The sequence below is a fragment of the Sorangium sp. So ce362 genome, assembly GCF_051519845.1.
Lineage (GTDB): Bacteria > Myxococcota_A > Polyangia > Polyangiales > Polyangiaceae > Sorangium.
Window position 1 is genome coordinate 4,555,370 of the sequence record NZ_CP150332.1, and the last position, 57,671, is coordinate 4,613,040.

Consider the following 57,671-nt stretch of genomic DNA (forward strand, 5'->3'; position numbering starts at 1 on the left):
GGCCCGCGACCTCCGTCGCGTTCTCCATCGTCGCCGACGTCATCCCGCCCGAGCGGCGCGGCAAGGCGATGGGCGTCGTGATGGGCTCGTTCTCGGTCGCCTCGGTGCTCGGCATCCCGGCCGGGCTGGAGCTCGCCCGGCGCGGCGGCTTCCCGCTGCCGTTCTTCGCCGTCGCGGCGCTCGGGCTGCTCGTCGCCGGGCTCGCGATCTTCCTGCTGCCCTCGATGCGAGAGCACCTCGCCGGCGAGCGGTCGTCGGACAGCGCCCCGAGCGAGCTCCGCGCCCTCCTCGGCCGGCCGCTCGTGATGCTCTCGTACGCGACGACGGCGACCGTGACGATGGCGTCGTTCCTGGTGATCCCCAACATCTCTGCCTACGTGCAGTACAACCTCGGGTATCCGCGCGAGCGGCTCGGGCTGCTCTACTTCGCGGGGGGCCTGGTCAGCTTCGTCGCGATGCGCGCCGTGGGCCCGCTGGTCGATCGCTTCGGCGCGTTCCAGACGGGCTCCGTGGGAGCGGCGGTGCTCGTCGGTATCCTGTACGCCGGGTTCCTCTCGTACGTGCCGGGGCTGCCGGTGCTCGGCATCTTCATCGTCTTCATGCTCGGCATGACGTTCCGCAACGTCTCGTACAACACGCTCACGTCGAAGGTGCCGCGCCCCGCCGAGCGGGCGCGCTTCACCTCGATGCAGTCGGCCGTGCAGCACATGGCGGCCGCGATCGCGGCGTTCTGGTCGGCCAGGTTGCTCCACGAGCTTCCGGACAGGCGCCTCGACGGCATGCCGGTCGTCGCCGCCCTCTCGATCGCGTTCACGCTCGCGATCCCGCTCCTGTTCTTCGGGATCGAGCGGCGCGTCGCCATCGCCGCCGCCCAGCGCACGTAGCCCTGCCGCCGCGTCCCCCGGCGCCCGGCGGCGGCGCGCCGGGGGTGGGCTCGGGGCGCGGGCGTCAGCGGGCGGGGTTCATCTGCGAGAAGCGACAAGCCCCCACGGTGGCGGCGAGGGACGAGAGGACGAGGAGCGCGAGCGCCAGCGCGACGTTGTTGGGCAGGTCCGAGCTCGGCAGGCCTGAGCTCGGACCCCCACGCCCGCCTCAGCGCTGCTGCGCCCCGAACCGCGCCTTCGCCGCGTCCACCGCGGCCTTCGTCCACCGATCGACCTCGTCGTCGGTCAGCGTCCGCTCCGGCGACCTGAACCACAGCGCGAACCCCAGCGAGTGGGTCCCCGCCGGCAGCTCGCTGCCGCGGTACCGGTCGAACAGCTCGACCTTCTCGCAGCGCTCCCCGGCGGTCGTCCGCAGCAGCTCGAGCACCTGGCCAGCCGGCGCGTCGAGCGGCAGCAGCAGCGCCACGTCGTGCCGCATCGCCGGGAACCGGCTCGGCTTCGCGGCCGCCGGCGCCTTGTACGCCGCCGCCACCGCCGCGAGGTCGAGCTCCGCCACGACGGCCCCGGTCGTGATCTCCAGCGCGTCGCGGACGTCGGGGTGGAGCTCCGCCACGTACCCGACGGCGCGGCCGTCGAGCGTGACGCGGGCGCCCTTGCGCGGGTGCGCCCACGGCGGGGGCTCGCCCTCGAGGTCGAACTCGGGCGCCACGCTGCCCGCGAGCTCCGCCAGCACCGCCTCGACCACGCCCTTGCCGTCGTAGAAGTCGACGTCCTCGGGCCGCGTGAGGTAGCTGTCGCGCGGCCCCGCGAGGAGCATCGTCAGCCGGGTCGGCTCGTCGACCGGCGGGCGCTCGACCCGCGCCGGCTGGCCCGCGCCGTCTCCAACGCCTGCTTCGCCCTGGCGCGGCAGGAACACCTGGCTCACCTCGAACAGGCGCACCCGCGGCACGTTGTACCGCTGCGAGCGCTGCGCGACGGTCAGCAGCCCCGGCACGAGCGACGGCCGCATCACCGACTTCTCCTCGGAGAGCGGATTGACAAGCCGGAGGAGCGACGCGCTGTCGTAGCGCGCCGCCTTCAGCTCCTGCGGCGACAGGAACGAGTACGTCACCGCCTCGTGCAGGCCGATCCCGGTGCAGATCTGGCGCACCCTGCGCCGGAGCCGGTAATCGCCCTTCGCGCCCGCGGGCGCCGCGCCCACGCGCGGGAGCCGGCTCGGGATCTGATCGTAGCCGGCGACGCGCGCGACCTCCTCGATGAGGTCGATCTCCTCCGCGATGTCGGGCCGGTGCGCGGGCACATCGACGAGCAGCCGATCCGCCTGCTGCTCCACGATCGAGATCCCCAGCGTCTCAAGGATCTCGCGCGTCCGCGCCGGGGCCTCGGCGCCGATGATCCGCTCGTACCGCGGCAGCCGCAGCGTCAGGCGGCGCAGGGCGCGGGGCGCGACGTACGCGTCGATCGGCTCGCCCGCCGCCTCGCCGCCGGCGAGCTCGCAGATCAGCGCGCTGCCGCGATCGCGCGACAGCGGGACCCCGGAGAGGTCCACCTCGCGCTCGAAGCGGTGCGACGCCTCGGTGTGGAAGCCGTACCGGCGCGCCGACCTGCGGATCCCGCGCGGCTCGAAATACGCCGACTCGAGGAACACCCGGCGCGTCGTCGCGGTGACGCCGCTGTCGGCGCCCCCGATCACGCCGGCCAGGGCCACGGCGCGCTCCGCGTCGGCGATCACGAGGTCGTCCTCGTTCAGGGACAGCGTCTGCCCGTCGAGCGCGACGAACGTCTCACCTGGCCGGGCCTTGCGGATCTCGATCGGCAGCCGCAACTTGTCGAGATCGAAGGCGTGGAGCGGCTGCCCCCGCTCGAGCATCACCAGGTTTGTCGCGTCGACGATGTTGGTGATCGGCCGGACCCCGAGGCGGCTCAGCCGCACCCGCGCCCAGAGCGGCGAGGGGCCCACGCGGACGCCCTCGATCACCTGGCCGGCATACCGGGGGCACCGCTCCTTGTCGCGCACCTCGACCGACGCCCGCGTCGCGCGCGCCCCGCCGCCGCTCGCCTGCGCCGCGACGGCCGGCGGCTTGAAGGGGATACCGAGCACCGCGGCCACGTCCCGGGCCACGCCCAGGTGGCCCAGCGCGTCGGGCCGGTTCGGGGTGACGCTGAGCTCGATGATCCAGTCCTCGAGGCGCGGCTCCCGGTCGAGCAGCGATTGCCCCGGGCGCCCGCCCTCGACGGTCAGGAGGCCCTCGTGGCTCGACCCGAGCCCGAGCTCGTCCTCGGCGCAGAGCATGCCGGCCGAGGTGAAGCCGGCGACCGCCTTCTCGGTCAGCGTGACGAGCGCGCCGCTGCGATCGAGGACCTGCGCGCCCACGGGCGCATAGCAGACGAGCGCGGGCGCGGCCGGGATGACCGGCGCGCCGCACGCCACCTCGACGCCTTCGCCTCCCGCCCCGCCGGCGTCCACGCGGACCAGGGTGAGGCCCTTCTTGCTCGGGTGCGGCCGCGTCGCCACGACGCTCGCGAGGACCACCGGGCGCAGCGCGGCGCCGACGTGCGTCACGCGATCGACCTCGAGCCCGCCGCGGCCGAGCGCCGACGTCACCGCGTCGACGCCGGGATCGGCGCCGAGGATCTCTTGAAGCCACTTGTAGGATATCAACATGGGGAGTCAGCGCTGCAGCGAGGGGAGAGCCGCCTAGAGGCTTCCGAGGAAGCGGACGTCGTTCTCGTAGAAGGCGCGGATATCGTCGACGGCGAACTTCATGTTGGCCGTGCGATCCACGCCGATGCCGAACGCCAGCCCCGTGTAGATCTCCGGGTCGATTCCGACGTTCCGGAGCACGGTCGGGTGCACCATGCCGCACCCGAGCACCTCCAGCCAGCCGGTCCCCTTGCACTGCGGACAGGCGCGGTTCGCGCCGAAACAGACGAGGCACGACACGTCGAGCTCGGCGCTGGGCTCGGTGAAGGGGAAGTAGCTCGGCCGGAAGCGCGTCCTCGTGTTCTCACCGAACATCCGGCGGCTGTAGACCTCGAGCAGGCCCTTGAGGTCGGCGAGGGACACGTCGCGGTCGACGACGAGCCCCTCGATCTGCACGAACATGGGGCTGTGGCTCGCGTCGTCGTCGCGCCGGTACACGACCCCGGGCGCGACGATCATGACCGGCGGAGGGTGGGAGAGCATCTCGCGCACCTGCACCGGGCTCGTGTGCGTGCGGAGGAGCACGTTCTGGCCCGGATCGCCGGCCACGTAGAACGTGTCGTGCATGTCCATGGCCGGGTGATCCGCCGGGAAGCCGAGGAGATCGAAGTTGTAGCGCGCGAGCTCGATCTGCGGCCCCTCGGCCACGTCGAACCCGAGCCCGACGAAGATATCCACGATCTCGTCGAGGGTCCGCATGATGGGGTGCGGCCGGCCGGGCGCGCGCCAGCGGCCGGGCAGGGTGATATCGAGGGGCGGCGCGGAGAGCTCGCGATCGCGCGCGGTCCGCTTGATCCGAGCCGTCGCCTCCTCGCGGGCGCGCTCCACGCGGCCCTTGACCGCGTTGAGGCGCTGGCCGAGGAGCTTGCGCTCCTCGGGGGCCGCCCCGGGCAGCTGCTTCATCAAGGCATTGAGCGAGCCGCGGCGCCCAAGCAGGCTGGCATACAGGCGGTTCAGCTCATCGAGATCGCCGACGGCGGCGAACTGGACGTCCACCGTGCGATCGACCTCGTCGATGAGGCGGCCGAGTTCGGGACCACTCATTGCCGCCCCCCTTACCTCAGAGGCCAAGGCAACGCAAGACGTGACCTCCCGCGCTGCGCCAGCGTGCGGGACGTCCGGAGCGCGCGCGGCGGAGACGGAGCGCGCCTCGTCGCGAGGGGCCGGCCACCGGCGCTGCCGGCGCGCGAGGAGCGAGCCGCCGCCAGGGGGGAGGCTGCTCGAATGACGCCGGGGGAGCTCCGCTCCGGCGCCTCCTCGATTCACGCTCTCCGCGAGGTCTCCCCCGGAATCGCTCGTGCCGCGTCGCCCAGGTTCGTCCCTGATTGGATGAGAGAATGGACCACCGAGGCACAGAGGGCACAGAGGAGAGAGAAGAACGATAAGATGTTCTCTCGCTATATATCTATCTCTCTCCTCTGTGTCCTCCGTGTCTTTGTGGTTCGATATTCTCTTTTCTTATATCCATCATGAGCACGCCGCCCCCCGGGTCCCGTACACGGGCGGCGGGAACGGCTTCCAGATGGGCGGAGGCAACGACCTCGCGTCCGACCACCGCGCCCCCTGGCACCCAGCGTGCATTGAGGCCCGAGACCACGCGCCATCCCGGTGACCCGATGCCGGCATCAGGGCGCCGGCGCGCGGTGGTGCAAGGAGCCGACGAACTATGAGATTGCTTGCGTTTGCCATGGCGGTGCTGAGCGTGGCTGCGGTCGGGCTCGGGTGCGGCAGCAGCCCGGGCGACGGTGGAGAAGGCGACGGGGCGAGCTCCGGCAACCCCTCCGGCGAAGGGGGCTCGTTCGACATCGGCGGCAGTCCCGGGCCCGGGTCGAGCGGCGCGGGCGGCGGCGGCGCCCCCGCGGGAGGCGGAGCGTGCGCCACCCGGACGGCGGAGGCGTCGCTTCAGCCCGTGTATCTCGCCTTCGCGTTCGACGTGTCGGGCAGCATGGGCAAGGGCGACAAGAAATGGCACGATAAAGCGCTCAAGTGGGATCCCGTCGTCGCGGCGACCCAGCAGTTCTTCGCGGATCCCGGGTCCGAAGGGCTCACGGCGTCGCTCACGTTCTTCCCCGCCGAGGACGACAGGTGCACGACCGGGATCTACACGACGCCGGACGTGCCGCTCACGCCGCTCCCGTCTCCGGCGTTCGGCGCGGCGCTCGACCGGATCGAGCCGATGGCCTCGAGCGACTGGCGCGGCGGCACGCCGACCGCGTGGGTGGTGCGCGGCACGAGCGCGTTCATCGAGGCGCAGCGCCAGCAAAGCCCTGGGAAATACGCGATCGTGCTCGTGACGGACGGCTACCCGCAGGGCTGCGACGAGGCATCCGACACGATCGACGCCGTCGTGGACGACGCCCGGGCGTCGCTCGCGGACAGCATCCTCACGTACGTCATCGGGGTCGAGAACCCGCCGATCGAGGGCGCGCCGGATACCCTCGACGACCTCCACAAGATCGCCGCCGCGGGCGGCACGGAGAGCGCCGTCCTCATCGACACCGGCGATCCCTCGCAGACCACGGCCGCGTTCAAGGCGGCCATCGACCGGATCCGCGGCGCCTCGGTCTCGTGCACGATGGCGATCCCGCTCCCCCCCGACGGGAGCAGCTTCGACAAGGAGAAGGTCCGCGTGCTCTACACGAGCAGATCGAGCGCGACCGCCGAGCTCGCGTACGATCAGAGCTGCGCGACCGAGGACGCCTGGCGCTACGACGAGCCGGCGAACCCGACGCAGATCGTGCTCTGCGTCGACACGTGCACGACGGTCCAGGCCGACGCGGCGGCGAAGCTGAACGTCGACTTCACCTGCGACCGCGTGATCGAGGTTCCCCTGTGACCTGATAGCTGGAGGCCGCGGCGCACGCGCAGCGCGCCGCCGGCCGGATCCGTGTCAATGAGGAGTTGACACCGTTGACGCGCGCAGTTGCACCTCCACGGCCGCACCCCTTCTCCGCCTCTTCGGTCGAGCGCCCGTCCCTCGTCGCCCGGCGTCAGCTGCCGCCGCGCACGGGGCGAATCTTGCGATCCAGCGACGCTGCCGAGTGTTGTAGAACAGGGCAACGATGGCAACGGCTCCGGAGCGCGAGGGCAGGACCCTCGATCGATACACGCTCCACGGCGTGATCGCCTCCGGGGGGATGGCGTCCGTCCACTTCGGGCGGCTCGTCGGCGCCCATGGGTTCGCTCGCACCGTCGCGATCAAGCGCCTGCACCCGCAGTTCTCGAGGGATCCCGAGTTCTCCGCCATGCTCCTCGACGAGGCGCGGCTCGCGGTGCGCATCCGCCACCCGAACGTCGTCACCACGCTCGACAGCGTCCAGGCCGACGGCGAGCTCTTCCTGGTGATGGAGTACATCGCCGGCGAGTCGCTCTCGAGCCTGCTGCGCGAGGCCGGCTCGCGAGGGGTCCAGGTGCCGCAGCCGGTCGGCTCGGCCATCATCGCCGGCGCGCTCGCGGGCCTGCACGCGGCGCACGAGGCGACCGACGAGGGCGGCGCCGCGCTCCAGATCGTCCACCGCGACGTGTCGCCGCAAAACATCCTGGTCGGTGAGGACGGGATCGCGCGCGTCCTCGATTTCGGCATCGCGCGCGCGGCGGTGCGGAGCCAGGTGAGCCGCGTCGGCCAGCTCAAGGGCAAGCTCAGCTACATGGCGCCCGAGCAGCTGCGCGGAGCGCCCTTGAGCCGCCGCACCGACATCTACGCCGCATCGGTGGTCCTGTGGGAGGTGTTCGCCGGGCGGCGGCTGTTCACGGGGGAGTGCGACGCGGAGATCTTCGGGCGGGTCCTAGAGGGCGTCGTCCAGCCGCCGAGCGCGTACGGCGACGTGCCGAAGGCGCTCGACGAGGTGGTGCTGCGGGGCCTCGCCAGGGACCCCGAGCGGCGTTATGCGACCGCGCTGGAGATGGCGGCCGCCCTGGAGGAGGCGCTGCCGCCGGCGAGCCCGCGCGTGGTCGGCGCGTGGGTCGAGGCGACCGCGGGGACGCTCCTCGAGGCGCGGGCGCAGAGCCTCGCCGCGATCGAGACGTCGCAGCGGAGCGCGGCGCCGACGCCATCGAGCCCCGCCGCCGTGGCGTACACGCCGCTGCGGGAGGTCGACATGCGCCCGGCGCTGCTGTCGGGCAACCGCGCGCGATCGCAGCGGATCTCGGTGACGGTTCCGACGATGACGAGGACGGTCGAGGACATGGCGCGGCCCGTGGCGCCCGCGCCCGCGACGCCGATCGTCGCGGCGGCGCCGGCTCGGCGGGCGACAGCGCAGCTCGTCCGCGCCGCCGCGCTGGCGTTCGGGGCCGCCGCGCTCGTGCTCGCGCTGGCCGTCGGCAGGGGCTGCGGCGCGCGTCCGGAGCTCGCGCCGGCCGAGCACGCCAGCGTCGACGAGTCCTCGCCGCCCACGGTCGCCTCGGCGCCGGAGGGCTCCGCGGCCGCCCCGGAGGCCTCCGCGGCCACGCCGGAGGCCTCAGCGGCCACGCCGGAGGCCTCAGCGGCCACGCCGGAGGCCTCAGCGGCAGCCCCGAAGGCCTCTGTGGCAGCCCCGAAGGCGCCCGCCGCGAGCGCGTCCGCGCCGGCGCCTGCGGCCTCCACGCGCGCCGCCGCGGGGCCGAAGCCGGTCGCGCGCGGGGCCGCGCCGGAGCGCGCTGCGGGCGTGCGCGCCGTGGCCCCCGCGCGCAGCGCGCGGCCGCGCCCGCGCTGCGTGCCCCCCTACTACGTGGACGGCGACGGCATCCGTCGGATCAAGCGTGAGTGCCTGTGAACGACCGAAGCGTGTAGCTTACGCGGCGATGAAACGGGGCCTCCTCGTCGCCCTCGTCGCGGCGGTCACGCTGCTCACGGGCGCACGCGCCCGCGCGCAGGGCGTGGGCGCGACGTGCGCGGCGTCGTACGAGCAAGCGCAGCAGCTCTTGCGCGACCGCGCGCTGCTGCGCGCCCGGGCCGAGCTCCGTGCCTGCGTGAGCTCGTGCCCGGCGATGCTCGCCCGCGACTGCCAGAGCTGGAGCGAGGAGGTCGAACGCGACATGCCCAGCGTCGCGCTGTCGGCCACGTCCGCGGAGGGCCGCGCGCCGGGCCGCGTGCGCGTGCTCCTCGACGGCGCGCCGCTGGTCGAGGCGCTCCCGAGGGACCCGATCGAGGTCGATCCCGGGCGTCACACGCTGACCTTCGAGGACGCGGCGGGGACGCGCGTCGTCACCGTGGTCACGCTGTCGCCGGGCGACAAGGCGCTGCCTATCGCGGTGCGCTTTCCTGCGGCGGCGCCGCCGCGCCCAGCGGCAGGCGCGGCCGCGCCGGTGCGGCCGCGCTGGCCGCTCGTGCTCGTCGGCGCCGGCGCGGTGGGGCTCGGCGTGGGCGCGTTCCTCGGCATCAAGGGGCACCTCGACCGGAGCGAGCTCCGCAGCAGGTGCGCGCCTGGGTGTCCGGCGGACAAGGTCGCTTCGATCGACACCCTCTGGAAGGCCGGCGCCATCAGCGCCGGCGCGGGGCTCGTCGCTACGGGGGTGGGCACGGCGGTGTATTTCCAGCTCGATCCGGTCGTCCCCGCCGCGGGATCCGCCCTGCTGCCGGGCGGCGCCGCGCTCTCGCTGCGTGGCTCGTTCTGAGCGCCCGCGCGGGGCCCGTGAGCGAGGGCGCTCAGGGGGCGAGCGTCGCCGCCGCCTCAGGACCTGTCCAGTCTGCGCTCAGCCATGATCACAGTCGCCGCATTGTGTGACACGAGCCAAATTCTTTTGCGACCGACGCGCCTGTGTCGCCTCAGTCCGTGTCGAACGGCGCGCAGCAGAGACCTGGGTAATGCAACGTTGGCCACGGGCCGGATCAACTAGGTGTTTCGCTCCGGGACGTCGCGCCGCGAACCAGCTCGGCGAGGGGCCGAGGGCCGATCGCGCGCGACGCCCCGCCGCCCGTCAGCCCTTGCTGCGGATCCCGTAGCGATCCATCAGCCGGTGGACGAGCTGCCGGGAGACGCCCATCGACGCGGCGGCCCGCGCGACGTTGCCGCCGCTCTCCCGGAGCTTCATGGCGATGAAGGTCCGCTCGAACTGCTCGACGACCATGTCGCGCGCCTCGCGGAGCGGCAGCGAGGCGAGCTGACCGACGCCCATGTCGGCGGGCCGCGGCGCCACCTTGACGATCGCCTCCTCGGCGAGGTGCGGGAAGAGCACCAGGCGCGCGACCGTGTTGCGGAGCTCGCGCACGTTACCGGGCCAGTGGTGCCCGCGGAGGAGCTCCAGCGCGTTGGGGGGCAGATCGGCGAGCGAGCGCGGGGGCACCTGCGCCGCGAGGAAGCGCTCGACGAGCAGCGGGATGTCCTCCTTGCGCTCGCGCAGCGGGGGCACGACGGACTCGACGACGGCGAGCCGGTAATAGAGGTCCTCGCGGAACGTGCCCGACGCGATGCGGCCCTGGAGATCGCGGTGCGTGGCGGCGATGACGCGGGCGTCGAAGGACGTGTACGCGGCGGCGCCGACGCGGCGCACCTGGCGGGCCTCGAGGGCGCGCAGGAGCTTCGGCTGGAGATCGAGCGGGAGCTCGCCGATCTCGTCGAGGAAGAGCGTGCCGCCGCTCGCCTCCTCGAGCAGGCCGGCGCGCGCGGTCTGGGCGCCCGTGAAGGCGCCCTTCATGTAGCCGAACAGCTCGGCCTCGATGAGGCTGGGGGCGACGGCGCTGCAGTCGAACACGACGAACGGCCCGCCGCTGCGCGGGCTCGCCTCGTGGATCGCGCGGGCGAGGACCTCCTTGCCGGTGCCGGACTCGCCGAGGAGGAGGAGGGTCTCGGACGTGGCCGCGGCGCGCTCCAGGCGGGCGAAGAGCGCGCGCATGGGGACGCTGCTGCCGAGCGCCTCGCCGAAGCTGGCCGAGGTGGAGAGCGGCACGACGACCGGGGCGCCGCCCACGCGCACGGTGAGGGGAACGCCGCCCAGGGAGGCGACGCCGCTCGGGGTGAGGAAGCCCTCGATGATCAGGACGTCGTTGATGTACGTGCCGTTCTTGCTGCCGAGGTCGGTGAGGACGACGCCGCGCGGCGTGAACCGGAGCTGGCCATGGCGGCGCGACACGCGTGCGTCGGGGATGACGACATCGCACTCGCCGCTCGTGCCGAGGACGAGCGGCGCGACGCCGAGGGTGGCCTCGATCGGGGGGCTCTTCTGGGGGGTGACGACGACGCGCAGGTCCGGGAGCTCGACCGCGTCGCTGCGGAGGGTCGTGATCGTCCGGGTGAGGTCGTGCATCGCGCGGGCGGGGAGGGGGAGGGCAGCATCTCCGAATTCAGCGTGAATTTCCAGCGCGCGGTGCGTCCCGGGCGCTGGACGGCTCCGCTGCCGGGCTATCCTCGTGGGATGCCCGAGTTCACGCCGTCGGAGGCCAAGACCCTGTCCCAGTGCGTCGCCCGCTTCACGGACGCGTTCCGCCGCGACGTCGCGGACGTGATCCGGCAGGAGTTCCGCGGCTACGAGCCGCCGGAGGTGACGGAGCTCGTCGGACAGCTGAGCCTCCTCGGCCGGCAACTCGAGCTGCGCCAGCCGCAGGTGCAGATCCACGACACGCAGGGCCCGCTGCTCAAGCGCATCCTGATAAGCCTCCGGCGCGAGAGCGCCACGGCGATCGAGGAGCCGCTGCAGAAGGCCGTGAACGCCGACACGATCCGGCACCTCAGGCGCGAGGTCCACGGGCTGGAGCAGCTGATGGCCGCGCCGTGGTTCGCCGCCACGCGCGCGCTCCAGGTGCCGCAGCTGACGGACTACATGTCGATCCGGCACGCCGAGGCCGTGCTGCCGGAGGCGCCGCCGCTGCGGCCGCGCGAGTACGACGAGAAGTTCCACATCCTCGAGGCGCCCGGGCTCTTCCTGCCGGATCTGTCGCACTACCGGGCGCGCTGCGCGCTGCGCGGCGCCGCGATCGCCGTGGCGTTCATCGACATCGACGACTTCAAGGCGTTCAACGTGCAGCACTCCGAGACCGCGGTCGATCTTCACGTGCTCCCGCCCTTGATGGAGAGCATCGAGGCGCACGTCTTCGCGCACGGGCACGCGTACCGGTTCGGCGGCGACGAGTACATGATCACGCTGCCGAACGCGACGCGCGCGTGGGCGATGGACTTCCTGCGCGCGCTGCAGGAGCGGCTCGCCCGCCGCCGCTACCGCCGCGTCGAGCAGCCGCCGACGATCTCCGCCGGGCTGTGCGTCGCCGACGTCGACTGCTTCCTGACGGATCGCGAGATCCAGGGGCGCGCCAACCTGGCCAAGAACCACGCGAAGGTCATCGAGAAGGGGCGCATCGCGACGTACGACGGGGAGCGGTTCCGCCCCGAGGACCTGGTGCTCGTGTGAGGCCGGACGGCGCTTCCGGGGCGGGCGAGGCGCGCGCCGACGTGGATGCGGGGGGCGGGCCGCCGGAGGCGCCGGACGGGCTGGTCCTGCCCGAGGCGCTGTGGAGCGCGGTGCGCGCGGCGTACGGTGAGCCCGGGCGCGCGTACCACGACCTCGACCACGTGCGCGAGGTGCTCCGCCGGGTGGACGAGGTCGGCCGCGACGTCGGCTGGGGGAGGCCGCGCGAGGTGTTCCTGGCCGCGCTCTTCCACGACGCCGTGTACGCGCCCGGCCGCCGCGACAACGAGGCGCGCAGCGCCGAGCTGGCGCGCGACGCCGTGGCGCGGTGGCTGCCGGGCGAGGGGCTCGACGAGGACCTCATCGCGCGGCTCATCCTGCTCACCGCGCGCCACGGATCGCTCGGGCCGGACGACGTCGGCGAGGACGAGGCGCTGTTCCTCGACTGCGATATGGCGATCCTGGGCAGCGACGCGGCGGCGTTCGACGCGTACGACCAGGCGATCGCCGCGGAGTACAGCGCCGTTCCGCCCGAGCTCTACGCCGCGGGCCGGCGGAGCTTCTTCGAGAGGCTGCTCGCGGCGGAGCACCTCTTCCTCTCGCCGTATTTCCGGGAGCGCCTCGAGGCGCGCGCGCGCGACAACCTGCGTCGGAAGCTCGGGGCGGGATCGTAGCGAGGCGGAGCGGGCTCGGCCCTCACCAGCTCTTGATGTCGCTCTTGCTCACGCGGCACGTGGCGGTGTTCCACTGGCTCGCGCCGCCATGGAGCTTCTCCGACTCGCCCATGTGGTCGGTGACGGCCCGGTACTCCTGGCAGATCTTCGGCTTGTCGTCGCCCTCGTCGTATCCCCCCTTGACGTAGAGGTTCGTGATCGTGACCGTGTCCCGGTAGTTCTGGTTCGCTCCCGCGACCGTCGTCCTGACGCGGTCCACGCGGACGTTGTCGATGACCAGGTGGCGCGGGCCGCCGTTGGCGGTGCAATCGCCGCAGGAGCGCCAGAGCTTCCCGAAGTCGGCGATGTACGAGTTCGTGACGATGGTCGTGGAGCCGCCCTTGGCGTTGTGCTGGAAGATCTTGTCGGCGGAGTGCAGGGCGATCGAGCTGTTGATGCGCATCGTCGCGCCGTCCGCGCTGTTGGTCGCCGCGTCCTCGCAGACGTCCTCCCAGTAGACGTGATCGAGCGTGCAGTCGCCCTTGCAGACGATGCCGTTGCCGCCGGGGAGGCCGCCCGCGATGATGAGGTTCTTCACGGTGACGCCGTCCTCGACCTCGAACACCGTCTTCTGGCCCTCCCCGTCGTCGCAGTCGGCGGTGTTGTTCACGCCGATCTTCTGGTTGTTGAAGTCGTAGACGTCCTGCCCGCCGTGCGCGGCGTTCTTCAGCACCGTCGTCGAGGTCCTGATCTCGCCGGCGCCGTTCGTGGGCGTCGGGATCTCCGTCGGGATCTCGTCGCCGAGCGGCTCCTCGCCGCCCGCGCCGCCGGTGCCGCTGCTCGTGCTGCTCGCGGCCGTGCTGCTCGTGCTGCTCGCGGTCGTGCTGCTCGCGGTCGTGCTGCTCGAGCTGCCGCCGCCGGTGCCGCTCGCGCTCCCGCTGGTCGCGACGGCGCTGCTGCTCGAGCTGCTGCCCCCCTCGCCGTCGTCCGGCGTCGCCGCGTCGTCCGAACAGCCGAGCAGGGAGGCGCCGGCGGCGCCGAGCACGAGCAGCAAAGTGAAAGCTGACTTCATTCCGAATCTCATCTCGCTACCTCTCGTTCTGGATTCACGATGGACGACCCGCGGTCCGGACGCGCCTGCACGACGCAGGCCGGCGCCGTCGCTTCCTCGACGCAACCCCGTCGAGGGGCGACCGCGAACCCACGCTTCACGTCGTTCAGCCGGCCTCTGCGTCGAGGTGAATGCAAGCGGCGATCCATGCCGCACGGAGGAGCGTCGAGCCGCCGCGCGGACGTGTGCTGCGGTCGACGTGTCAACGCGAGGTGGACACCGGCACCGCGCCGTCAACCACCGGTTGACGTACTTGACGGCTGCGATGCACCGCCTGTCAACCGCACGTTGATCAGCAGCTATCCGAGGGAGCTCCTCTGGCGCCTCGTGAACAGCCCCTCATCGGCCTCTCTCCCGATCGTCGCGCCGGGGAGCGCGGCGCTGCCCGAGCCCGGCGCCGCTCGCGACCGCCCGGTCCGGCCCGTGATCGCCCGGCGCGGCGCATGGCCGCCGGAGCGCGGGCCTCGCCGTCGGCGCGCTTCTCCATACCGCCCGAGCGCGGCACGCGCTATCAACGCCCCGCGGGAGGCGCGGCGATGCCCGTCGCCCCCGGTCGTCGCATGGTTGCCGCATGATCGCCGTGGTCGCAGAGAAGCCCGCCGTCGCCCGCGACATCGCCGCGGTGCTCGGGGCCTCGCGGCGCGCCGAGGGCTTCCTCGAGGGCGGCGGCTATCTCGTCACGTGGGCGGTGGGGCACCTCGTCGCCATCGCCGAGCCGCACCAGATCGACCCCGCCTGGAAGCGCTGGCGCCTCGACCTCCTGCCGATGCTGCCCGCGCAGTTTCCGCTCGTCGTCCTCCCCGGGACGCGGGCGCAGTTCGAGATCGTCCGCAAGATCCTGGGCCGGCGCGACGTCGAGCGCGTCGTCTGCGCGACCGACGCGGGCCGCGAGGGCGAGCTCATCTTCCGCTACCTCTACGAGGCGGCCGGCTGCAAGAAGCCGGTCGAGCGGCTCTGGATCTCGTCGCTCACCCACGACGCCATCCGCGACGGGCTCCGGCGGCTGCGCGACGCGCGCAGCTACGATGGCCTCGCCGACGCCGCGCGCGGGCGCAGCCGGGCGGACTGGCTCGTCGGCATGAACCTCTCGCGCGCCTACAGCCTCGTCTTCGACCAGGATCTCTCGGTCGGCCGCGTGCAGACGCCCACGCTGTCCATGGTCGTCGAGCGCGAGCTCGCGATCCGGCGGTTCGTCCCGGAGCCGTACCTCGAGGTCGTCGCGACCTTCTGCCCGCTCCGGGAGGACGGCGCGGGCGCGGCGGAGGCGTCCTACAAGGGCACGTATTTCCGCGACAAACCGCTCCCCGGCGAGCCGCCGGGCCCCGCGGGAAGCGACGAGAAGGGCGAGACCGCGCCGTCGCGGAGGCGCCTGCCGCCGGACGGCGAGGAGGCGCTTCGCATCGTCGAGCGGGCCCGGCGCGGCGAGGCGCGCATCGACGCGGTGAGGTCCGAGTCTCGCCGCCTCCCGCCGCCGCTGCTCTACGACCTGACCGAGCTCCAGCGGCACGCCAATCGCCTTTACGGCTTCTCCGCGCAGAAGACGCTCGAGGTGGCCCAGGCCCTGTACGAGCGCAGGAAGCTCATCAGCTATCCGCGCACCGACAGCCGGCACCTCTCGACGGAGATCGCCGCCACGCTCGGCGCCGCGGTGCAGGCGATCGAGGGCTCGTACAGGGGTATGCTCGCCCCGGGGACGGGGACCCGGCCGCTCGGCAAGCGCTTCGTCGACGACGGCAAGGTCGGCGATCACCACGCCATCATCCCCACGGGCGCACGGTCCTCGCGCGCGGAGCTCTCGTCGGACGAGCAGAAGATCTTCGATCTCATCTGCCGGCGCCTGCTCTCGGCGTGGCACGAGGATCACGTCACCTCGATCACCACGGTCATCACCGCGATCACCACGCGCGCCCGGGGCGAAGGCGCCGGCGCGCCGATCGTGGACCGCTACCACAGCGCGGGCAGCGTCGTGGAGAAGGTCGGGTGGAAGGTGCTCGACATCGGCTTTGGCAAGCAGCCGGCGAGGCCGCGCAGGAAGGCGGAATCGAGCGGCGAGGGACACGAGGAGCGCGAAGGGGGCGAGGGGGAAGGCGAGCGCGAGACCGCGGATCAGCGGCTCCCGCCGGGCCTCGCGCGGGGGCAGGTGCAGCTCGTGCTCGACGCGCAGGCGCAGTCAAAGAAGACGCGCCCGCCTCCGCGCTTCACCGAGGCCACGCTGCTCACCGCGATGGAGACCGCGGGCAGCAGCCTCGACGAGAAGGAGCTCTCCGAGGCGATGAAGGACTCGGGCCTCGGCACCCCGGCCACGCGGGCTGCGATCATCGAGACGCTCCTCCGGCGCGAGTACATCGTGCGCCAGGGCAAGCTGTTGCACGCGACCGACAAGGGCGTCGGGCTGATCGAGGTCGTCCACGCGGACGTGAAGAGCCCCGCGATGACGGGCGCCTGGGAGGCGAAGCTCGCCCGCATGGCCCGGGGCGGCGGCGATCTGCCCTCGTTCATGGTGGGCATCGAATCGTACGTGCGCCATGTGGTGGAGGAGGTGAGCGCCGGGCGGCGCCCGGCAGGGGGCGATGCGCCTCGGCTGGAAGAGCGGGTGTCTCCGTTTCCGGAGCGCGGTGCGCCGCGGGCCCTCGGGGGCGGCCGCGGCGCTGCGCCCGCGGCGCCGGATGCCCGTCGAGACCGCGAGGCGCCGAGCGCGACGCCCCGCCGCGCTCCAGGTGGCAGCGCGGTGAGCGCGGCGGGCACCGCGTCGCGCGGCGTCCTTCAGACGGCCGCGGCGGCGGCCGTTGCACCGATGCCGGCTCGGGCGCCGGCGCGCGCGGCGGCCGTGGCGTCGACTCCGGCGCGCGTGGCGGCCGTGGCGTCGACTCCGGCGCGCGCGGCGGTCGTGGCGTCGACTCCGGCGCGCGCGGCGGCCGGCGCGCCTTCCGCGGCGCGCGTGGCGGCCGTCGCATCTCCTTCGCCGCGCGCCGTGCTCGCCGCGCCGTCGCCGGCGCGCCGGCCGGCGGATCTCCTCGAGCTGCTCCAGCAGTGCTTCGGCTTTCGCGCGTTCCGCCGCTACCAGGAGGCCGTCTGCCGGACGGCGGCCGCGGGGAGCGACGTGCTCCTCGTCATGCCCACCGGCGCCGGCAAATCGCTCTGCTACCAGCTCCCCGGGATCGCCCGCGGCGGCACGACGCTCGTCGTGAGCCCGCTCATCGCCCTCATGGAGGATCAGGCCACGAAGCTCCGGGCGTACGGGTTTGCCGCCGAGCGGATCCACTCCGGCCGGAGTCGGGCCGAGTCCCGGAAGGTCTGTATCGATTACCTGGACGGCGCGCTCGACTTCCTGTTCATCGCCCCCGAGCGGCTCCGCGTGCCCGGCTTCCCCGAGCTGCTCGCCCGCAGAAAGCCCGTGCTCGTCGCCGTCGACGAGGCCCATTGCATCTCCAAGTGGGGCCACGACTTCCGCCCTGACTACCGCATGCTGGGCCAGCGGCTCCCGGCGCTCCGTCCAGCGCCGGTCATCGCGCTCACCGCGACAGCCACGCCGGTCGTGCAGGACGATATCGTCGAGCAGCTCGGGCTCACGTCCGCGGCGCGCTTCATTCACGGCTTCCGGCGGAGCAACCTGGGTATCGAGATCCTCGAGGTCAGCCCGGGAGAGCGCCCCGCCCGGGTGCGCGCGCTGCTCGGGCAGGAGGGCCGGACGCCCGCGATCGTCTATGCGCCGACCCGGAAGGACGCCGAGGCGCTCGCCGCCGGCCTCGCGGAGGACCTCCCGGCCGAGGCGTACCACGCGGGCCTCGCCGCCCCGGTGCGCGACCGGATCCAGACAGCGTTCCTCGACGGCAGCACCGAGGTCATCGTCGCCACGGTCGCGTTCGGCATGGGCATCGACAAGCCCGATGTCCGCACGGTCATCCACGCCGGGCTGCCCGGGAGCCTGGAGGGCTATTACCAGGAGATCGGCCGCGCCGGCCGCGATGGGCTCCCGTCGCGGGCCGTGCTGATGCACTCGTATGTCGACCGGCGAATGCACGAGTTCTTCCACGAGCGCGACTACCCCGATCCGGCCATCTTGCAGCGGCTCGAGGGGACCCTCTCCGCGGAGCCGCGCCCGCGGGAGGCGGTCCTGGGCGATCTCGACATGGACGCCGAGGTCGCGGACAAGGCCCTGGAGAAGCTCTGGGTCCACGGCGGCGCGCGCGTGGATGTGGACGGGGGCGTGGCTCTGGGTGAGCCGGGGTGGCGCGGGCCTTACGAGGCGCAGCGGCGCCACAAGCTCGCCGAACTCGTGCAGATGGCGCGGTTCACCGAGAGCCACGGCTGCCGCATGCTCCACCTGGTCCGCCATTTCGGCGACCAGGAGGACACCGGCGAGCCCTGCGGGCTCTGCGACGCCTGCGCGCCGGCCGCGTGCGCGGCGCGGGAGTTCCGGGCGCCGAGCCGCGACGAGGCGCAGGCGATCGCGAAGATCCTCGCGGCGCTGCGCGACGGCGAGCAGCCGACGGGCCGGCTCTACCGCGAGTCGTTCGCCGACGGGTCGCTCGCGCGGCGCGACTTCGAGCACCTCCTCGGCGGCCTCGTGCGCGCGGGCCTCGTCGAGGTGCGCGACGACTCGTTCGAGAAGGCGGGCGAGCGCATCGCCTACCAGCGCGCGTCGTTGACGCCGCGCGGCCGCCTCGGCGAGCCGCGCGGCGTCAACGATGTCCCGCTCGCGAAGCTCCCGCCGAAGGTGAAGAAGCGGCAGAGCGCGAAGTCGTCGGACGCGCGGAGGGCGTTCTTCGCCAAGAAGGCGCAGCGGAAGAAGGGCCGGCCGAGCTGAGCGGCGCTCAGCGGAAGATTATCATCGACCCAGCTTGGCGATGACGAGGCGCTGCTTGTAACCGTCGCCGGTTCCGGGGAGGGGGCCTGTACCAAGATCGGCGTCCAACGCTTTGGTCCAGCCCGCAACGAGCGTCTCACCGGTGGGGGAGCTGACGACGGCTGACACGTTGGTCTGCGCGGGCAGAAGGCGGCGCCATACGAGCTCGGCTTCGCGCGTCAGCTTGACGATGAAGCCTGGGTTGTCGTTTACCACGAGCGGGTTGCCCCCGAGGTCGAGCTGTTTCTCGGCGGATCCACGGACGACGAGATTGCCAAGCTGGTCCACGACGACTCCAGATGCCGTTTGAGCGCCGGCGCCGTGGAATGCGCGCACCCAGCCAACCGCGCCATCTGCCTCGAGTTGCACCAGGAAGGCGTCGTCGCTGTCTGCTTCGGTCAGAGTGAAATTCTGCACGCGTAGCTCACCCGAAAAATATCCCACCACAACGGAACGCCCCGACGCGTCCACAGCGAGGCCAGAGGCGGACACGAGGCCCGATCCGTCTAGCTTCGTGACCCAGCCGGTCCTCCCGCTCGGCGTCAGCTTCATGACGAAATGCCTCTTTTCGAGGGAGAGCGGGCTACCCGTACCGAAGTCGATCTCCCCGTCGGAGCTGCCAGCCACGAAGACGTTCCCCGAGGCATCGACCGCAACGGCGCTGGTGGTGTCGGAGCCCGTGTCGCCGAACCTTCGTGTCCAACAGCCCGGCTTGGTCACGAGGCCCGTGGCACCGTCGAGCTTCGCCACGATGATGTCCGCGCCGCCGGCGGGCTCGATCGCACCGCTGCCAAAATCGATTGGAAAGTAGAAATGTCCCACCACGACGACGTCATCATCTGGAGCGATCGTGACCGCGGTGAACCTGCTGCTCCCTCTCAGGCCCTTGCTCCAGATGTGTTCACCCGACGTGTCGAACTGGGCGACGAACGCCCCCGCTGGCAGCGGACCGTCGCCGAGGTCGAGGGCCCCGCTGTTCGTCTCGCCGACCACAACCAGGTTTCCACGGGAGTCGACGGCGAGACCCCACGGGTTGTCCGCGCTGAGGTCCCCGAACTGCTTGGCCCACAGGAGCTCTCCGGCAGGGCTCAGCTTGAGGAGCAGCACATCGGTGCTATCGGCCGACGAGAAGGTCTCCTCGCCGATGCGGATCGTCTTGAAGAAGGCGGCGCTGACGAACACGTTCCCATGGGCATCGCTCGCGATGCCCATGGGGTGGACGTCTCCAGTTTGCTCGTACGCGGTCGCCCACACGATACACTCTAGGCCGTCGCAGTTCTCGTCGTCCGCTGCATCGCAGCGCTCCACCGCGGGGAGGACCTCACCATCGCAGGCACCCCAGGTCCCGTCGGCGCCGCATGTGCGCATTCCTTCCCGGCACGCGCCCCTATTCCTGGTGCCCAGTGGGCCGGCGTAGCACACATCCGACACGTCCGGCGTGCATGCGGGGGCCTCATCCTCAGTGCCTCCCGCGCCGCCGGTACCCGTGCGGCCAGAGCCCCCCATACCCTCGGCACCCCCCGTGCCGCCTGGAGCCTGGTCGGAGAACTCGTCGAGACCGAGAACTAGCGCGCACCCGCTGGCGCACAGGCCCAGGCCGAGGAGGGAACCGAGCGCGTAAGGTTGTGCTTGTCGTTGCATGGGCTCCTGCGCGCCCGGAAGCCGCAAGGAGAGGGCGCCGACGCCAGCGCGGAGGCTACCACGCCGACGCGGCGCGCAGGGGCCTGGTTCCGATGCCTCGGCCGGGACGAGCCGGGGCTCTCGTCCTAGCCTCGGGCACCTCGCGGCAGACCGCCATAGCCGAGGAACGAGAGCCCTATTCGCGATGAGAGCCGGCGTATCGCCGCGCGAGGGAGGACGCGGGCGAGCTGGGCCGTGGCCTTGCTCAGCGCGGTCGGGATGGCGACCACGTCACCCCGATCGGCCGCCGCGATCCCGTACGCGGCGCATTCCTCGGCGGAGATCTCGAACGGCGGCTTCTTGCGCGGCACGCCGGGCGCGCCCGCGTCGAAGATCTCCGTGGTCACCGGCCCCGGGCACAGGGCCGTCACGGTGACGCCGGTCCCGTCGAGCTCCACGGACAGGCTCTCGGAAAACGAGAGCACGAACGCCTTGGTCGCTCCATAGACCGCATGCCCCGGGGTCGGCTGGAACGCGGCGAGCGACGCGACGTTGAGCACGCGCCCACCGCCGCGCGCCACGAGATCGGGGACGATCGCCGCGCACAGCGCGACGACGCTCTCGCAGTTGAGCCGCACCAGCATGGCTTGCTCAGCGGGATCGCCTTCCAGAAAGGGCCCGAACCGTGTCGTGCCGGCGTTGTTGACCAGCCAGGCTGCCCCTCCCAGCTCGCGCGCTCGATCCCGCACGAGGACGCCTGCGCCCTCTGCGGTGACGTCGAGCTCGAGAGGGTGGATGGGCGCATGCGAGGCGGCGCGCGCCTGCGCGGAGAGCTCTTCCAGGCGGTGCGCTCGCCGGCCGATGGCGAGCACCGGCTGCCCGCGCGCCGAGAGTTGCCGCGCGAGCTCCGCGCCGATGCCGGACGAGGAGCCTGTAACGATGGCGAGACCCGAGGTTGTGGTCATGGCGCGATCCTTTAGGACGGCTCGCCCGAGATCGCGAGCGGGCCGTCGGCCCTGGCGCGCGGCCGCGCCACGGCGCTCGCCGCCGCACGGTTCGCCGCACCGCGGCACGACCGTGAGGACGCAGCGTGTGCGTCATGCGGCGCTTGCCCCTGAATTGGCGCGGCACGTCGATCTCGCCGATCTCGTGGTGTTCTCGTCACAACAGTCCGTGCCGTCCCGCGCGGCGCGGTCGATCGACCGCGCGGTTCGCCAGCCGTCCCATGCGCAGGGAGCATCAGAGCATCGGGTGGTAGAGGACCGTCCCCTACATCGGGAGCGGGCGTTTCTCCGCGTTCCTCTTGCAGAACGCGAGGCGCCGCGGCTAGCCTGGGAAGCGTGCTTCTAACTTCGGGTGCTGAGGACCCGCGAGCGATGCTGAGGACCCGCGAGCGATGCTGAGGACCCGCGAGCGAGCCATGCGCATTCGAGGCGTCGCGCTGGCCACGGCCGCCCTGTGTGCGCTGTTGCCGTTGCCCGCGCACGCGCAGATGGAGCAGCCGGTCGTCGTTTCAGCGCCCGCCCTCGAGGAGCTGCCGGAGGTCGAGGGCACCGGTCTCTGCGCCGCGTCGGTCATCCCCGACAAGCCGCCGATTGAGACCTTCCTGCCAAATTTCATCGGAAAGACCAACGAACTTATCGACGGACGCAAGGAAGATCGCCTCGAGTACGTCATTCGAACGCTCCTGGATCTGAGCAACAACAATGACGCAGCCGGCGACAATAACGAGCCGCGGAGTTATGGCGACTTCAGGCGGACATCGCCGGATTGCGGGATCGGCGGCTGCAGCTTCCCGTGGGACGATCGCCTTGACCGTACGAGCATCGTCTTTGGCTCCCGTCTTCGCGGGTTCCTGGCCGTCACGGAGGAGCTCGCCGGCAAGCCGGTCCATTTCGGCCTGTACGCCGACGATGCCGTGAGCCTCGCGTTCTACGATGGCGTCACGAGCGAGAAGGTGGTCCTGCTCCGGCCGCCGGAGCTCGGCCTGCCGGTCTGGCGCCTCACGAACACCGTCACCTTCGGCAGGCCAGGCCTGTACCCGCTCGAGATCCTCTACGCGGAGATCGCCGAGCACGCGGCGCTCGAGATGTCCTATCTCGTCGGTGAGTTCGAGGACTTCCACCGCGCCGCGGAGACGCCGCCCGTCGAGAAGCTGAGCGAGAACGGCTTCTCCCTCTTCCGGCCGACGCAGTTCTTCCAGACGCTGGCCGGCTCCCCGTCGTTCCCCGATCTCGATCAGTGCCAGCAGTGCGAGCGCAGGTTCGTCGGCCAGCCCAACAACAACGGCTGCCCTGGGAGCTACTACTGCAACGAGGCCGCCCTCTGCGCCCCGTGCGACACGGCGCTCCACTGCGGCGAGTCGTGCTCGCGCTGCCTGAACGACACGCCGTTCTGCATCGATTTCAACGGGAGCCGCCAGTGCGCCGAGTGCCGCACCGCCGCCGACTGCCGCGAGGGCTTCGTCTGCGACCCCGAGACGCACGAGTGCAAGGAGGAGTACGAGTGCGAGGAGGACCCGGACTGCGCGCGCGGCGAGATCTGCGTCGAGCACACCTGCGTCCCGTGCGACACGGCCGACCAGTGCGCGGGCAACTCCTGCAACTGCTGCCCTAACGGGATCAACGGCACGCAGATGAACTGCGCCGCGGTCGAGCCGGGCGGCGTCGCGATGTGCGTCGAGTGCCTCGTCGACGCGGAGTGCCCCGACGGCAAGAAGTGCCACACCCCGACGGGCCACTGCGTCGACGAGATCCCGACGAACGCGCAGCCGAACTGCTGCGGCGAAGGGTGCGTCGACTGCATGCGCCCCGAGGATCCGAATGACCCGGAGACGCCCCCGGTGCCGTTCTGCCTCCCCGGGCCCGTCGGGACGGCGTGCGCCGCGTGCCGCAACGACATGGACTGCGCCGAGGGGCAGTACTGCCTGAGCGGCGAGTGCAAGACGTGCGTCAAGGACCGGCGCTGCGGGATGCGCTGCGAGAGCTGCGGCGGCGACACGCCGTTCTGCATGGGCGCTTTCCCCGAGACCGCCGCCTGCGTGCGCTGCACCTCGGACGAGCAGTGCGCCGGCACGACGTGCAACCCCGAGACCCACGAGTGCGACCCCGGGTGCATGGCGACCTGCGCCGAGGACACCCCCTACTGCGACGGCCAGGCGTGCGTCGAGTGCTACGCCGACACCCAGTGTCCCTGCGGCAACACCTGCGACCTCTCGACGAACACCTGCGACATCTCCTGCAAATCGAACCTGGACTGCCTCGGCAACGAGCACTGCCGCTGGACCGACGAGGCCGACGCCAAGGAGTGCGCGCTCGGCCCGATGCCGGACAACGTCGCGTGCGGCGGCACCCTCGCCGAGATCTGCAGCGTCTCGGTCGTCGGCGACAGGAACGCCGATCCGCGGCCGTTCGGGATCATCGCCCTGGCGATGCTCGCGTTGCTCGAACGCCAGCGCCGGCGGTACGGCCGAGGTGCCTCGTGAAAAAGCGTCCGCACCTCCTCGCGCTCTCCGCGGCCCTCGCGCTCGCCGCCACGGTCACCGAGCGCCCCGCGCTCGCCGAGGAGGGGCGCTTCGACGCCCAGGTCTTCCGACCGGCGGCCGCCCCGCGCGACCTCGTGATGGTCCAGAAGTCCGAGGTCATCGGCAACCTGTCCCCGACCATCGGCCTCTACAGCGACATCGCGGCCGACCCGCTCGTGCTCTTCCTCGCGGGCGACGACACGAACAAGGCCGTCAACGCCATCACCGGGCGCCTCGAGCTCGCCTTGCTCGCGGGCATCGGCTTCTTCGACGTGTTCGACGTCACGATGGCCATGCCGCTCATCCTCTTCCAGGAGGGCGGCAACATGCGCCGGTTCGGCACCGAGGGGTCGGTCAAGAGCACCACCGTCGGCGATCTCCGCCTCTCCACGAAGATCTCGCTCCCGTACCTGAACCGGAAGGAGCAGGTCAAGGAGGGGTTCGGGATGGCGATCTCGGGCAACCTCAACTTCCCCACGGGCGACCAGAACGCGTTCGCCAGCGACGGCGCGCTGAGCGGCGGCGCGACGCTCATCGCCGACTACAGGTTCAACTTCGGGCTGCTCCTCGCCGCGAACGCCGGCATCTGGCTGCGGCCCGACAACCAGTTCGCGGGCGTGCGCGTCGGCGACATGGCGCAGTTCGGCGTGGCGGCCGAGCAGTACGTGGTGCAGCGCTGGGGCCTGTCGGTCATCGGCGAGGTGTACGGCTACCCGTCGCTCTCGAGCTACCCCGACGACCCCGGGCAGATCCCCGCCGAGGCGCTCCTCGGCCTGCGCTGGCAGACAAAGCACGGCATCACGATCACCTTCGGCGGGAGCTTCGGCGCGGCGTGCGGCTTCGGCGCGCCCGCGATCCGCTTCTTCAACGTCATCACGTGGCAGCCGAAGACGTCCCAGGAGCAGGAGGAGATCAACCGCCTGCAGCAGCGCGACAACGACGATCCGGATCGCGACGGCCTCATCGGCGCGGCCGACCGCTGCCCCGACGTGCCGGGGAGCCCCGAGAACTTCGGCTGTCCGGACCTGGACACCGACGGCGACGGCATCTTCGATCGCGACGACCAGTGCCCCGACAAGCCCGCCGGCCCGCACGGCAAGAACGGCTGCCCGCTCGCCTTCATCAAGGGCGACGAGATCGTGATCACCGAGCAGGTCCACTTCGCGACCGACAGGGACATCATCCTCGAGGACTCGAACCCGACCCTCGAGGCGGTCGCGCAGGTGCTGGTCGACAACCCGGACATCCGCGAGGTGCGGATCGAGGGCCACACCGACGTGCGCGCGACCGACGTGTACAACATGGCCCTGTCGCAGCGCCGCGTGGCGAGCGTCATGGCGTACCTGATCGCGAAGGGCGTCGATCCTTCGCGGCTCCAGGCGGTCGGCTACGGGCACACGCAGCCGATCTACGACGACGCCGGCTGCGTCGGGCCCGACGACCAGCTGACGCCGGACTGCCAGTTCATGACGTCGAAGAACCGGCGCGTGGTCTTCCGCATCCTGCGCTACGGCAACGCGGGGCCGAAGCCGCTCACCGGCTCGCCCGAGGGGAGCGAGCAGATCTTGCCGTCGGGCGGGCTGCTGCCGCAGAAGACGCAGGGCACGCTGCCGACCCAGGGGACGCTGCCTGGCCAGGGGGTCCTCAAGTCGAACGTGCTGCCGAGCGGCGGCTCCGCGCTTCCGCCGGCAGGCGGGGTGCCCGGCGGCGCAGGGCCGCTGCCCAACCGCGGCGAGGCGGGGGGGCTCCCGAGCAAATCGGGCGTGCTGCCGCGATCCGGAAGCCCCGCGCCGCCGGCGCCCTCCTCGTCGAGCCAGCCGCCGGCGGCGCCGCCGAGAGGCACCGCGCCCGCTCCGGGGGCTCGCTAGCCAGGAGAGCGTCGACCCAGGGGGGCGAGCGCGCCAGATTGCCCGGCCCACGGGGACCGTGTTCCTCGCGCGGCGCGGGGGCTCCGCCGGACTCGCCTGAAACAACGCTCCTCCAGCTACGCCGGAGGAGCGTTGTCAATTGGGCTCGGACATCGGCCCTCCCCGCGCCGCGCGAGGAACACGGTCCCCGTGGGCCTACGGGTGTCGACGGGGCTGTTCTCCAGCTACCTTGTCTACACCGGCGAAGAACACTGCCTCTGTAAGGTCGCAGAGGTCGATGGGGCTGTTCGGATCGGAGCCCTGTCCACGCGAGACGCGCGGCCTACCACCCTCCGCGCGTCTCGCGGAGGACAGGGCAGATCGAGCGCCGAGCCGCAGCGGCCTTGCAGCGCCGTGTCGCGTTACTTCTTCGGCGCGGCCGGCAACGAGGGCTTGGCCGACGAGGGCGGGGTGGGCGATGAGGGCGGGGTGAGCGAGGAAGGCTTGGCCGACGAGGCCGCGGCGGCGGCCGGCGACGAGGGCTTCGCACCTGGCTTGGCCGGCTGTCCAGGCTTGCCCGGAGGAGCCGGGGCCGCAGGCGCAGGGGCGTCCTCGTACGGCTCGTCCGAGGGAGGCGCAGCCTGATCCGGGGGCGGCGCCTCCGGCTCGGCAGGCGCCGCCGGCTCGGCGGGCTTCGTCGCCGGATGGAACGTCAGCGGCTTCGCCTCGCCGTCCGTGCGCCGGACCCAGATCACCGCGGTCCCGCTCGCGACGCTGGCATAACGGCCGTCCTCGGTGCGGATCTCCTCGTTGACCGCCTCGATGACCGCATCGCCGCCGACGCCGCACGCGGCCTTGCGGAGCGACTCGAGGCGCTCCGCCTCCGTCCGGGCCTCAGGATCGCTCGCGATGGGCTGAAGGCGATGGTACTCGCGATCGGGCAGCTGACCTGCCGGCACCACGTGCATGTCGCTGCAGAACTCGCCGGAAGGCGTGCGTTTGTCCCGAAAGGGGGTGCTGCAACCGGCGATCAGCGCGGCACCCAGTGCCGCCGAGAGGAGGAGGCGCTGCATGATGCCTTCTTACCAGCGATGCGACGGGCGATGCAAACCCCGCGCATCACGACCCTTGCCGATCCGCAGGACCGCCGCCCCCTGGCAGCAAGCGCCCCCTGGCAGGTAGACCCCCGGCGCGTCGCCGCGTACACGCCCCATGTTCCGATCTCGTGAACGCCTGGCTATGCTCGCGGACGATGCGCCCGCCCGAAAGACGCTCTCCTCTCGCCCTTTTTCTCGGCGCGGCGCTCGCCGCCGCGTGCGGCGCGCCCCAGGTCGCTCCGGGCGCCGCTCCGGGCGAGGCCGCCCCCGCCGAGGCGAGCGCCCCGAGCGCCGCCGCATGCCTCGCGGTCGCCAACGCGAAGCGGCAAGCCCGCGCCGACGAGCCGTCGCGCATCGGCGTGAAGCACGTCCTCGTCCGCTACGCCGGCGCCGACCGCGCCGAGGGCGCGACGCGCACGCGCGAGGAGGCATGCCTGCGCGCGATGGAGGCGCGCGACAAGATCCGCGGCGGCGCCGACCTCGACGAGGTGGTGGCGGAGTACAGCGAGGAGGCGGGCGCTGCGTCGCGCGGCGGCTCGCTCGGCACCGTGGAGCGCGCCGATGTCCTGCCGCCCTTCGGCGACGCCGCGTTCGATCTCGACCTCCATCAGCTCAGCGACGTCGTGGAGACCCGCCATGGATTCCACGTGATCTTCAGGACCGAATAGCCCTCCTGCCGAGCGCTGGGCCCTGTCGAAACCCCTTTGCGCGCGCCTCGATATCGCGCCGCGACACGCTACCTCTGGCGCCTGCCGGCCGACGGGGTGAATCCCACGCCGGCCCGGGGCGCCTTCCAGATCCCGCACGTCGATCGGAGCGCCGCGCGCGCGGCCCAGCACCTCGCGCGCCTCGCGCGAGGGTTGCCTTCTCGGCGGAGGCGCAGCATGAAGCACCCATGCGCGCCCACAAGCTCGTCGTTGCCATCGCCGTGATGATCGCCTCGCCAGCGCTGCTGATCGCGGCATGCAAGTCGAGCGACGACCTCGAGGAGGTGGCCCCCGCGCCGACCGACGTCCCCGCGCCGACCGCGACGGCGTCGCTGCCAGCGGCGACCGGGACCGTGCCCGCCGCGACGCCGACCCCGATCGCGCCCCCGGCGACCGCGAAGGCCCCCCCGGCGCAGCCCGCCGCGCCGGGCGCCAAGACGGACGCGGGCGCGCCTCTGGAGGGCGGCGACGGCGGCGCGCCGAAGGACGCGGGCGCGAGCGCCACGCCCGACGCGGGGGCGCTCTCGGGCAAGCTCGCGGCGTGCGCCACAAAGTGCCAGTCGATCCTCCAGACCTGCCTCACGCCGCAGTTCCCCGCGGACGGCGGCCTGCCGAAGATCGCCGATCCGGCGGCGTGCCAGAAGTCGTTCGACGACTGCCGCACCGCCTGCGCGCCGTGAGCGCCCGCCCCGCGAGGCCGGCAGCGCGGCGCCCGGGCTACCTCTGGGCGCCGTCCGCCGCGCTCGGCAACGTCACCCGGAAGAGCGCGCCGCCCGCGTCGCCGGTCGCCACCGTGATGTCGCCGCTCATCGCCTCGACGAGGTGCTTCGCGATCGACAGGCCGAGCCCGCTGCCGCCCGAGGCGCGCGAGCGCCCCGGATCCACGCGGTAGAACCGCTCGAAGACGCGACCCTGGTGCACCGCGGCGATGCCCGGGCCGTCGTCCTCGACCTCCAGGATGACGCGCCCGTTCACGGACCTCGCGCGCACCTCCACGCGCGAGCCCTCCGGCGTGTGGTGGATCGCGTTGTCGACGAGGTTCGTCAGGACCTGATCCAGCGCGCGCGAATCCGCCGCGACGAGCGTGTCCGGCGCGACCTCGACGATCACCTCGCTCCGCTTCTCCAGGGCGCGCCCGCGCAGGAGCGCCACCGCCGCCTCGGCCTGCACCGCGAGATCGAGCGTGCCCGGCGACAGCGGCCGCTCGCGGCCCTCGATGCGCGACAGGTCGAGCAGATCGTTCACGAGCCGGTGCAGCCGGGCCGCGTTCCGCTCGATCACCTCCACGAAATCCCGCGCGGCCCCCGCGTCGTCCAGCGCGCCGCCGAGCAGCGTCTCGCTGCTCGCGCGGATCGACGCGACCGGCGTGCGCAGCTCGTGCGACGCGTTGGCGATGAAGTCGCGCTGCAGCCCCTCGATGCGCCGCAGCTCCGTCACGTCGAAGAAGACGGCGACGACCCCCGCCGCGCCGCGGCCCTGCGCCGGCAGCGCGAGCGGCGCCGCGTTCACGAGGAAGATCCGGCGCCCCGGCGGCCCCGCCGCGCCCGGCGCAGCGGGCGCGATCTGGATCTCGCGCGTCGCCGCCGCGCGCGCGAGCGAGACCTCCTCGATCAGCTCGTGCAGGCTCGCGGAGCGGAGCACCTCGATCGGCGGGCGCCCGACCGGGTCGCCGCGGATGCCGAGCAGCTGCGAGAGCGACGGGTTGACCAGCGTGATGTCGCCCCGCTCGTCCGTGACGAGCACGCCCTCGCGCATCGACTCGAGCACCGCGCCGAACCGCTCGCCCTCGCCCCCGAGCTCGCGCCGCGAGCGCTCCAGGCTCTCGGCGAGGTCGTCCAGTGCGCCGCCGAGCGCGGCGATCTCGTCGCGCCCCTGCACGCGCGCGCGCCGGCTCAGGTCGGCGCGCATCTCCCGCGCGATGCCCGTCAGGTAGACGAGCCGCCCGGAGAGCGCGCGCGCCCCGACGAGCGCCGCGCCCACGGCGAGCACGAGGGCGAGGATCGTGCCCTCCACGACGCGCGTGTGGGCGGCGGACAGGCTGCGATCGATCGCGATCGGCTCGAACGCGAGCCGCACGACCCACGGCCCGTCCGGCCGGTCGAGCCGCCGCGCCGCGTAGAGCATCCGCATCCGCGTCGTCTTGCTCACGCGCTCGCTGCGCCCTGCGCCGTGGTGCCGCGCGTCGGCGACCTCGTCGCGCGTCGCGTGGGCCTCGAGCTCGCCGAGCCGCTCCGGCGCGACCGACGAGTCGCCCCGCACCGCGCCGCTCGGATCGATGAACGTGACGCGCGCCCCCGCGCTCGCCGACAGCGCCTCCGCGAGCGCGGGCGCCTCGGCCGCGAGGTCGACCGCCCTCGCGGCGCTCTCGGTGACGAGCGCCGTCCGCGCGGCCAGATCGGCCTCCGTGTGCTCCCCGAGCTCCGCGCCGAGCGTCTTCACGACGTAGCCGTCGAACACCACCGCCGCGAGGACCGCGATCCCCACGGCGAACGCGATGAGCTTGCTCCGAATACCCATGTCACCCGCGTGCCGAGCGCCCGGCGCGCGCCACGTGCGCGACGGGGCGAATAGGATGATGTTACCTGGTTTTGTCTGCTTCGTGACGACTCGTTGACGTGATGCGCGGAGACGGGTAAACGCCCCGCTGCATGGGACTGACCCGTGATGCCGTCTTCTTTGACGCGCTGGCCAACCACGCGCAGCGGAGCGTCGCGGCGAGCGAGCTCCTCCTGGAGATGCTCGACCGGCCCGCCGACGCACCGGCGCTGGCGAAGCGCATCTCCGACCTCGAGGACGAAGGCGACAGGATCACCCACGGATGTCTGGCCGCCCTCCACCAGACCTGGATCACCCCGCTCGATCGCGAGGAGATCCACGCGCTCATCACGAGGCTCGACGACGTGCTCGACTGCATCGACGCGGCGAGCATGCGGCTCGTGCTCTTCGAGGTCGGCGACACGCTGCCGGAGGCGCGGCAGCTCGCGCAGGCGGTTGTCGACTCGTGCACGGTCACGAGCTCGGCGGTCCAGTCGCTCCGGGACCTGAAGCGGCAGCCGCACCTCCTCGAGCTCTGCGTCGAGATCAACAAGCTCGAGAACACGGCCGACGGGCACTATCGCACGGCGCTGGCGGCGCTCTTCAAGAAGGGGAACGACCCGCTCCTCGTGATGAAGTGGCGCGACATCTACGACCTCCTGGAGAGCGCGACCGACCGCTGTGAGGACGTCGCAAACATCATCGAGGGCATCGTGCTCGAGCACGCATGACGACCTATATCCTCGCCATCCTCGTGATCGCGCTGGTGTTTGATTACATCAACGGCTTTCACGACGCCGCCAACTCGATCGCGACGATCGTCTCGACGCGCGTCCTGTCGCCCCGCACCGCGGTGATCTGGGCGGCCAGCTTCAACTTCATCGCGTTCGCCCTGTTCGAGCCCACGGTCGCGCGCAACATCGCGAAGGGCGTCGAGCCGGCGTTCATCACCCCGAACGTCATCCTGGGCGGCCTGCTCGGCGCGATCATCTGGAACCTGCTCACGTGGTGGTGGGGGCTGCCGTCGTCGTCGTCGCACGCGCTCATGGGCGGCTTCGCGGGGGCCGCGGTGAAGAGCGCGGAGCGGCTGTCGGTGCTCGACGCGACGGTCTTCGGCAAGACGGCGGCGTTCATCCTTGTGTCGCCGCTGCTCGGCGCGATCATCGGCTTCGCGCTCATGCACGCCATCCGGGTGCTCGCGCGGGGCTGGACGCCCGGCAAGGTGGGGTCCCGCTTCCGCCGGCTGCAGCTGGTCTCCGCCGCCGCCTACTCGCTCGGGCATGGCGGCAACGACGCCCAGAAGACGATGGGCATCATCACGGCGCTCCTCATCTCCACCGGCATCCAGCAGGGCGGCGACGATCCGAAGCCGATGCTCTGGGTCGTGCTCGTCTGCCACGCCGCGATGGGCCTCGGCACGCTCTCCGGCGGCTGGCGCATCGTGAGGACGATGGGCATGAAGATCACGAAGCTGAAGCCGGTGGGCGGCTTCGCGGCCGAGACGGCCGGCGCGGCGACGCTGTTCAGCGCCACGGCGCTCGGCATCCCCGTGAGCACGACCCACACGATCACGGGCGCGATCGTCGGGGTCGGCGCCACGAGCGGGCGCCTCTCCACCGTCCGCTGGGGCGTCGCCGGCCGCATCGTCTGGGCCTGGATCTTCACGATCCCCGCCTCGGCCATCCTCTCCGCGACCGTCTACACCATCGCGCGCATGATCAGCGGCGAGCCCTGACCGCCCGGCCGAGCGCCACGCGCGCGCCTTCGCCGCGCGCGTGGCGGCCGGCGATGTGAGCACGACCCGCGGTCGCCTGAGCTGGCGCGGCTAAGCCGTGCCAGCTCAGGGTGGTGGGGTCATTGAACATGAAGGCGGGAAGGCGGGAAGAAAATCATCAATGATCTTCCCGCCTTCCCGCCTTCATGTGACATCTCTCTGGGCAAATGCCCCCACCACCCCGCTCAGCCGAGCGGCGCGGGCGCGCGGCTCGGGCGGTTGGCCCCGAGGCTGACGAAGTGGTCGAGGATCCAGGTCTTGAAGCGCTGCAGGTCGAGCCGGTCGAGCAGCGGCAGGAAGGCGCGCTCGACCCCGTCCTCGCGGCGGATGGAGGCGAAATCCAGCACGCCGACGTCGTTCGCGGCGAGCACGTACGGCATCACCTCGGTGCGCCCCTCATCGAACGCCGAGAGGAGCAGCGACGCCTTGAGGAAGGCGGCCGACACGTCGAGGAAGGCGGGGCGGATGCCGCGGATGTAGCGGCTGAACGGCTCGGCGATGACGCGCTTCTCCGAGGAGTCGCGGAGCCCCGCGCCCTCGAGCTGCTGCTTCAGGAACACGCTCGCCGACACGCCGGGGTGCTCCATGCGGCGGCGCTCGGCCTCGTAGCCCTCCGCGACGATCACGAGCGCGTAGTCGGCGCGCCCGAGGCTCTCGGCGAGCTCGCTCAGCACGTCCTGGGGGAAGCGGAAGAAGGGGAGCACGATGAGGTGCGCCCGGGCCGCCACCGCGCAGTGCAGCGCGTGCCGCCCGCTGCGGTTGCCCATCATCTCGAGGAGGTAGATGCGCTTGTGCGTGTACGCGTCCTCGTAGAGCCCGCGCGCGATGTTGGCGCCCGTCTCCACGCCGGACAGGAAGCCGATCGCGCGATCGCCCTCCAGGTCGTTGTCGATGGAGACGTTGACGAAGCCGGACTGCGGGCGGACCTCGAACTCGTCGAGCCACGCCTTGATGCCCTCGAACGTGCCGTTGCCGCCGACGCAGATGAGGTGCGTGAACCCCTGCTCCTTGAACGTCACGGCGGCCTGCTTGCGCCGCGCGCGATCGAGGAAGCCGCTGTAGCGCTCGCTCCGGAAATCGCTGCCGGCGTCGAGCACGCGGCGCCCCATCGAGCGCGCCGGGATGCCCTGCGCGAGCAGGGAGTAGCGCTGGCGGCGGCTCATGATGAGGCGCTCGAACTGGGGCTGCGTGCGCGCGTCCGCGGTCAGGGAGCGGAAGCCCTCGATCGCGGCCCACACCTCGAAGCCTCGTCGCGCCGCCTCCTCGGTCAGCGCGACAGCGACCGAGGAGTAGCCGGGGGCATTGCCGCCGTCGAAGACGAGCAGCAGGCGCTTGTCCGATGCCGGGAGGGTGTCGGGACGTCCGAACTCGACGATGCTGGTCATGGAGCCGGCCTTCTACCACGCGGCGCCAGCGTTGGCCGAGCGATTGTCACGCGTTCGATGCAGTCGCCCGACGACGCCCGGCGTTGAATGATCGTGCCGCGCCGCGTGGCGCTCGACGCGTCGCGCGGCGACGCGGCCTGGACGAGCGCGACGATCAGCCCGTGTTCCGCATGCCGGCGGCGATGCCGTTCAGCGTGAGCAGGAGCGAACGATCGCACCCGGAGTCCCCGCCGCGGCTCGCCCTCAGGAGCTCGACTTGCAGGAATGAAAGAGGATCGACGTATGGATTGCGCAGCGAGATGGACCGCTGGAGCGTCGGGTTCCCCTCGAGCAGCCGCCGGTTGCCCGTGAGCCGCTTGAGCCACGACCGCGTCCGCCGGTACTCCGCGATGATCCGCGGCGCGACCGCCTTCCGCGCCGCGGCCGGCGCGAGCTCGGCGTAGCCAGCGAAGATCGCCATGTCCGCCTTCGCGAGCACCATCTCCACGTTGTCGATGACGGCCCGGAAGAACGGCCACGACGCCATCATCTCCTTCAGCAGCTCCGCGCCCTCGGGGCGCTGGCCCATCGCCTCCAGGCCGCTGCCGACGCCGTACCACCCCGGGAGGATGGCGCGGTTCTGCGTCCACGCGAAGACCCACGGGATCGCGCGCAGCGACTCCAGGCCGCCCGCGCGCCGCTTGCTCGGGCGCGAGCCGAGCGGCAGGCGCGCGATCTCGTCGATCGGGCTCACCGCCGTGAAGAACTCCACGAACCTGGGCTCCTCCCAGACGAGCGCGCGGTAGACGCGCCGGCCCGACTCGGCGAGCTCGTCGAACGCGGCGGCGTAGCGCAGCTCGGACGCGGTGGGCGGCCGCGGCTGCGCGCCCAGCGTGTGCAGGAGGACGCCGCTCAGCATGAGCTCCAGCGTGCGCATCGCGAGCTCGGGGCGCGCGTACTTGTGGTCGAGCGCCTCGCCCTGCTCCGTCGCCTTGTAGCGGCCGCCGACGCTGCCGGCCGGCAGGGCGAGCAGCGCCTGGTGCGCCGGGCCGCCGCCGCGCGCCACCGACTCGCCGCGGCCGTGGAAGACGCGCAGCGGCAGCTCGGCCTCCGCGGCGATCTTCGGCAGCATCTCCTGCACGCGCCGGAGCGCCGCGCTCGCCGCGAGCAGGCCGACCTCCTTGCCGGAGTCGCTGTAGCCGATCATCACCTCCTGCACGCCGCGGGCGAGGACGTGCGGGCGATACGAAGGGTGCGCGAGCAGCGCGCGCAGGATCCGCGCGCTGTCGTTCAGCGCGCCGAGCGACTCGAACAGCGGGACGACGTCGATGCGCGCGCACGAGCGGGCCTCGTCCCACAGCCCGGCGGCCTTCGCGCACGCGAGCGCGGCGAGGATGTCGTGCTCGCTCTGGGTCATCGACAGGACGAGCGTGCGGCAGGCCGACTCGCCGCCGTCGCGCTGCGCGGCGGCGATGCGCTGGAGCGCCTCGAAGACGCGGCGCGCCTCCGGCCCCATCTGCGCCGGCTCGACGCGGCCCGCCGCGACGTCGGCCGCCGCGGCGCGCGCGTCCTCGGCGGGGGCGCGCATCTCGAGCTCCGCGAGCGCGAACCCGAGCGCGCGCACCTGCGAGAGCAGCGCCCGCGCGCGGCGCTCGCCGGAGTGCGCGCAGCGCGCGGCCTTCAGGCTGTCGGCGACGAGCGCGAGATCGCGCTCGAGCTCCGCGGGCTCGCTGTAGGGGACGGCGAGCGTCGGCTCCTCCGGGCGCACGAACGCGCGCCCCTCGCGCGCGGGGCCCTGGCCCGAGCGCGCGCGGGCCTCGGCGCGGCCGAGCTCGGCGTGCTCGAGCGTGGCGGTGAGGCGCGCCTCGATGAACCGCAGCTTGCGGCGCCACGGCTCGCCCTCGGTGCGTGGCCCGAAGTGCGCGGACACCTCGGGCATCGCGGCGGCGTCCTCCTCGATCGAGGCGAGCAGCCAGGCCGGCGGCGTGACGTGGCGGAGCGACTGCGAGAGCGCGCCGCCGAGCTCGCGCGTCGCCCGGATGAGCCGGCGCAGGCCGCGGACGCGGTAGGCGAACAGCGCGTCCTCGAGCACGGCGGGCACGACGAGCGGGTTGCCGTCCATGTCGGCGCCGACCCACGAGTGGATGCGGAGCGGCACGATCTCGGCGGCGAGCGGCTCGCCGTACGCGGCCTCGAACGCGCGCCCGATCGCGGCGGGGAGATCGGGGAGCAGATCCCAGAGGATCTCCTCGATGTACCAGGCGACGTTCTTCACCTCGTCGCCCACGGTGGGCCGGTCGCGGCGCACCTCGTCCGTCTGCCAGACCGCGGTGATCTCCTCGCGGATCTCGGCGAGCTTGCTCGCCGACTCGTCCGGCGTGAGCTGGCAGCGGTCGTGCTCCTCGAGGTTCTTCGCGATGCGGTAGAGCTTCTCGAGGACGGTGCGCCGCGCGGCCTCGGTCGGGTGCGCGGTGAGCGTGAGCGTCACGTCGAGCGTGCGGAGCGCGGCGCGCACGCGCTCCGCGGGGACGCCCGCGTCCTTGAGCGTGCGCATCGCGGCCTCGAGCGAGCCGCGCTGCGGGCGCGCGTCGGGGTCCCTCGCGTAGGCGCGCGCGCGGCGGATGCGGTGGTGCTGCTCCGCGAGGTTGACGAGCCGGAAGTAGACCGTGAAGGCGCGGATGACGGGCTCGATGCGATCGTGCGGCAGGCTCGCGAGCAGCTTCGTGAGCTCCGCGGACGCGTGCGCGCGCCCGTCGCTCGGGCCGCGGCGCCGGCGGATGGCGAGCGTGCGGATACGCTCTTCGAGTGCGAAGAGCTCTTCACCCTCCTGCTCGATCAGCACTTCACCGAGCAGGCGGCCAAGCAGGCGAACTTCTTTACGAAGAGGTCGATCGACCTCACGGCGACGCGGTGGCATGCGGCGAGCCTAGCGCGACGCGGCGTAAAACGGACCACCGAGTGTGGCCTGGGCGGACGACCAGGGCGCTTCCGGGGGCACGAGTGGTGGTGGGGGTGGGAATCTGTGGGTGGGGCGGCAGCGGGAGAGCCTGTGAGACGAGAGCCGGGGGCCCAGTTTTGCTGAGAGGAAAGATTTTATGTGATGGCAGAAGTCATCCAAATGATTGCTCTTTTTCTCTTGCATTCTCGCCCCGATGTCTCTCCGGCAGCGCGCTCGGAGCGGGTGCGCGCGGCGGGGCGAGAGCCGACGTTTGTGGGCGGGAGCCCCGGCTCTCGGAGGCGCTCCTGGTACGCGCCGGGTAGGTAGGGTAGGGGGAGGTGGGTGCCCCTGCGAAGCCCACGCTTCCGGGCCTTTCGAAGCCGCGTCGAGCTCGTGTCCGCTCCGGCGGATGGCCGATGACGTCTTCGGGATCGTCGGTACGACCCAGGGGGCGTTCAAGGTGGAGCGGGTCGTCGCCGAAGGAGGGTTCGGCGTCGAGCTGCCGGAGCAGCGCGGCGGCCGCCCCTCGCCGCACGGCGATCCGCCGGAGCGCAGCGGCCGTCTCCCGTCGCACAGCCTGCCCACCGAGCCGGTCGTGCCGCTCGCGCTCGACTGGTCTCCCCCGGCGCCCGCGCCCTTCGCGAGGCCGTCCCACGCGCCGTCCAGGATGCCGCCCCCGCTGATGGACCGCGCGCCCGCGCGCCACAGCCTGAGCACGGCGGAGCTCATGGCCATGTTCGCGTTGCCGGTGCGGCTCGCGGGCGCGGCCGTCGTCATCACGCTCCTCGATCTCGGGGCCGCGTCGCTGCTCGTCGACGGCCAGCGCATCGGCGTGGGCCCGCTCCGGCTCCTCCACCTCGCGGTGGGCCTCGTGGTCCTGGGGATCGGGATCGCCGTGGTCCGGCTGTTCGCGTCGGATCGGTAGCGCGCACCGTGGCCGCGCGATCCCAGGACCTCGGCGACGCGCGATGGGGCGGCGTGCGGACCTACGGCTCCCGGCGCACGCCCGTCGATCCGTAGCCGCCTGCGCCGCGCGCCGTCGGCGCGAGCGCGGAGACAAGGACCACGTCGGCGAGGGCGACCGGGCAGATCACGAGCTGGGCGATCCGATCGCCCCGGTTCACGGTGAACGGATCCGCGCCCAGGTTGATCAGGACGACCTTGATCTCCCCGCGGTAGTCCGGGTCGATGGTGCCGGGCGAGTTGAGCACGGTGATCCCGTGGTGGAGCGCGAGCCCGGAGCGCGGGCGCACCTGCCCCTCGTGGCCGTCGGGGAGGGCGACGGCGTAGCCCGTGGGCAGGAGCTTCCGCTCCCCCGGCGCGAGCGTCACCGGCGCGTCGACGGCGGCGCAGAGATCGAGCCCGACGGCTCCCTCGGACTTGTAGGCGGGCGGCGGGACCTCGACCGGTCCCACCCGGAGGAAAGATACCTGGATGCGCACGCGCCGGAGCCTAGTCCAGCGCGCCGGAGATCCCGTCAGGGATTTCGGATCACGGGCGCGGCAGCACCGTCTCGAGCGCCGAGCCGCGGAGCGCCTCGAACGCCGTGTCCGACCACGCCCGCGCCCGATCCGAGAAGCCGGCCGCGACCGCGCGGCGGAGCAGATCGAGCGCCGCCTCCTGGTTCCCGTCCTTGGCGCTCGCGCGCGCCGCGCCGTACGCGTCCTCGCTCTTGCCCGCGCGGCGGAAGATCGCCTCGTAGAGCCGCGCCGACCAGTCGAACGCGCCGTGCGCGAACGCGATCTCCGCCATCCGCCGCGCGTCTTCCTCCGAGAGCTGCTCCACGATGTCGAGCGCGACCGCCGCTGCCCGCGCCACCTCGCCCAGCTCCACGAGCACCCGGATCAGCGGTCCCGCGACCTCCTTCCGGTCGTCGCCGGCCTCCCGGGCCGCCTCGAGCGCCTTGCGCGCCTGCTTCAGCTCCCCGAGCGCGAGGTGCACCGCGCCGACCAGCGCCGGATCCGGCTCGCCGTGCTTGCGCGCCTGCGCGATCGCTTCCCCCGCGCGCTTGGCGTCGCCGAGGAGCAGGTGCGACCAGCCGATGAGCTCGTGCGCCTCCCGGAGCGCGTGCTTCGGCGGCGCCGGGGACTGCGCGAGCACCTCGTTCGCCAGCGCCATCGCCTCGCCCGTCTGCTCGCCCTCCACGGCCCGGCGCGCCCGCTGGAGCAGGGCCGCCGTCTCGGGCGGCACCGGCTCCTCGTGGAGCGCGGCGCGCCGGCGGTTCATCGCGGGCGACGAGGCCGCCGGCTCGCTGCGGAACCGCTGCAGGCTCTGGAACGCCGACATGACGAGGATCAACGAGAAGAAGAAGAACCCCATGCGCAGGAAGAGGATGGCGAGGAGGACGGCGGCGACGCCCGAGATGGCCGCCGTCAGCCGGCCGCGCCGCGGGCCGAGCGCGTGCTCGAGGACGTGGCCGCCGTCGAACGGGAGCACCGGGATCAGGTTGAGGATGCCCCAGACCACGTTGACCTGGATGAGCGTCTCCATCCCGTGCAGCACCATGACCGGGAGGGCCGAGAGCCCCGGCACGTAGAGGAGCACCACGTGCAGGATTCCGGCGACGAGGAATCCGGCGAAGGGGCCGGCCAGGCTGATCAGGATGTGCTGGAGCCGCCCGAGCGGCAGGAGCGACCGCCAGGTCGTGGTCCCGCCCATGAAGTGCAGCGTGATCTCCGGCTCGATCTTGTGCCGCTTGATGGCGAACGCGTGACCGAACTCGTGCATCAGGACCGACAGGAAGACCACGATGATCCACACGAGGAACTGCTGGTAATGTTCCCTGGCCACGATCCCGTACCCGAGCAGCGCGGCGGAGAGCCAGAACCCGAGCTGGACGTCGACCGAGACTCCAAACAGACGGAAGCTCATGCGCATCTAATAAGGCCTGGGAGCCCTCCGCTCAATGATTGCCGTGCGGACGCGCCCTGCCCTAGAGTGCGCCGCGCGACCTTTTCGCGCGGCTGCGTGCCCCTCCGGCGCCTCCGGCCGCCCGCTGGACGCGGCCGTGGGAGCGAGCATGGGCAGGGAGATCCGGGTCGGGAGGTGGGCGTTCGCCGGGGTGGCCGCGGCGGGGTTGGCGTGCGGCGCCGCGCCGCCGCCCGGGCCGTCTTCGCCGGGGGGGCCCGCCGGGGCGCCGCCGTCCGGGGCCGCGCCGGCCGCGGACCGCCTCCAGGAGGCCGCGGCGCCGCCCGCGCCGTCCGGGGTTGCTGTCGCGCCGCCGCCCGTCGCGCCGCCGGCGTTCACGGTTCCGCCCAACACGGCGGTCCTCCACATCGGCGACTCGTTCGCGCTGGCGGGCTTCGCCCAGGCGCTCCGTCCGCGGATGGAGGAGCACCGCGTGCGCTACGCGGTGAAGGCGGAGACCAGCTCGTACACGGTGACCTGGGCTTCCCGGATGGAGCTCCTGGTCGCGAACTACCAGCCGGACCTCGTGATCATCAGCCTCGGTGCGAACGAGGTCGAGAACGTCAACCCCCCGGCCCATGCCGGCGCGATCCGGCGGATCGTCAAGGCGATCGGCGGCCGCCCGTGCGTGTGGGTGTCCCCTCCGCTCTGGCGGAAGGACACCGGCATCATCGACGTGATCCGGACGAACTCGGCCCCGTGCCGCTTCTTCGACTCCGACGCGCTGGTCCCCGGCCCCCTCCCGCGCAAGAAGGACAAGATCCACCCGAACGAGGTGGGCGGCGCGCGCTGGGCCGACGCCTTCTGGTCCTGGCTCATGGCGGAGCACCTTCCGCCCGGCGAGGACGAGGGCGACCCGGCGGCGAGGCGCAGCCCCTGGTCGCTCCGGCTCCCTCCGCCGGAGGAGCACCGCTCCAGGGCGCAGCCGCCGGAGAGCGCGCTCCAGCAGGGCGGGACGGCGTCCGAGCGGCGATCCGAGCGGCAATCCGAGCCGCAAGCAGAGAGGTTCTGAATCTAAGAGGCCCGGGCGACCGATGCCGGACGCCCTACGGCGGCGACGACGTCGCGACCCCCACCCCCCGGTGGATCAACCCCGGGTCGTGTCCGAGGGCTCCCGCGATCGCGGCGCGCACGTCCCGCATGAGGCGGCTGCGGCCGCCCGCGCCGTACGGCGCCGGATCGATCGGCGGCATGATCGTGACCACCACCCGGTGGTGCTCCTGCACCACGAAATCCTTCGCCTTCAGCACGTGGCGCGTCCCGTCGATCGCGACCGGCAGGATCGGCGTGTTCGTCTCGATCGCCATCCGGAAGCCCCCGCTCTTGAACGGCAGGAGCGCGCCGGTCTTGCTCCGCGTGCCCTCCGGGGCGATCCAGACCCGGGTGCCGTCCTGCAGCATCGAGGCGCCGACCTGCAGGCTCGCGCTCGCCTGGACGTGATTGCCCCGGTGGATCCGGATGAACCCGGCCGCCTTCATCGCCTGGCCGAAGATCGGCACGCTGAACAGCTCCTTCTTGGCGATCATCCGCAGCCGCCCGGGGATCGCGCGGAACACCACCGGGATGTCGAAGAGGCTCTGGTGGTTCGACATCACAACGAACGGCCGCATGCCGGCGGCATGCTCACGCCCGCGCACCACGAGATCCACGTCGGCGTCCTCGAGGACCTTGCGCGCCCACCAGTCCAGCCGCTCATCGCAGCGCTCGAGCGTCACGCGCCCCATCACCGCGTCCACCACGGTCGGGACGCAGATCCGGGCCGTGTCGAGGATCCCCATGAACGTCGTCTGAAGGCTCATCGCTCTGTTTCCGCTGAAGGGTGAGGGGTCGCGTGGTGCGCTCGCCCCGCGGGCAGGCCCTGCCGCGCGCGGCGGACGAGCAGCCCTCGGGGGGCGCCGAGCTCATCCAGGAGTCGAACCCCTGGAGTATACCACTCAACCCGCAGCTGTGGTGCCGGTTACGGTCACGACCACACGGCGCGCGTGGGGAGAACTACGGTGCTCCCAGACATACAGGGCTTGCCATGTCCCGAGCGCGAGGCGGCCGCCGGAGATCGGGATCACCTCGCTCGATCGGGTGACGGCGCTCCGGAGGTGACCTGGCATGTCGTCGGGGCCCTCGTCGTCGTGCTCGTAGTCGCGGCCCTCCGGCGCGAGGCGCGACATCCAGCGCTCCAGATCGCGGAGGACGGCCGGATCGGCGTTCTCCTGGATGACGAGGCTCGCCGAGGTGTGCTGGAGGAACACGGCGCAGAGCCCGACGTCGACGCCGGCGCTGGCGACGACGCGCGCGACCTCGCGCGTGATGTCGACGAAACCACGGCCGCTCGTGCGGACCTCGAGCGTGCGCTGAACGATGGTGCTCACCGCGCCATCTTAGCCGCGTTCGGCGCCGGAGCACCGCACGACGTCGGCGATGAGCCCCCAGCTCGTCCACTGCTGGAACCAGGCGCCGACCCGCGCGCCGAGCATCACGCCCGCCGCCTCGTCCGCCGCCTCGCCCGCCGCCACCGCCTCGCACGCCGCGACGAGCGGCACACCCCGCCCGAGCGCCTCGAGGAGCGCGAACGCCGGGGGCTCGAGCTCCTCGTAGCGGATCGTGAGATCGGCGGCGCTGCGGAAGACGGCGAGGCGGACGGCGCGGGGCGCGGGCAGCGCCGGCGACCTGCCCTGCCGGAGATCGCTGCGGAGGACGTGCGCCGGGTAGCGGAGCTGCATCAGCGCGAGCAGCGGGTGGAGGACGATCCGGGCGGTGGACCAGCCCTCCTCCGGCATGCCCGTCACCTTCGCCGGATCGAGCGGCGGCGGCGAGGCGCCGTCGAACAGATCGACGAGCGCGTGCTCGTAGCGCGCCACCTCGCGCGCGAGCTCCGCCAGGGCGGGGGGGAACGCCTCGTGCGCGGCCGCGAAGCCGGCGACGTGGCGCCCGAGGTCGCGCAGGCTGAAGCTCGCGGGCGGGTGCGCCGCGAGGTACGCCCGGGAGAACGCGTCGAAGCCGTCCTCGCCGAGGACGTGCGCGAGCGCGGGGTAGTCCTCGCGGAGGGCGTCGCGGTGGCGCAGCCAGAACTGCCGCCGGTAGATGTCGGCCTGCTCGGCGGGCGTGAGCCGCTCGTTCCCGGCGACGAGCTCGCGGCACCTGCCGGCGAGCTCGGCGTCGCCGGGGAGCGGCGCGCCGGCGGTGAACATGCGGGTGAGCTCGCCCATCAGCGAGGCGAGCCCGGCCGGGGGCGCGGCGTCAGGCGGCGCGCGCACGCGCCACCTCCTCGCGGATCGCCCGCGCCTTCTCCGCCTCGGCCGCGAGGACCTCGAACGCCGGCAGATCGTCGTCCCACTCGATCAGCGTCGAGACGTCGCCCGTGTGGACGAGCGCGCGCCGGTACAGCGCCCACACGGCGTCGGCCACGTGATCGCTGTGGGTGTCGAGGATGTACTTGCCGTGGTGCGTGTGCCCGGCGAGGTGGACCTGCACGATCCGGTGGTGCGGCACGCCGTCGACGTAGGCGCCCGGGTCGAAGCCGTGGTTGTACGAGGAGACGTAGACGTTGTTGACGTCGAGCAGGATGCCGCAGTCGGCCTCCTCGACGACCGCCGAGAGGAACTCCCACTCGCTCATGCGGCTCGAGGTGAAGGTCAGGTAGCTCGACACGTTCTCGAGGGCGAGCCGGACCTCGAGGAAGTCCTGCACCACGCGCGCCCGCGCCGCGACGTGCCGCACGGCCTCGTCCGTGTACGGCAGGGGCAAGAGGTCGTGCAGGTTGAGCCCGTGCGCGCCGGTCCAGCAGAGGTGATCGCTCACCCAGGGGGAGCGCACCGTGCGGACGAGCGCCTTGAGCCGGCGCAGGTAGTCGAAATCGAGCGGATCGGTGCTGCCGATCGACAGCGAGACGCCGTGCTGGACGAGGCGGTAGCTCGCGAGGGCGCGCTCGAGGTTGGCGAGCGGCATGCCGCCGTCGACCATGAAGTTCTCGCTGATGATCTCGAACCAGTCGACCCGCGGCCGGTGCTCGAAGATGTGGCGGTAGTGCGGGATGCGCAGCCCGACGCCGACGCCGAGGTCGGGGAGCCCGAGCCGCATGCGTTCGAGGTTCGCCATGGATCACCACGTCGCGGCGTCGCCCGGCCCCGCGGGGCCGGGCTGTCGCGCGCCTCAGCGGATCAGTGGCCGCCGCAGTCGGCCGGCTTGCAGCCGCCCTTGCCCTTGCACTCGTTCTGGCCAGCGCAAGCGTGGGTATCGGACTTGCAGCCGCCCTTGCCCTTGCACTCGTTCTTGCCGGCACAGCACGCCTTGGCGCCGTCCTCGGGCGCCTCTGCAGCCGCCGGCTCGGCCGGGGGGGCCCCGGTCTCGGCGGTGGGCGGCGGCGACGAGCCGCAGCCCGCGAGGCCCGCCACCATGCCCGACACCGCCGTGAACGCCAACGACCTGCCCATATCCATCGCCATCTGAACCTCCACCTTCGTCATTCGTCGAGTGCACCGAGCCCAGCGCGCGCCCCGCCCGCATGGCGCGCCCGCGCGTCTGGGCTCATCGGGCCTCGCCGGTCTCCGCGACCGCGCCGAGCCCTCGCCACGCGTCACTACGCCCGCCCGGTTCCGCGGTTTCACCTCGGACGCGTTGATTCTTCATCCAACTCCCCGTAAGTGAGCGGCGTTGACCTCCACGCCCACGCGAGTCCCCCCTGCGCGCACGGCGTCCTGCGGCGTGTCCTCAGCGGCCCGGACGCACCGTCACCGTGCAGTGTTTCACGGACGACGTACCTCTCTTCGGACTGCAGGCGCAAGACAAAGTGTCCATGGCGGCGCGGCGCTCCCGGTGCTCGCGGCGCTCTCGCTGGGGGCAGCGGGCTGCGGGGGTGCTGCGCGCGAGGGGGCCGGCGCGGCGGGCGGCGCGGCCGCCGGGCGCGAGCTGCCGATCGCGGCGGTGGCCGCGGAGCTCGAGGGGATGAGCGGGGCGCTCCTCGAAGGGCGCGAGGCCACGTTCCAGGACATCCTGGCCGACACGATCGCGAAGGACGCGTACCTGTGCCTGCCGGCTCCGCGCGACGTCTTCGGCGGGGAGGTGCCGGAGGGCGAGCGGCGGATCGCCGGGATGATGCCGCATTACGGCCTCTTCTTCGGCCCGATGAGCTACCTCGTGCGGCGGCGCGGCGGCGCGTGGGAGGTCGAGGTCCGCATCGCGGTCGAGCCGCCGGCGGGCGCGGGCTGGCTCGAGCTGCCCGACTGCGGGCTCTCCGGTGCGCTCGGGGGCGCCATGGCGTGCCGCGGGACGCCGTACGCGCGCGCCGCGTCGACGGACGCCTGCCCGGGCTCCGGCGAGTTCACGGCCAGGGCGACGCCGGCCGCGATCCGCGCGCTGCTCGCGCGCTGGTCGAGCGAGGTCGAGGGGTACTGGAACCGCGACGCGCGCGCCTTCGGGCTGCCGGTGCGCTATGATTTCGACTTCGTGCTCGCGGACGACGCGCGCGGGAGGGCGCTGCGGGTCGACCTCGCGGTGCCGCTCTCGCCGACCTGCGGGCGGACGCCCTACTTCAGCGCGATGCGGGCCGGCTGGTCGCTGCCGGTGCTCGCCCACGAGGTGGGTCACGTGCTCGGGCTGCTCGACGAGTACGAGGCGCTCTCCGGGATCGTCCGCTGCTACCCGAAGACGCCGTTCCCGGGCGCCGAGATCAGCCGGATGGGGCTCTCGATGCGGGAGCAGACGCGGCTCCTGCCGCTCCACCATTACCTCGTGCTCCGCCGCTTCTTCTGCCGCGAGCCCGCGTCCATGGACCCCTATGCCGGCGCGATCCGCTGAGCGCCCCGCGCGGCCTCGCGCCGGCCGCCGCGACGCGAGAGCGGCTGCGGCGGCGGCGCTCGTCTCTACGGCGCTCGCGTGCGCGGCGCTCGTCGGCTGCCGCTCGGAGCGGGAGCCCGGAGCGGAGGACGCGGGGGCCGGCGCCGTGGATGCAGGGGCCGGCGCGACGGACGCGGGGGCCGGCCCCGTGGAGGTGGCGCCGCCGCTCGTGGGGGCGCCGCCCGGGCCGAGGGCGCCGGCGCCGCCCGCGGAGCCGCGCTGCCCGCCGGAGATGGTGCGGGTCGCGCGCCGGTTCTGCGTGGATCGCTATGAAGCGGTGCTGCTCGACAGGGAGACGGGGCTCGAGATCTCGGCGTTCTACCCGCCGTCGCGGCAGGCGGCCTCGTCGGTCGAGCGTGCCTGGTCGAAGATGCGGCTTCAGCTCGGCGACGCGGAGGCGCGGCGCATGGAGCTGCCGCTCCTTCCCGGATGGCAGAAGCGGCGCGATTTCGAGCCGCGCGCCGTGTCGCGCCGGGGGGTGCTCCCGCAGGGCTACACGAGCGGCGCGCAGGCCGAGCTCGCGTGCCGGAACGCGGGCAAGCGGCTCTGCGCCCTCGAGGAGTGGCGGACGGCGTGCCGCGGCGAGCGCGACGAGCGGTTCCCGTACGGGCCGACCTACGCGGACGGGCGGTGCAACGTGTTCCGCGAGGCCCACCCGGCCGCCGTGCTCCACCGCGACGTGACCCTCGGGCACAGCGATCCGCGGCTCAACCTTGTGCGCGTCGGCGGCGCGCCGCTCCTGCGGCGGACGGGCGAGACCGCGACGTGCGCGAGCGCGTGGGAGGGCGACGCGATCGCCGACATGGTGGGGAACCTGGACGAGTGGATCGACGATCCGGAGGGGACGTTCGTCGGCGGGTTCTATGCGCGCGCGACAAGGGAAGGGTGCATGTCGCGCGTCGTGTCGCACGATGTCACGCACTTCGACTACTCGACCGGCGTGCGGTGCTGCGCGGATCTGCGCGCGGCGCCGTGAGGGGCGCGCGCTCACAACGCCGCCCTGCGGCAACCATTGGGAGGGGCCGGCGCCGGGGGGCAGCCACGGATCGCAACCGTTGGGAGGGGCCGGCGCCGGGGGTCGCAACGGTTCGAGCCCGTCAGGAGGCGAGCGGAGCGCCGGCGCCGTGTTCAGGTCGTCGGGCGGCCGACGGCGACGAAGCTCTCCGCGCCCTTGGCGCGGCGCCGGTCGCGCCAGACGAGCGCCGCGGGCAGCACCAGCACGGCGGCGAAGAGGCAGGCGACCTCGCCGATGACGGCGGCCATGCCGAGGCTCCGCACCGCGTGGTTCTGCGAGCGGATCAGGGCGAGGTAGCCCAGCGCCGTCGTGAGGCTGCAGAGGATCACCGCCCCGCCCGTCTCGCGCACCGCCGTGAGCGCGCCGCCGGCGCCCTCGCGCGCGTAGCGCTGCACGATGTTCACGGCGTAGTCGACGCCGATGCCGAACGTCAGCGGCAACGCGATGAAGTTCAGGAAGTTGAGCTTCACGCCCATCAGCACGAGCAGCCCCGCCATCCAGAAGACGCCGACGAGCAGCGCGCCGAGCACGGCGAACGCCGGGCGGCCGCCGCGGAAGGCGACGAGCACGACGAGGACCGTCGCGGCCAGCGAGAAGAGCACCGCCGGCGGTACGTCGTCGATGACCGCCGCCCACATGTCCGCGTAGATGACCGCGCGCCCCGAGCCGCGCACGACGCTGCCGTCAGGGAGCCGCGTCTCGCGGTACGCGTCGGCCCAGCGGAAGAGGTAGTGCGCGTCGTGCACGCTCTCGGACGTGATCGGGCTGATGTACACGATGCGACCGCGCGTCCCGTCCGTCTCCGTGAAGGCGCGCGCCACCCCCGCCGGCAGATCGTCGATGCCGAACGGCGCGAGATCGTCCGGCGGAATGACCGCCTGGATCCGGCTCCAGTCCTCGTCGCCGAGGAGGCCGCGCTTCCTCGCCCGCAGGACGCGCTCCTTGATCTCCTGGAGCAGCGGGATCTTCGCGTCCTGATCCCTCGGGACCAGATCCTGGAGGGCGTAGATCTCCTTGAACGGCTTCTCGCCCTCGGACGCCGCGTCGCGCCGCGCGTAGAGCGCCGCGCGCAGCGGCTCGACCTGCTCGGGCCGATCCACGAGGATCGCCATGCCGTCGGTGCCCACGTAGCCCGTGATCTCCTCCGCGAGCGCGCCCAGCCGGATCTGCTCGGCGCGCACCCGCTCGTCGTTGCGGAGGTTCCGGAGGTCGTACTCCATCGGATTGGCGCGCACGTAGCCGACCGCCGCGACGAGGCCGACCGCGGCCAGGGCGAGCCCCGCGACCGTCAGGCCGGCCGGGCTCCGCGCCGCGAGCCGCGCGAACGGCTCGCCGAACGCCATGCCGCCCTGGGTGCGCCGCCGGAACCTGCCGAGCAGCCCCGGCGACTCCCGATCGAGGGGGCTGAGCCGCTCCATCACCGCGAGGACGCTCGGCAGCGCGACGAACGTGGCGACCCAGCAGAGCACCATGCCGGCGCCGCCGATGAGGCCGAAGTCGTGGAAGCCGCGGAAGTCGGTGGCGAGCAGCGAGCCGTAGGCGGCCGCGGCGGCGCAGCCGGCCGTGAGCGTGGGCAGCCAGGTCTCGCGGTGGGCGACGCGCACGCCCTCGAGCAGGCTCGCGCCGCTGCGGCGCGCCTCGAGGTAGCGCGCCATGTAGATGATGCCGAAGTTGATCCCGTTGCCGGCGACGATCGAGAAGAGGAACCCGGTCGCCATGTTGAGGTGGCCGAGCGCGAGCTGGGTGACCCCGAACGTCCAGGCGACGCCGGTGACGATCGTGATCAGCATGGCGACGAGCATGCGCACGCGCAGGTAGTAGAGGAACACGACCGCGGCGATGAGCACGGCGCCCGCGACGCCGACGTCGGTCAGGTCCTCGTTGATCGCCGCGTACTCGGCGATCCCGGTCTGCAGATCGCCGGCGAGGCCGTAGGTGATCCCGGGATCGAACGAGGCGGGGTGCACGCGATCGACGACCTCGCGCACGCGCCGGATCGCCTCGGTGCCGGCGGCGAAATCGCTCGCCAGCACCTTCGAGCGGATGGCGACGACGACGGTCTTGCCGTCCTTCGACTGGTAGTAGCCGTCGGGGTAGCGACCCGCGTCGATCCCCTGGAGCCCGAGGCTCTGCTCGATCGAGCGGGCGCTCACCTCGGGCGGCGGCTCGTCGTCGTCGAGCAGCGCGCCGGTCGCCTTGTTGACCTCGTAGGCGTAGCGCGCCTCGATGTCGTCCCGCAGCTTCGTGAGCCTGTCGTGCTCGACGTAGAGCCCGGCGCGCGGCGAGAGGTAGCGGAAGGCCTCGTGGACGCCGTTCTCGACGCTGCCGACCCACGGCGGCCCGAGCCGCTCGATCTCGGGTACGAGCGCGTCCGCGGCCTTCTGCAGCGCGACCGTGGACGTGCCCTCGCCGCCCTGCAGCACGACGAAGAGCGTCGACACGCCGGCCGTCTTGGCCGCGACCCGGTCGAGCTCCTGCACGCTCGGCCGCGACGCCGGCAGGAGCGACTCGAACCCCGTCAGCACCTGGAGCCGCGTCGCCAGGAAGAGGGCGATGACGGTGAGGAGCCCGGCCGCGAGCAGCGGCAGCGCAGGCCGGTTCACCTGGAGCTCGGCGAGGCGCGCGGCGAACCCGCCACCCTTCGAGGAGGGCGGCGCGGCGCGGGGTGAGGGGTCCTGGGCGGGGGAGGTCGACGGGCGAGGCGCCGCGGGTGGAAGCTGCGGAGAGGGCATGGAGGAGGTCAGGGGATCCGGGGCTGAAGGAAACGGTGAGGGCGCGAGGGCGCCGGGGTGGACCACGTCCTGGGGAACGGGCTCCCCGCGGAACAGCGGATCGCGCGCGGCGGGAGGGCAAGGCCGAGGTCCCTCTGCGGCCGCCGAGGATCGCGGGGGAGCGATAGCAAGAAATCTGTGACGCGGCACGCGGAGCTCGGCGCCGATCGCTCGGTCGAGCGGCTCGGCCGGCTGCCAGTGGACGCGCTCGATCGGTTGCTCTCGCCGCTAGCCGGAGGCGATCACCCGCGAGGCGCTGCCCGCGCGCTTCCGGACCCAGCGGCCGCGCGCGGGCGCGGCGCTCGGGGGGCGCGCGGCGTCGCGCAGGGCGGTCCCGAGCGGCTGGACGAGCAGGAAGAACGCGAGGCAGAGCGCGGCGCCGGCGGTGCTCTCGGGACCGAAGCGCGGCCGCGACAGCGCGAGCGCGGTGCAGCCCACGAGCGCGCCGAGGATGCCGGCCACGCCGAGCGAGAGCAGCGCGAGCTTCCCGCGGCAAAAGGCGCGCGGATCCATGCTGGACACGAGGGTCGGGCGCATCCGATCCACGCCGCCCGCGCCGCCCTCCACCGCGCCGAGCAGCCACACCGGCGCGCCCGCGCAGATCCTGGCCTCCACGGTCCTGGAGAAGCCGCGCGGCTTGCGCGCGTGCTGGTAGGCCTCGTCGAACCGCGCCTCCGAGGGGCACGCGGAGGCCGCGCGGACCTCGGCCCTCGACACCCAGACCTCGCTCTCCACGGCGGGCGCGACCGCGAGCTCCCGCCCGCCCGCGACGACGGCGCCGCCGTAGATCTCGCCGCCGTGGCCGCTGTCGGCGAAGACGATCTCGTCGAGCGCGCGGCCCCCGGCGCCGGCGCGGCCCACCTGCTCGATCCGGTGGCCGGCGAGCGCGCCGCCGCGCCCGTCGCCGCCGAGGACGCGCGCCTCGAGCAGCGAGGCGCCGTCGCCGCGCGGCGCGCCGAGCCGCCGGAGCGTCGCCGCGACGGCGGCGAGCTGCTTGAGCGCGGTCGCGACGATGAGCAGGGTGTTCCCCCAGAGGATGGCCAGGGCGAGGGCGCCCATGAGCTCTCTCGACAGCATCGCTCGGGCGCCTACACGCTGGCGGCCTCGGCCTCCGCGCGGCGGAGCGCGCGCGGCGAGAGCTCGATCGACGGGGCGGACCGCTCGGCCTTCGCGACGTCGCGGGGGGAGGGACGGTTGAAGCGGAGCACGTAGGTCCGGAGCAGGTAGCCGAGCAGGCTCGGCTCGTTCAGCCCCGGATCGATGCGCGGCGCGACCTCGCGCCGGTGCGCCTCGGCGAGCACCGACCAGTGGAGCCCAGCCCGGTTGTGGTGGATCGTGTGGTAACCGTTGTTGCACATGATCCAGTTGAAGGCGCGTCCGACGAAGTTGCGCGAGTGGTTCCACTCGCTCTGGACGTCGCACCCGTCGTGCTGGAGGAGGTTGATCCGGAGGATGCAGCGCGCGCCGTAGAGCTGCGGGAGCACGACGAAGAAGAGCGCCGTCCAGAAATCGACGAGGAGGAGCGCCCCGGTGAGCCCGAAGGCGGAGGCCATCTCGCACCGGTATTGCCGGACGATCTCGCGCCGGCCGGCGAGCGCGTTCCAGCGCGCGACGCCGGCGAAGGTGTTCGGCCCAGCCACGTTGGGGAAGTGGATCAGATTGAGGAGGTTCCACCGGAACGAGACGTGCTCCGGCGCCGCCCAGTCGGGCTGGCCCTCGTCGTCGAAGTGGTGGTGAACCAGGTTGTGAGAGGGGACGTTGGCCGACGCCGGGTAGAGCGCGCCGAAGCTGAGCACGCAGCGCCAGAGCATGTTCAGTCGGCGGCTACGGAAGATGCCCTGGTGCAGGTGGTTGTGGATGACCACCGCGTTGAGGAAGCTGAGGCAGCAGGCCGCCGCGAAGAAGAGGACGTTGCGGCACGCGGGCACGCAGAACATCGCGGCGAGCAGGCCGAGGTAAGCGGCGACGATCCCGATCTGCCGCCGCTCGGCAGGGTGCTTCAGGAGCCAGGGCTCGCGGCGCGCGTCCCGATGCAGGCTGCTCGCGACCGCGCCCCGCTGCCCCGCAGGCCCCCCCTGAGCGGGTGATTCGTCCCTCCCCGAAGCCCCGGTCGCGCCGGGGCGCTCCGCCCCGCTGGATGCGGGAGCGGGTGTGGCGACTTCGACTGTCACCCCACCGTCACTATCACTCTTGCCCGGCCCAAACAATGTTGAGAGCGCCGCGTGGAGGCGCCTCGCACGGTCGCGTCACCCGCGCCGCGCGTCTCCCGGGATTCCCGGCGAGCTGCGAACTCGCGTTCGCACGCGCGCGTTGCGCGCAGGAATCCGGTCGCGCGCGCCGAAATCCTGCCGAGGGTGGCGGGCGCATGGAGAGACCGTGGACGGAAGTGACGGACCGGTGTATTCGAGGAGCCTGGACTGGCGGTGTGCGAGTCCAGGCGGCAGCAGCCCGGGGCGCGGGGGCGCTGCGCGGTCCGATCCGCGCCAGCGCTGCGCCGTTCGGGCGCGGGGGAGGCTCAAGCACGTGTCTGTCATCGTCTCCACGTTGACGTCGCTGCCGTTCACGCAGCTCCGACGAAACCGGTATTTTTACCTTTATTACGACGGCTTCTACGCGCTCGCGTGCGCGACCTTCCTCGCGTGCATGCACCTCGGCGGGTACGGGTCGTTGATCGAGCGATGGGACGACCGCCTCTGGCTGCTCCTGCCGCTGGTCTGCCATGCGCAGATCCTCTGCAGCGTGTTCATCCACAACGCGACACATAACAATTTCCCCCGGCCGATCAACCGGCTCGTCGGCGAGTTTTGCGGGCTCGTGGCGCTCACGCGGTTCGCCTCGTGGGAGGTGATCCACCAGCGCCACCATCGCTACTCGGATGACGTCGACAGGGATCCGCACCCGGTCGTGGCCAGCTACTGGCTGTTCCTGGTGAAGACGGTGGTGAACGTGGAGCGCCAGCTCCAGCAGATCTACTTCGAGCTCTACGGCGATTCGCCCGAGAGCCGCCGCTACGAGCGGATCCGCGCCTACGTGAGCTACGCGACGAACCTGCTGCTCATCGCGTGCTGGTACGTGTTCCTCGGCCCGATCGGGTTCTTCGTCCTCTTCGTGCCGGCGTCGATCGTCGGCTTTCTGCACCTCGTGCACTTCAACTGGTCGACGCACAACGCGTCCTCGCCGGACGGCGACTTCAAGCCGGTGAACCTGAACCACGGGTACTACCGGATCGGTAACCTCCTCTGGCACGGGATCTACATGCACGCGAATCACCACAAACGCGCGGGCATGTTCAACCCGGCGAAGCTGGAGCCGGGGCTGCCGATCACGAAGCCCGGAGGGCGCAGCTAGGGCGGCGAGCGGACAGAAGAGAAAGAGAAAAAAGGCGCAAAGGCGCAAGGAGAAGAGAAAGAATCGAAGGACGCCAGAAGGAGAGAGCGCCCTGGCGTCTTGTGCTGTCCCGCTTCGCATCCGCAAGGACGCCGGGAGAAGAGCCGCCTCGCGCCTCTTGACCGCTTCTTGCGTCTTTGCGTCTTTGCGCCTTTGCGTTTTTTTCTCTTCGCCTTACATCCCGGAGCGAAGAGCCCTTCGCGCCCGCTAGTTGTCCTGCGGGAGGGGACCCGCGTCGCCCCCGGCGGCGCGGGGGGGCGGCTTGGCAGCGCCGCCTGCCCCCCCATCGCGCGAGGCACCCGCGTCCACCCGCGCCGCGGCGGCGCCCGTGGCCCCCGCGCTGGCGGCGCCCGCGTCGGCCGCACCCGCGCCCGCGTCGGCCGCACCCGCGCCCGCATCGGCGGCTGCCGGCTCGGCGGCGCCCGCATCGGCGGCTGCCGGCTCGGCGCCCGCGTCGGGCGAGGGAAGGGCCCCGGCCGGAGGAAGCTCGCTCTCCCAGCACGCCGGCTTCGGCGGCGCCGCGAAGTGGACCGTGCGCGACGCGGCGTCGCCCTTCCGGGTGACGAGCTTGTCGGTCTTGTACACGGCCGCGTTGCCGCACTCGTACTCGGAGGCGTCCTTCGTGCCGCGCACCTGCTTGCGCGCCCTCGGCGCGCGCTCGTTCTCGCACTGCGCCCACTCGATCTCGTACTCGGCGTCCTCGTCGCCGAGGAGGATGCGGTTCGCCGGATCGTCCTTCGACCGGCGCCCGGTGAGCGTCGTCCGCGTGATCGGCTCCTTGCCTTCGCGCACCGTCAGCGCGATCGGGAAGCGAAGGCTGCCGCGCATCGGCGCGCGCGCCGCGCCGATCTCGAAGTCGGGGCAGATCGGCTCGCCCTCGATCGGGGACGGCGTCGGCGGGCCACCGCACGCGACGCTGGAGAGGAAGAGGAGGGCGAGAGCTCGGGCTCCAAGGCGGAGGTTCACGCCGGGATTAGTCGTTACCCCGGGCGCCCGCGTCAAGCGATCTTGGTCTTGCCCAGCTTCAGCACCCGATCGAAGTGCTCCTTCGAGACGGGCACCACGCTCAGCCGGGACCGCTTCAGGAGCGAGATCTCGACCAGCGACTCGTCGCCGCGGATCGTGTCAAGGGTCACCTGCACCTTGAGCGGCGCGACCGGCTCGATGTCCACGACGCTCCAGTCCTCCTCCGCATCGGCGGTCGGATCGGGGTACGCCTCGCGCTTGACGCGCGCCACGCCCGCGACCGCCTTGCCCTCGCTCGAGTGATAGAAGAGCACGAGATCCCCCTGCTTCATGGCCCGCATGTTGTTGCGGGCCTCGAAGTTCCGGACGCCGTCCCACATCGTCTGGCCATCGCGCATGAGCTGCGCGAACGAATATTTCTGAGGCTCGCTCTTCATCAGCCAGTAACGGCGAGACATGCACGATCTCCCGGGCGGGCATGAGGGCGGCGCCGGTCGGGCCGTCGCGCTCTCATCATCGGCGGACAGCCCGTCGATGTGACCGGCTACCCTAGCACCCCCCCGTTCAATCAGTGATCACGATCTTGGCGCCGTCCGGCGTTCGCCGCGCGACCTCGTCAATCTCGTCGTCGTCGAGCGCGATGCACCCGAGCGTCCAGTCGCTCTCCTTGTGCACGCCGGCGCGCTGCACGTCGCCGACGCCGTGGATCCCGATGCTGTGCCCGACGCCGCGGCCCGGCGGGACCTCGCCGCGCCGCCTGAGCTCGGCGAAGCGCCGGCGGTCTTCCTCGTTCGGGTAGCTGACGAGCAGGAACTGATGAAACAGGCCGTTGATGCGGCCGGCGACGCGGTACGTGCCGACAGGGGTCCGCCGGTCGCCCTCGTAGAGCTTCGGCCCCGGCCCACCCGGCCCCAGGGCGACCCGGTAGGACCGGACGATCTCGTCGCCCGCCACAAGATCGAGCGTGTGCTCGCTCTTGTCGATCCGGATCTCGGTGACCCGCGGCAAGGAGGCCCCCGCGGGGCGCGGCGCGCGGGCGGCAGCGGCCGGGGCGAGGGACGCAGCGAACAGCGCCGCGGCGAGGACAGCAGGGGGCCGGAGGATCATGCCCGCCCGTCGGGCCCGCGCGACGGAGTGTGACGCCCACGCGAGGTCTGCCGTATTCTCGATCGGGCTCGTCACACTCCGCGGCCGCCGCGCGATGCAGAGGTCGATGAGCACGACGATGACCACCGAGCGCAGCGCCCCCGCGACGAACCCCCTGGCCGAGCCAGGGATCCGCCGCGCCCTCGAGGAGTTCGTGCGACGGCGGGTGCCGAGCGGCGAGGTCGACGACGTGGTGCAGACCGTCCTCTGCGACGCGCTCGCCTCGCCCGCGCGCCCGGTCGATCCGACGGAGCTCCGGCGCTGGCTGCTCGGGATCGCGCGCCACAAGGTGGCCGACCACCACCGGCGCTCGTTCCGCGAGACCGCGACCGAGCTGCCCGACCTGCCGGTCGGTCCGCCGCCCGTCGAGGCGCGCGAGCTGGCGCGCTGGGCAGAAGAGCAGGCCGCGGCGACCCGCGACGCGCAGCAGACGCTCTCGTGGATGGCCCGCGAAGGGGAAGGAGAGAAGCTCGAGAGCATCGCCGCCGACGAGCAGGTGCCGGCCGCCCGGGTGCGTCAGCGCGTGTCGCGGATGCGGCGGTGGATGCGGGAGCGCTGGCTCGCGGAGCTCGCCGCCGTCGCAGCCCTGGCGATCCTCGCGATCGTCCTCGTCCGGCTCCTGCGCTCGACGAAGGACCTGCCCGAGGTCGCGCCCCTGCCCGAGCCGCCGCCGAGCGCCCCGCCCATCGAGACGCCGTCGCCGCTCGATCCGCTGGATCGCGCGCGCTCGCTGCGGGCCGAGGCGCTGCGCGCCTGCGACGAGGCGGCGTGGCGCCGGTGCCTCGACCAGCTCGACGAGGCGGACCGGCTCGATCCTCGAGGCCGCACCGCGCCGGGCGTCGCGGCGGCGCGCCAGCGCGCGCTCGAGGCGCTCCGCGCGCCGACCGACGAGCCCCCGGCGCCGGGGCCCGTCAAGAAGCCGACAGAGCGGGACTCGAACGATGTTCGCTCCTCGCCACAGCCCCGCCAGAAGGTCGCACCGACGCCCGCGCCGACGTCCGCACTGACGCCCACCCTGTCGGCGCCAGTGGGACAACCGCTCAAGTCGAAGAAGCCGCAGGCGCCTGACCTGAAGGGTAAGGTGCCGCCTGAGACGATGGATTTCTCGTCAAAGAAACGCTAGTTCCGTCGGCCGGGAAAGCGAACCACCCGCCGGGGGCCGGGTCGATCTCGATGGCTCGCCAGCGGCGCTCTCACCTCCGGAGCGGGGTCCGACGCGCTGCCGAGGGGGAGCCGCCCGCCTCGCCGTGCGATTAAATCTCGCAGTTTCCGGCGTGGTCGTCTAAACACGCTGGCGCTCGGCGCAATCAAGGACGCCAAGGAGAGGAGCCCCGGAGATGCGAACCACGAGATGGCTTGGAATGGCATTCGCAGTATCGCTGCTCGCCGCGAACGCCGGCTGCGCGAGAGAGCCCCAGATGCAGGCGCAGCCGCCGGCGCAGCCGCCCGCGCCGCCGCCGCCCCCGGCGCCGCCGCCGCCCCCCCCCGACGCGGACGCGGACGGCGTGATCGACAGCGATGATAAGTGCGTCGCCGAGAAAGAGGACGGTCTGCCGCCCGACGCCAAGGACGGTTGCAAGTCCACCGACCCGGACGGAGACGGCATCGTGGCCGAGGCCGACAAGTGCCCGACCGAGGCCGAGGTCGTGAACAATTACAAGGACGAGGACGGCTGTCCCGACGTCCCGAGGGTCGTTCTCCTCGACAACGAGGTGCAGCTCAACGAGAAGATCGCCTTCGCCGCCGGCAAGGCTGATATCGAGCCGGCCTCGCAGGAGCTCCTCGCCAACATCGCCCAGGTCATCAAGGACCATCCGCAGATCCAGTTCGCCGAGGTCGCGGCCTACTCCGAGAAGGTCGGCAGCGACTACGCCACCGTGACGCTCACGAAGAAGCGCGCGGACGCGGTGGTGAAGGCGCTCGTGGCGCTCGGCGTCGAGAAGAACCGGGTGCGGTCCGCCGGCTACGGCGCGCACTGCGCGACCGATCCGGGCGAAACCGAGGAGGCGAAGGAGGCGAACCGCCGGGTCGAGATCAAGATCATGCGGCTCGATGGCAAGGACACGGGCGTCGCGCTCGCCTGCGCCGCGGCCCTCACCAAGGGCCTCAAGCCCGCCGGCGTGCCCGCCTCCGCGCCGAAGGCCGCCCCGGCCCCGAAGAGCTCCGACGCGAAGCCGGCCGCGGCGAAGCCGGCCGACGCGAAGCCCGCCGCGCCGCCGCCCGCGGCCGCGCAACCTGCTGCTGCCGCGCCGCCCGCGGCCGCGCAACCTGCTGCTGCCGCGCCGCCCGCGGCCGCGAAGCCAGGGGACACGAAGCCCGCCGCGGCGAAGCCCGCCGATCAGAAGCCGGCAGAGACGAAGCCCGCCAGCGTGAAGTAGGCGCGAGGCGATCGGCTGCGGGCAGGCGGCTACGGGGCGGCCTGCCCGCGCGCGGCGGCGAGCAGCCGCTCCAGCGCCTCCTTCGCGCGCTGCCGGCGCTGCGCCTCGGGCACGGCGCCGGCGCGCAGGCGCTGGATGTCGGCGCACATCGCGGCGCGTGCGCCGGGCGGAGGCTCGCCGCAGAGCTTCGCGTGCGCGCTGTGGGCGCGCGCGTCGCCCGGCGGCGGCGCGCCGGCGAGCACGGCCGCGGCCGTCTCGATGAGGTGCGCGGTCGCCGCCGCCTCGGCGTCCTCCCCCGTCCACCGGTCGACGAACTCGGGCTGCTTCGCGAGCTTCGCGAGGACGTCCCAGCGCTCCGCGCGCACGGCGAGCTCCGTCGCGAAGAGCACGACGTTCAGGTTGCGGCCGAGGTCCGGGAGGGCGCGCGTCTCGCCGTCGAGCGCCAGCACGTCGTCGACGACGCTCCCGTCGAGCGCCGCGGCCGCGCAGCTCACCGCGACGCTGAGCAGGTCGGCGCGCAGCGCCGGGCCGAGGGAGGGCGCGCGGCCGAGCGCGCGCGCGGCGGCGAGCACGAGCGGGCCGCAGTGCCCCTCGCGCCGCTGCCGCGCCAGCATCACGCCGGCGTCGTAGAGCCGGCCGCTCCGGCGCAGCGCCTCCACGGCGGCCGTGAACGCGTCGGGATCGTACGTCCCCCGCTCCGCGGCCGTGAGGAAGCCGTCGAGGCTGCGCAGGGCGGGGCACGCCGCCGCGCTGCCCGCGCGCCGGAGGTGCGGCAGCTTGCCGAGCACGTCCGCGATGCGCAGCGAGAGCGCGAGCGGGTAGGCGTCGCAGGCGGGCTCTTCGTGGCCGCCGAGCTCGACCTTCGCCTCGGTGCACGCGAGCGGGCCGGCGACCACGGCGAGCGAGCGCGCGGTCCTCGCGACGAGCGGGCGGATGCCCGGGGCGGCGGCGAGCCCCGCCGGGAGCGGATCGAGCAGCGCCGCGACCGCGGCGTCGTCCGCGTCCGGCGGCAAGAGGCCGCGGACGAGCGTCCAGAGGTCGCCGGCCAGGAAGGGGTGGCCGGCCTCGGCCGCGAGCTGGGCGTCGATCGCGAGCAGCGCGCGCGCGTCCCGTCCCCAGGCGAGCGGCTGGTCCTGGCGCAGCGCCCGCTCCCCGAGCCGGAGGCCGAACGAGAGGGCGGCGATGGCCCGGCGCGCCGCGGCGGCGCCGCGCTCGGTGTCGCCATCGAGGAAGTGGTAGGCGGCCGCGAGCGCCGCGGCGCCGACGTAGGCGCGCCCAGCGTCCTCGTCGCTGCGGGGCGAGCCCTCGGGCGCGAGCGCCGCGGTGAGGGCGCCCGAGGGCTCGCCGCGGCTG

General features: G+C 72.7%; 44 protein-coding genes (2 of these 44 running past the window's edge). 20 read left to right on the forward strand and 24 right to left on the reverse strand.

What is annotated here, in order from left to right:
- Positions 1–884, forward strand: the 3' portion of a protein-coding gene (locus WMF17_RS17660) for an MFS transporter (protein ID WP_437603249.1). It extends 334 nt beyond the left edge of the window; 884 of the gene's 1,218 nt are visible here — the last part of the coding sequence; the start codon falls outside the window, past its left edge; the stop codon is at positions 882–884.
- A gap of 208 nt (positions 885–1,092) precedes the next feature.
- Here WMF17_RS17660 and pheT read toward each other — a convergent pair whose 3' ends face one another.
- Entirely contained in the window at positions 1,093–3,549 is a 2,457-nt protein-coding gene (pheT, locus tag WMF17_RS17665) for a phenylalanine--tRNA ligase subunit beta (protein ID WP_437603250.1), read from the reverse strand.
- A 33-nt stretch (positions 3,550–3,582) separates the two neighbouring features.
- The gene (pheS, locus tag WMF17_RS17670) at positions 3,583–4,632 is read right to left on the reverse strand and encodes a phenylalanine--tRNA ligase subunit alpha (protein ID WP_437603251.1); all 1,050 of its coding nucleotides are present in this window, start codon (positions 4,630–4,632) and stop codon (positions 3,583–3,585) included.
- A 622-nt stretch (positions 4,633–5,254) separates the two neighbouring features.
- On the opposite strand from pheS, the gene WMF17_RS17675 reads away from it, so the two are divergent.
- The 3 genes from WMF17_RS17675 to WMF17_RS17685 all read left to right on the forward strand — a co-directional run bounded on the left by WMF17_RS17675 (position 5,255) and on the right by WMF17_RS17685 (position 9,180).
- Positions 5,255–6,424, forward strand: a complete 1,170-nt coding sequence (locus WMF17_RS17675; RefSeq protein ID WP_437603252.1) for a vWA domain-containing protein — start codon at positions 5,255–5,257, stop codon at positions 6,422–6,424.
- Between the two features lie 226 nt (positions 6,425–6,650).
- Positions 6,651–8,339 carry a serine/threonine-protein kinase gene (locus tag WMF17_RS17680; RefSeq protein WP_437603253.1) on the forward strand — a complete coding sequence of 563 codons (1,689 nt, stop codon included), beginning with the start codon at positions 6,651–6,653 and terminating at the stop codon, positions 8,337–8,339.
- 28 nt (positions 8,340–8,367) lie between these two features.
- The gene (locus WMF17_RS17685; protein ID WP_437603254.1) at positions 8,368–9,180 is read left to right on the forward strand and encodes a hypothetical protein; all 813 of its coding nucleotides are present in this window, start codon (positions 8,368–8,370) and stop codon (positions 9,178–9,180) included.
- A 303-nt stretch (positions 9,181–9,483) separates the two neighbouring features.
- Here the strand turns inward: WMF17_RS17685 and WMF17_RS17690 are convergent, their stop codons facing one another.
- Positions 9,484–10,809, reverse strand: a complete 1,326-nt coding sequence (locus WMF17_RS17690) for a sigma 54-interacting transcriptional regulator (protein WP_437650542.1) — start codon at positions 10,807–10,809, stop codon at positions 9,484–9,486.
- Between the two features lie 108 nt (positions 10,810–10,917).
- Between WMF17_RS17690 and WMF17_RS17695 the strand changes: the two genes are divergently transcribed.
- The gene (locus WMF17_RS17695; protein WP_437650543.1) at positions 10,918–11,907 is read left to right on the forward strand and encodes a diguanylate cyclase; all 990 of its coding nucleotides are present in this window, start codon (positions 10,918–10,920) and stop codon (positions 11,905–11,907) included.
- 41 nt (positions 11,908–11,948) lie between these two features.
- Positions 11,949–12,578, forward strand: a complete 630-nt coding sequence (locus WMF17_RS17700) for an HD domain-containing protein (RefSeq protein ID WP_437651355.1) — start codon at positions 11,949–11,951, stop codon at positions 12,576–12,578.
- Positions 12,579–12,600: 22 nt separating this feature from the next.
- Here WMF17_RS17700 and WMF17_RS17705 read toward each other — a convergent pair whose 3' ends face one another.
- Positions 12,601–13,629 carry a pectate lyase gene (locus tag WMF17_RS17705; protein WP_437603257.1) on the reverse strand — a complete coding sequence of 343 codons (1,029 nt, stop codon included), beginning with the start codon at positions 13,627–13,629 and terminating at the stop codon, positions 12,601–12,603.
- A 610-nt stretch (positions 13,630–14,239) separates the two neighbouring features.
- On the opposite strand from WMF17_RS17705, the gene WMF17_RS17710 reads away from it, so the two are divergent.
- Entirely contained in the window at positions 14,240–18,475 is a 4,236-nt protein-coding gene (locus WMF17_RS17710) for a DNA topoisomerase 3 (RefSeq protein WP_437650544.1), read from the forward strand.
- A 21-nt stretch (positions 18,476–18,496) separates the two neighbouring features.
- On the opposite strand, the gene WMF17_RS17715 is transcribed toward WMF17_RS17710, so the two are convergent.
- Entirely contained in the window at positions 18,497–19,726 is a 1,230-nt protein-coding gene (locus tag WMF17_RS17715; protein WP_437650545.1) for an SBBP repeat-containing protein, read from the reverse strand.
- Positions 19,727–20,280: 554 nt separating this feature from the next.
- The gene (locus tag WMF17_RS17720; protein WP_437650546.1) at positions 20,281–21,099 is read right to left on the reverse strand and encodes an SDR family NAD(P)-dependent oxidoreductase; all 819 of its coding nucleotides are present in this window, start codon (positions 21,097–21,099) and stop codon (positions 20,281–20,283) included.
- Positions 21,100–21,626: 527 nt separating this feature from the next.
- Here WMF17_RS17720 and traA point away from each other — a divergent pair.
- Both traA and WMF17_RS17730 read left to right on the forward strand, forming a co-directional pair.
- Entirely contained in the window at positions 21,627–23,618 is a 1,992-nt protein-coding gene (gene traA / locus WMF17_RS17725; protein ID WP_437651357.1) for an outer membrane exchange protein TraA family protein, read from the forward strand.
- Entirely contained in the window at positions 23,615–25,525 is a 1,911-nt protein-coding gene (locus tag WMF17_RS17730; RefSeq protein WP_437603262.1) for an OmpA family protein, read from the forward strand. The genes traA and WMF17_RS17730 overlap by 4 nt, the downstream gene beginning before the upstream one ends.
- A gap of 401 nt (positions 25,526–25,926) precedes the next feature.
- On the opposite strand, the gene WMF17_RS17735 is transcribed toward WMF17_RS17730, so the two are convergent.
- Complete coding sequence (locus tag WMF17_RS17735; protein WP_437650547.1) at positions 25,927–26,577, reverse strand: hypothetical protein; 651 nt, start codon at positions 26,575–26,577, stop codon at positions 25,927–25,929.
- A gap of 179 nt (positions 26,578–26,756) precedes the next feature.
- Here WMF17_RS17735 and WMF17_RS17740 point away from each other — a divergent pair, with 179 nt between their 5' ends.
- Both WMF17_RS17740 and WMF17_RS17745 read left to right on the forward strand, forming a co-directional pair.
- Entirely contained in the window at positions 26,757–27,269 is a 513-nt protein-coding gene (locus WMF17_RS17740) for a peptidylprolyl isomerase (RefSeq protein WP_437650548.1), read from the forward strand.
- A 227-nt stretch (positions 27,270–27,496) separates the two neighbouring features.
- Positions 27,497–27,988 carry a hypothetical protein gene (locus WMF17_RS17745; protein ID WP_437650549.1) on the forward strand — a complete coding sequence of 164 codons (492 nt, stop codon included), beginning with the start codon at positions 27,497–27,499 and terminating at the stop codon, positions 27,986–27,988.
- Between the two features lie 37 nt (positions 27,989–28,025).
- On the opposite strand, the gene WMF17_RS17750 is transcribed toward WMF17_RS17745, so the two are convergent.
- Positions 28,026–29,825: an ATP-binding protein gene (locus WMF17_RS17750; protein WP_437650550.1), complete on the reverse strand. Its 1,800-nt coding sequence runs from the start codon at positions 29,823–29,825 to the stop codon at positions 28,026–28,028.
- 131 nt (positions 29,826–29,956) lie between these two features.
- On the opposite strand from WMF17_RS17750, the gene WMF17_RS17755 reads away from it, so the two are divergent.
- A complete protein-coding gene (locus tag WMF17_RS17755; RefSeq protein WP_437650551.1) occupies positions 29,957–30,574 on the forward strand; it encodes a DUF47 domain-containing protein in 618 nt (205 codons plus the stop codon).
- Positions 30,571–31,578, forward strand: coding sequence for an anion permease (locus WMF17_RS17760; protein ID WP_437603268.1), 1,008 nt, complete (start codon positions 30,571–30,573; stop codon positions 31,576–31,578). Before WMF17_RS17755 ends, WMF17_RS17760 begins: the two co-directional genes overlap by 4 nt.
- 224 nt (positions 31,579–31,802) lie before the next feature.
- Here WMF17_RS17760 and WMF17_RS17765 read toward each other — a convergent pair whose 3' ends face one another.
- The gene (locus tag WMF17_RS17765) at positions 31,803–33,002 is read right to left on the reverse strand and encodes a 6-phosphofructokinase (RefSeq protein WP_437603269.1); all 1,200 of its coding nucleotides are present in this window, start codon (positions 33,000–33,002) and stop codon (positions 31,803–31,805) included.
- Positions 33,003–33,156: 154 nt separating this feature from the next.
- Positions 33,157–35,898, reverse strand: a complete 2,742-nt coding sequence (locus WMF17_RS17770; protein WP_437603270.1) for a phosphoenolpyruvate carboxylase — start codon at positions 35,896–35,898, stop codon at positions 33,157–33,159.
- A 430-nt stretch (positions 35,899–36,328) separates the two neighbouring features.
- On the opposite strand from WMF17_RS17770, the gene WMF17_RS17775 reads away from it, so the two are divergent.
- A complete protein-coding gene (locus WMF17_RS17775) occupies positions 36,329–36,844 on the forward strand; it encodes a hypothetical protein (protein ID WP_437651504.1) in 516 nt (171 codons plus the stop codon).
- A 61-nt stretch (positions 36,845–36,905) separates the two neighbouring features.
- Here the strand turns inward: WMF17_RS17775 and dut are convergent, their stop codons facing one another.
- Both dut and WMF17_RS17785 read right to left on the reverse strand, forming a co-directional pair.
- Positions 36,906–37,361 carry a dUTP diphosphatase gene (dut, locus tag WMF17_RS17780; RefSeq protein WP_437603271.1) on the reverse strand — a complete coding sequence of 152 codons (456 nt, stop codon included), beginning with the start codon at positions 37,359–37,361 and terminating at the stop codon, positions 36,906–36,908.
- A gap of 49 nt (positions 37,362–37,410) precedes the next feature.
- Positions 37,411–38,790 carry a site-2 protease family protein gene (locus WMF17_RS17785; protein WP_437603272.1) on the reverse strand — a complete coding sequence of 460 codons (1,380 nt, stop codon included), beginning with the start codon at positions 38,788–38,790 and terminating at the stop codon, positions 37,411–37,413.
- Positions 38,791–38,938: 148 nt separating this feature from the next.
- Between WMF17_RS17785 and WMF17_RS17790 the strand changes: the two genes are divergently transcribed.
- Positions 38,939–39,838 carry an SGNH/GDSL hydrolase family protein gene (locus WMF17_RS17790; RefSeq protein WP_437650552.1) on the forward strand — a complete coding sequence of 300 codons (900 nt, stop codon included), beginning with the start codon at positions 38,939–38,941 and terminating at the stop codon, positions 39,836–39,838.
- A 34-nt stretch (positions 39,839–39,872) separates the two neighbouring features.
- Here WMF17_RS17790 and WMF17_RS17795 read toward each other — a convergent pair whose 3' ends face one another.
- From WMF17_RS17795 to WMF17_RS17815, 5 genes are all read right to left on the reverse strand, one after another.
- Positions 39,873–40,625, reverse strand: coding sequence for a lysophospholipid acyltransferase family protein (locus WMF17_RS17795; RefSeq protein WP_437650553.1), 753 nt, complete (start codon positions 40,623–40,625; stop codon positions 39,873–39,875).
- A gap of 135 nt (positions 40,626–40,760) precedes the next feature.
- Positions 40,761–41,192: a secondary thiamine-phosphate synthase enzyme YjbQ gene (locus tag WMF17_RS17800; RefSeq protein WP_437603275.1), complete on the reverse strand. Its 432-nt coding sequence runs from the start codon at positions 41,190–41,192 to the stop codon at positions 40,761–40,763.
- Between the two features lie 9 nt (positions 41,193–41,201).
- Positions 41,202–42,077 carry an HvfC/BufC family peptide modification chaperone gene (locus tag WMF17_RS17805; RefSeq protein WP_437650554.1) on the reverse strand — a complete coding sequence of 292 codons (876 nt, stop codon included), beginning with the start codon at positions 42,075–42,077 and terminating at the stop codon, positions 41,202–41,204.
- Entirely contained in the window at positions 42,061–42,918 is an 858-nt protein-coding gene (gene bufB / locus WMF17_RS17810; RefSeq protein WP_437603277.1) for an MNIO family bufferin maturase, read from the reverse strand. Before bufB ends, WMF17_RS17805 begins: the two co-directional genes overlap by 17 nt.
- 62 nt (positions 42,919–42,980) lie before the next feature.
- A complete protein-coding gene (locus WMF17_RS17815) occupies positions 42,981–43,286 on the reverse strand; it encodes a hypothetical protein (RefSeq protein WP_437650555.1) in 306 nt (101 codons plus the stop codon).
- Positions 43,287–43,635: 349 nt separating this feature from the next.
- Between WMF17_RS17815 and WMF17_RS17820 the strand changes: the two genes are divergently transcribed.
- Together WMF17_RS17820 and WMF17_RS17825 are read left to right on the forward strand one after the other, a co-directional pair.
- On the forward strand, positions 43,636–44,616 hold the full coding sequence (locus tag WMF17_RS17820; RefSeq protein ID WP_437650556.1) for a hypothetical protein: 981 nt from the start codon (positions 43,636–43,638) through the stop codon (positions 44,614–44,616).
- Positions 44,597–45,631 carry a hypothetical protein gene (locus tag WMF17_RS17825; protein ID WP_437603280.1) on the forward strand — a complete coding sequence of 345 codons (1,035 nt, stop codon included), beginning with the start codon at positions 44,597–44,599 and terminating at the stop codon, positions 45,629–45,631. Before WMF17_RS17820 ends, WMF17_RS17825 begins: the two co-directional genes overlap by 20 nt.
- Positions 45,632–45,783: 152 nt before the next feature.
- Here WMF17_RS17825 and WMF17_RS17830 read toward each other — a convergent pair whose 3' ends face one another.
- From WMF17_RS17830 to WMF17_RS17840, 3 genes are all read right to left on the reverse strand, one after another.
- Positions 45,784–48,402 (reverse strand): efflux RND transporter permease subunit, encoded by a 2,619-nt coding sequence (locus tag WMF17_RS17830; RefSeq protein ID WP_437603281.1) that lies wholly within the window; start codon positions 48,400–48,402, stop codon positions 45,784–45,786.
- Positions 48,403–48,669: 267 nt separating this feature from the next.
- Entirely contained in the window at positions 48,670–49,518 is an 849-nt protein-coding gene (locus WMF17_RS17835; RefSeq protein ID WP_437603282.1) for a hypothetical protein, read from the reverse strand.
- A gap of 11 nt (positions 49,519–49,529) precedes the next feature.
- Complete coding sequence (locus tag WMF17_RS17840) at positions 49,530–50,612, reverse strand: fatty acid desaturase family protein (protein WP_437650557.1); 1,083 nt, start codon at positions 50,610–50,612, stop codon at positions 49,530–49,532.
- Positions 50,613–50,964: 352 nt separating this feature from the next.
- Here WMF17_RS17840 and WMF17_RS17845 point away from each other — a divergent pair, with 352 nt between their 5' ends.
- Complete coding sequence (locus WMF17_RS17845; RefSeq protein ID WP_437650558.1) at positions 50,965–51,789, forward strand: fatty acid desaturase; 825 nt, start codon at positions 50,965–50,967, stop codon at positions 51,787–51,789.
- Positions 51,790–52,035: 246 nt separating this feature from the next.
- Here the strand turns inward: WMF17_RS17845 and WMF17_RS17850 are convergent, their stop codons facing one another.
- The 3 genes from WMF17_RS17850 to WMF17_RS17860 form a co-directional block, all read right to left on the reverse strand.
- A complete protein-coding gene (locus WMF17_RS17850; RefSeq protein WP_437650559.1) occupies positions 52,036–52,794 on the reverse strand; it encodes a hypothetical protein in 759 nt (252 codons plus the stop codon).
- 32 nt (positions 52,795–52,826) lie between these two features.
- A complete protein-coding gene (locus tag WMF17_RS17855) occupies positions 52,827–53,252 on the reverse strand; it encodes an EVE domain-containing protein (protein WP_437603286.1) in 426 nt (141 codons plus the stop codon).
- 106 nt (positions 53,253–53,358) lie between these two features.
- Positions 53,359–53,901 (reverse strand): L,D-transpeptidase family protein, encoded by a 543-nt coding sequence (locus WMF17_RS17860; RefSeq protein ID WP_437603287.1) that lies wholly within the window; start codon positions 53,899–53,901, stop codon positions 53,359–53,361.
- Positions 53,902–54,007: 106 nt separating this feature from the next.
- Here WMF17_RS17860 and WMF17_RS17865 point away from each other — a divergent pair, with 106 nt between their 5' ends.
- Entirely contained in the window at positions 54,008–55,063 is a 1,056-nt protein-coding gene (locus WMF17_RS17865; RefSeq protein WP_437603288.1) for an RNA polymerase sigma factor, read from the forward strand.
- A 238-nt stretch (positions 55,064–55,301) separates the two neighbouring features.
- Positions 55,302–56,318, forward strand: a complete 1,017-nt coding sequence (locus WMF17_RS17870) for an OmpA family protein (RefSeq protein WP_437650560.1) — start codon at positions 55,302–55,304, stop codon at positions 56,316–56,318.
- A gap of 29 nt (positions 56,319–56,347) precedes the next feature.
- On the opposite strand, the gene WMF17_RS17875 is transcribed toward WMF17_RS17870, so the two are convergent.
- Positions 56,348–57,671, reverse strand: the 3' portion of a protein-coding gene (locus WMF17_RS17875) for a hypothetical protein (RefSeq protein WP_437650561.1). It continues 3,155 nt past the right edge of the window; only the last 1,324 of its 4,479 coding nucleotides appear in the window; the start codon falls outside the window, past its right edge; its stop codon occupies positions 56,348–56,350.

Coding starts and splice junctions, on each gene's coding strand:
- WMF17_RS17775 (WP_437651504.1), top strand. CDS start 36,329: ATGGCCGATGACGTCTTCGGGATCGTCGGTACGACCCAGGGGGCGTTC.
- WMF17_RS17680 (WP_437603253.1), top strand. CDS start 6,651: ATGGCAACGGCTCCGGAGCGCGAGGGCAGGACCCTCGATCGATACACG.
- WMF17_RS17695 (WP_437650543.1), top strand. CDS start 10,918: ATGCCCGAGTTCACGCCGTCGGAGGCCAAGACCCTGTCCCAGTGCGTC.
- WMF17_RS17825 (WP_437603280.1), top strand. CDS start 44,597: ATGCCGGCGCGATCCGCTGAGCGCCCCGCGCGGCCTCGCGCCGGCCGC.
- WMF17_RS17785 (WP_437603272.1), bottom strand. CDS start 38,790: ATGAGCTTCCGTCTGTTTGGAGTCTCGGTCGACGTCCAGCTCGGGTTC.
- WMF17_RS17685 (WP_437603254.1), top strand. CDS start 8,368: ATGAAACGGGGCCTCCTCGTCGCCCTCGTCGCGGCGGTCACGCTGCTC.
- WMF17_RS17770 (WP_437603270.1), bottom strand. CDS start 35,898: ATGCCACCGCGTCGCCGTGAGGTCGATCGACCTCTTCGTAAAGAAGTT.
- WMF17_RS17870 (WP_437650560.1), top strand. CDS start 55,302: ATGGCATTCGCAGTATCGCTGCTCGCCGCGAACGCCGGCTGCGCGAGA.
- bufB (WP_437603277.1), bottom strand. CDS start 42,918: ATGGCGAACCTCGAACGCATGCGGCTCGGGCTCCCCGACCTCGGCGTC.
- WMF17_RS17715 (WP_437650545.1), bottom strand. CDS start 19,726: ATGGGCATCGCGAGCGATGCCCATGGGAACGTGTTCGTCAGCGCCGCC.
- WMF17_RS17865 (WP_437603288.1), top strand. CDS start 54,008: ATGAGCACGACGATGACCACCGAGCGCAGCGCCCCCGCGACGAACCCC.
- WMF17_RS17750 (WP_437650550.1), bottom strand. CDS start 29,825: ATGGGTATTCGGAGCAAGCTCATCGCGTTCGCCGTGGGGATCGCGGTC.
- WMF17_RS17745 (WP_437650549.1), top strand. CDS start 27,497: ATGCGCGCCCACAAGCTCGTCGTTGCCATCGCCGTGATGATCGCCTCG.
- WMF17_RS17795 (WP_437650553.1), bottom strand. CDS start 40,625: ATGAGCCTTCAGACGACGTTCATGGGGATCCTCGACACGGCCCGGATC.
- WMF17_RS17830 (WP_437603281.1), bottom strand. CDS start 48,402: ATGCCCTCTCCGCAGCTTCCACCCGCGGCGCCTCGCCCGTCGACCTCC.
- WMF17_RS17740 (WP_437650548.1), top strand. CDS start 26,757: ATGCGCCCGCCCGAAAGACGCTCTCCTCTCGCCCTTTTTCTCGGCGCG.
- WMF17_RS17710 (WP_437650544.1), top strand. CDS start 14,240: ATGATCGCCGTGGTCGCAGAGAAGCCCGCCGTCGCCCGCGACATCGCC.
- WMF17_RS17860 (WP_437603287.1), bottom strand. CDS start 53,901: ATGATCCTCCGGCCCCCTGCTGTCCTCGCCGCGGCGCTGTTCGCTGCG.
- WMF17_RS17855 (WP_437603286.1), bottom strand. CDS start 53,252: ATGTCTCGCCGTTACTGGCTGATGAAGAGCGAGCCTCAGAAATATTCG.
- WMF17_RS17815 (WP_437650555.1), bottom strand. CDS start 43,286: ATGACGAAGGTGGAGGTTCAGATGGCGATGGATATGGGCAGGTCGTTG.
- WMF17_RS17705 (WP_437603257.1), bottom strand. CDS start 13,629: ATGAAGTCAGCTTTCACTTTGCTGCTCGTGCTCGGCGCCGCCGGCGCC.
- WMF17_RS17675 (WP_437603252.1), top strand. CDS start 5,255: ATGAGATTGCTTGCGTTTGCCATGGCGGTGCTGAGCGTGGCTGCGGTC.
- pheS (WP_437603251.1), bottom strand. CDS start 4,632: ATGAGTGGTCCCGAACTCGGCCGCCTCATCGACGAGGTCGATCGCACG.
- WMF17_RS17765 (WP_437603269.1), bottom strand. CDS start 33,002: ATGACCAGCATCGTCGAGTTCGGACGTCCCGACACCCTCCCGGCATCG.
- traA (WP_437651357.1), top strand. CDS start 21,627: ATGGAGCAGCCGGTCGTCGTTTCAGCGCCCGCCCTCGAGGAGCTGCCG.
- WMF17_RS17755 (WP_437650551.1), top strand. CDS start 29,957: ATGGGACTGACCCGTGATGCCGTCTTCTTTGACGCGCTGGCCAACCAC.
- WMF17_RS17735 (WP_437650547.1), bottom strand. CDS start 26,577: ATGCAGCGCCTCCTCCTCTCGGCGGCACTGGGTGCCGCGCTGATCGCC.
- WMF17_RS17720 (WP_437650546.1), bottom strand. CDS start 21,099: ATGACCACAACCTCGGGTCTCGCCATCGTTACAGGCTCCTCGTCCGGC.
- WMF17_RS17790 (WP_437650552.1), top strand. CDS start 38,939: ATGGGCAGGGAGATCCGGGTCGGGAGGTGGGCGTTCGCCGGGGTGGCC.
- WMF17_RS17760 (WP_437603268.1), top strand. CDS start 30,571: ATGACGACCTATATCCTCGCCATCCTCGTGATCGCGCTGGTGTTTGAT.
- WMF17_RS17690 (WP_437650542.1), bottom strand. CDS start 10,809: ATGCACGACCTCACCCGGACGATCACGACCCTCCGCAGCGACGCGGTC.
- WMF17_RS17835 (WP_437603282.1), bottom strand. CDS start 49,518: ATGCTGTCGAGAGAGCTCATGGGCGCCCTCGCCCTGGCCATCCTCTGG.
- pheT (WP_437603250.1), bottom strand. CDS start 3,549: ATGTTGATATCCTACAAGTGGCTTCAAGAGATCCTCGGCGCCGATCCC.